Origin of the sequence: Paenibacillus ehimensis NBRC 15659, assembly GCF_004000785.1 — a bacterium.
Lineage (GTDB): Bacteria > Bacillota > Bacilli > Paenibacillales > NBRC-103111 > Paenibacillus_G > Paenibacillus_G ehimensis.
The window spans coordinates 1-49,716 of the sequence record NZ_BILX01000046.1; the positions used below are offsets into that span (position 1 = coordinate 1).

A 49,716-nucleotide genomic window follows, 5' to 3' on the forward strand; every position below is an offset into this window, starting at 1 on the left:
TGCATCACATTTACGGATTAGCCTGGACGGGAGCGGGCTGCATTAACAAGGTTGAAATCTCTGTGGACGGAGGGGAGAATTGGAACCCCGCCGTTGTTCAACCTGGGCTGGAAGACGCGTACAGTTGGCTGCATTGGAACTATACATGGTTCGCGAATCAGAAAGGGGAATACACGATAATGTCGAGAGCGACGGATTCATCCGGATTCGTTCAACCGGCAAAAGCAAGATGGAATAGAAAGGGATATGGATATAACGCCTATTCCACCGTACATGTCAAGGTAGAGTAAGAATTGGACACCGTGAGGGTATCATCCTTGTGGGATAAACACAGGTCAAGCTGTAAGGTTAGATTTTTAACTTGATAGGAGTATGATGTCCAATTGGACCCTTCAATCCCAACGTCACTTCCCCCCAATAAAATGATCGACATGATCAGGCACGGGCTCCGAAAATCAAGAGTCCCGAAAAAAATCGTCGTTGCAGGTGCAGGCTTGGCAGGGCTTGTCGCAGCTTCCTTGCTGAAGGAGGCGGGTCATAACGTAAAAATTATTGAGGCGGACAATCGGGTCGGAGGACGCATCTACACTTTGCGGGCCCCGTTTACAAATGGATTGTATCTGGAAGCAGGAGTCATGCGCATACCCGAATCACATGATTTAGTCATGGAGTATATTCGGAAATTCGATCTGCCGCTTCAACCGTTTGTTAACGAAACGCCAAATGACATCCTGTATGTGAACGGGATTAAAACAATGCTGTCCAGTTATCATCGTCAGCCGGATATACTTCAATACCCGGTCGCCCCTCACGAAAGGGGGAAAACCGCTCAGCAATTGCTCGATATGGCGGTACAGCCCATCCTTGATTTTATAAATCAAGACCCGATTCGCAATTGGCCTTTGGTAGAGAAATATTTCGATCGCTATTCGATGTATACTTTTTTGAAATATCATCGTCATCGCTTCGGAACCGGACTATCCGAAGGGGCTATCGAAATGATCGGAGTACTTCTCGGCATGGAAGGATTGATGGGACAATCTTTCCTGGGAACTTTGCGATTTTTTATGCCAATGCGACAGCGCTTGTACGAGATTGTAGGAGGCAGCGATCTGCTGCCACGGGCATTCCTTCCGAAATTGCAAGAAGACATCCTGTTCCAGCGGAGAATGACCAAGATGGTTCAACATTCGGACGGAGTGACGATCCAAGCGGTTGATGAGAAAACATTGGATGTCTATCGCATTTCTGGCGACCTTGCGATAGTATCCATTCCATTTCCAGTTCTGAAACTCGTCGAAGTAGAACCGCGACATTCGTTCTCGCACCGCAAATGGAAAGCGATTCGAGAGCTGCACTATACGACTGCTACGAAAATCGGGCTGGAATTCAAAAGCAGGTTCTGGGAAAGAGCCGGCCAATATGGGGGCAGAACGATAACGGACCTGCCCATCCGGTTCACGTATTATCCCAGCCATGGAATCGGCAAACCGGGACCTGCTGTTATTTTGGCAAGTTATACCATGGGGGACGATGTTATGCCGTGGGACGGACTATCGAACGAAGAGCGTATTCGGTATGCCTTACTTCACCTTAAAGCGATCCATGGGGATCAAGTTTATCGAGAATTTGTGAGAGGCTTTTCCGTTAGCTGGGCTCAAAATCCGTTTTCTTGCGGTGGTTGGGCGATGTTCAACCCGGGTCAGCAAACGGAGCTGCACCCATTTGTTGCCACCCCCGAAGGACGCGTTCACTTCGCCGGAGAACATACAAGCCTTACCCACGGGTGGATGCAAGGGGCGATTGAGTCTGGCATTCGGGTTGCTGTTGAAGTGAACGATTTGCCAAGATCCCGGTAGGTACTATGGCGTGAACCGGAGACGTTCCCTCTCGGGGAGTAAGTACGATTTTAACTGTTCAGCTTGGAAATAGCGGCTTTTTTCCTTGACCACTTATACTGCGTTACGCCATACCGGATCTCGAGCTTCATTTCGTTAAAGTTCCGCGTTTCAGCCGAATCACGGCGACCAGCAGCAACACTAGAGGAAGAAGCAACATATGAACAAGCGCATAGGAAAACCAAATTTTCGGGGCAAATTCCAGGAAGAAAGTACGACCATAATTACGCCCAACGGCATGGTTATGGGTTTATAGCTTCTTAACTCACAAGTTTGAGCGAGACCTAACGCAGAGATATAAAAGGTGATTGTCGTTTTTATATAAATGGACAAAAACCAAGCCCCGGCCAACAGCACTTCCACACGTTCCAAAAAATGACCGATACTTATTTTTTTGGCCAGTACAAAGGAAGGATAGAGGTTTCTTGCCGTAAAATCAATGCCAAGAACAAGTATACATAAAGCGGTTAACAGGATTAAAATGACTCCGCCTACGGAAGCCCCCCATACAAGAGAGGCTGTAAATTTTTCAGGGCGGTTGAGAAAAGGGACAAGCATGAGAAAACAAACGAATTCCTGTAAGCTGGAAAATTGCTAAAACCCCGTCGATGTCAATGCGTTCAATTCTATCGCGAACTTCTTGAACTACTTTTTCATTCGCTATTCCGTTTATGTACATGATGGCTACATCGGTTTTAGTCACTTTTCCAACTCGAACTGTTTCTAGCCAAAGATTGGGGTCCTTAATTCTCCGGCGGATTAGAGCGGTATTGGTCCGAAGGGTTTCGGAAAAAGCTTCTCTCGGCCCGCGTACAACCGTCTGAGCGGAGGGCTCGGTGACGCCTCTGTCTTTCCAGCCTCTGGAACTTGCCGTGATCCCGCGGGAAATACCGTCGAGAAGTATAGTAGCGTCGCCGGATAAGAGGGAGCCGAACAAACTCTCAAAGTCGGAGACTTCTTTTATGTCGCCGATAGTGAGAGCGTAATCCTTTAAAACATGGAACATATGCGGATTATTAGAAACAAGTGAAGGTAAGAGTCCGTTTGGAAAACTGTTTTTTTCAAGGCCCAGCACCCCCATGCGTTGAGTTTATAGTCATTCCTTACCTTAAATTTATTTCCAATCTATATTGAAATAAACACTTAATGAATAAAATCGGACCCCCATCGCGTAAAGGATTAAAAAGACACGAATTTTTGAAAGGGATGACTGGGTAATAAAAAAAAGAACAGGGGATCGTTGCACCTGTTCTTTCCAGTGTGGAAGTTGCGCCGCAGCCGTTAATCTCCAAATGCTTTCATAGCGGAAAAGAAACGGTTAATCGCCATCGATGCGGCGCCTACGGCTGAGGAATTCATGCCTAACTTTGCGTAAACGACGTTCATTTTATCGCGATGGAACGAGAGGCTTTGCGAATTCAGCGTTTCGCGTACGGAATCCGCAATCCATTCGGATGCCAGCGACATGCGATTGCCGATCACGATGAGCCCGGGGTTAAACACATTCACCAGATTCGTAATGCCGACCCCCAGCCAATGTCCCGTGTTTGCGAATAATTCCATAACGAGGCGGTTTCCCCGCTTGGCCAGATGCAGCAAAGTGTTTAAGTTGATTTTGTCGATCGCATCGGCGACCTGAATTTTCTCGTCAACGAGTTGGAGGGATTTCGCTTGTTGAAGGACCGCCTTCTCCGAGGCAAACGTTTCCCAGCACCCTCGGCTGCCGCACCCGCACAGGGGCCCGTCCTGCGCCAGGGTCATATGCCCGACTTCGCCGGAAAAGCCGGAAACTCCCCGATACAAGGCATCATTCAAAATAATTCCCGCGCCGATCCCGATTCCTACGCTGAGGTAAATCATATTCGAGACGGAGCGTCCGGCGCCGAATTCCTTCTCGCCCAAAGCTCCGACGTTCGCTTCGTTATCAATGGCGATCGGCAGGTTGAATTCCTGCTGAAGCATGTTCTGGAGGGGAACGTCGGTCCATCCCAGATTGGGGGCGGACAGTATATTTCCTTGATCGTCGACAAGACCCGGCACGCCGACACCGATTCCAATAATGCCGTAGGGAGACGCGGGTGTTTTTTTGATGAGCGAATGAATGCATTTCTTGAGTTTCTCCGTTACGGTCTCCACGCTCAAATCGGTCATTTCGATTTTTTTCTCCTTTACGACGGTACCGCCTAAATCGGTGACCATGGCCAACATATAATTGACGCCGAGATCCACGCCCAGTGCGTAGCCTGCTCGCTGGTTAAACAGCAGCATCATCGGTTTCCTTCCGCCGCTGGATTCGCCGAGCCCGATCTCGGTGACAAAATGGCTTTCGATCAATTCGTTGACAAGGGAAGATACCGTCGTTTTATTCAATCCGGTTTTAACGGAAATATCCGCCCTGGAAATCGGAAAATGATGACGTATCGTATCGAGCACAAGGGCTTTGTTCATTTTTTTCATCAACTGCAAATCGCCGGTGATCTTCATGGTATCCTCCAAAGGCCGCTATTTGGTTCTTTTTTCTTTATCATAACATGGATTATAAAAAATAAAAGATTAACTTACTTTGTTTGCTAGACAAACAAAGTTTCCGATGCTAATATGAGATTGGGCCATTATTCCAGCATAGGGAGGAATCGATATGAGTTATTTCAATACGGTGGGCAAGATCCCGTACGAGGGGAAAGATTCCAAAAATCCGTTGGCGTTTAAACATTACAACAAATCGGAAATCGTGCTTGGCCAAACGCAAGAGGAGCATCTTCGTTTTGCCGTAGCCTATTGGCACACCTTGACAGGCGGGGGCAGCGACCCGTTTGGTGCGGATACGGCTATCCGTCCCTGGGCCGATTACACCGGGCTGGATTTGGCCAAGGTACGTGTCGAGGCCGCCTTTGAATTTTTTGAGAAGATTGACACTCCTTATTTTTGCTTCCATGACCGGGACGTTGCGCCTGAAGGGGATTCACTGAAAGAAACGAATCGCAATCTGGATGTGATCGTGGCGTCCATAAAAGAGCATATGAAAGGAAGCGGCGTGAAGCTGCTGTGGAATACGGCTAATATGTTTACGAACCCGCGATTCGTCCATGGCGCGGCAACGACCTCCAATGCGGACGTGTACGCGTATGCGGCTGCCCAGGTGAAAAAGGGGCTGGAAACGGCGGTAGAGCTGGGCGCGGAAAATTATGTGTTCTGGGGTGGACGCGAAGGATACGAATCGCTCCTTAACACGGATTTGGAGCTCGAGCTGGACAATTTGGCGAGATTTTATCATATGGCGGTCGCTTATGCGAAAGAAATCGGGTTTACGGGGCAATTTTTGATCGAACCGAAGCCGAAGGAGCCGACAAAGCACCAATATGATTTTGATGCGGCGACCACGATTGCATTTCTGCAAAAATACGGTCTGCAGGATCATTTCAAGCTGAATCTCGAAGCCAATCACGCAACGCTGGCCGGACACACCTTCGAGCATGAACTGCGTGTGGCCCGCTTGCACGGGATGCTCGGTTCCATCGACGCGAACCAGGGTGATTTGCTGCTTGGCTGGGATACGGATGAATTCCCGACCGATCTGTATGCGGTTACTCTCGCGATGTACGAGATTTTGAAAAACGGAGGCCTCGGATCAGGCGGCGTGAACTTCGACGCGAAGGTCAGAAGATCGTCGTTCGAGCCGGAAGACTTGTTCCACGCGCATATCGCGGGGATGGATACGTTCGCCAAAGGGTTGAAAGTGGCCGCCAAACTGATGGAGGACCGTTTTTTTGAGAACATTACGGAGGACCGTTACAGCAGCTTCAAGAGCGGCATCGGCCTGGACATCGTGTCGGGCAAAGCGGATTTCCGCCAATTGGAGCAATATGCGCTCGGAAATCAAACGATAAGCAACAAATCCGGCAGGCTTGAACGGATCAAAGCCGAGCTGAACGAGTACATTTTTTCCGTATAAATCGGGCGAAGGACCGGTTCCGTAGGAGGATGGAGCATGAAATACGTCATAGGGATTGATTTGGGCACCGGCTCGGTTAAGGCACTTCTGGTAGACCAAGAAGGGAAGGTTCGCTGCGAGTCGTCGCGAAGCTATCCGCTGCTGCACGAACAGCCCGGGTTTAGCGAACAGGAGCCGGAGGCATGGGTTGATCAAACCGTGGAATGTTTGCGCGCGTTGGTGCGGGAGTCGGGAGTGGAGCCCAAGGAAATCGAAGGAATTAGTTTCTCGGGACAAATGCATGGTCTGGTTTTGCTGGATGAGCAAGGGAACGTCCTTCGGCCTGCTATTTTATGGAATGACACGAGAACGACGGCGCAGTGCAGGGCCATTGAAAGCAAGCTTGGACCCAAGCTGTATCAAATAACGAAAAATGCCGCATTGGAAGGCTTTACGCTTCCGAAAATCATTTGGGTTCAGGAGCATGAACCGGAGGTGTGGGGCAAAGCGGCGGTGTTCCTGCTTCCCAAAGATTATTTGCGTTATCGCCTTACAGGCAAGCTGCATATGGATATTTCCGATGCGGCCGGCACGCTGCTGCTCGATGTGATGCGGAAGCAATGGAGCCGGGAAATTTGCGATACTTTCGGCATCGACATGAGCCTGTGTCCGCCGCTTGCGGAATCGCTGGATTTCGTCGGCTGCTTGCTTCCGGAAATCGCGAGCCGGACGGGGCTTGCGCCGGATACGAAAGTGTATGCGGGAGGGGCCGATAATGCTTGCGGCGCGGTCGGGGCCGGTATTTTGAGGAAGGGCGACGCTCTGTGCAGCATTGGGACCTCGGGTGTCATTTTATCCTATGAGGATCGGGAGAAAGATTTTACAGGGAATATCCATTTCTTTAATCACTCGCAGCCGGACGGTTATTATGCGATGGGCGTCACGCTTGCGGCGGGATACAGCCTGGATTGGCTCAAGAAAACGATTGCAGCCGGGGAAAGCTATGAAGACTTTTTATCGAAGGTTTCCGAGGCGCCGGCCGGTGCGGGAGGGCTGCTGTTTACGCCGTATCTCGTCGGGGAGCGAACGCCTCATGCGGATTCCGTGATCAGGGGCAGCTTTATCGGGCTGGACGGCTCGCAGCGGCGCGAGCACTTGGTTCGGGCCGTGATGGAGGGAATTACCTTCTCTTTGCATGAGTCTGTCGAGCTGTTTAGAGGAGCGGGAGTTGAAGTAGGGAAGATTGTCTCCATCGGCGGCGGGGCAAAAAATGACGTCTGGTTGCAAATGCAGGCCGATATTTTCCAAGCTCCGGTCGTGAAGCTGAACAACGAGCAGGGCCCCGCGTTAGGAGCGGCCATGCTTGCCGCGGTCGGCTGCGGCTGGTTCGACAGCATCGCGGAGTGCGCAGACCGGTTCGTCGGCTATGACCGGCAATTCGAACCGGACCCGAAGCGCGCGGCGGTGTATCGGGACTTGTTCGGAATTTATCAATCGATTTACACAAGCACCCGGGACTTGAATCGGAGATTACAGGCATATAGATAATCGGCACAAGCTGGAAGGCAGGCGAAATTTCATTCGGCCTGCCTTCCAGCTTACGCCGAGCCCGTTAGCCCCGGCGTTGTAAATCTCCAGAAGCAGGTCGTCTATGCAATTAATTTAGATAAAAAATACAAAATACATCGCGTAAAATTATATCGCGGGGTTAAAAACTTTGTGTCACTAATAAGAGTAAGTAAGCCTCTTTGGTAATTACATCAATACATGTTCACAAAACCCGTATTTTGTACATATGTCTATGAATTGGTTCTAGTCTTAGAACTACTAACTACTCACTTTCTTTTCCGGTTTCCGATTCCAATCAATAATTCAGGTTAATTCTAAAGGATTATTTTCCTAAATTGTCGTCGTCTTGGGATCCTTGTGCACTAGTGATCAAGTAATCCCTTTCCTTAAATTTCCGTTTATCTGCAAATTGTTCAAATTTCGTAGCATCTTGTAAGGAAAGACTTTTGGGAAGTCGTTCACTTAACCATACCTCCCCATTTCATCTTAGCACAAAACATTTAAATCTTTTCCTTCCAGGGGTCCCGCAAGCCTTCGGATGTGACCGGCTTAGCGTTTTTTCTTACTCTAAGCAAATAAATTTTGTTGAAGTAGTTTATCGAAGAACTTCGCGGATATAACCTCGTGCTAATTTTATGGGTACTTGATCCAGATCTCTGCGGATGTGTATCCGTACTCCCTTTTAATTATTTACTGAGCGAGATTTGGTGATAAGAATCGTTTGTTATTTGCATGGTCGTGGTATAGAGATATTCAAACCTCTTTCTTCCAGTATTTCCGCTACATCTCGATAACTCAAACTATATTCCAAATACCATCTAACCGTTAACAAGATAATTCCTGCCTCATAATGTTTCCATTTAAACAAATTGGATGTCGTTTCCATATTTGTTTGGCCCCACCCCACATTTTCAGTTCAGCCTCAAATACGCGAACGGCGTGAACTTTGTCGATCATGACGCAGACTGGGGAGGACGGTACATCCTCTTGAAACACAATTGCTTTTTCCTCCCATTTCGGCATATACCTTGAAGCGGCTTCTTGGGCAACGGACCGGAGATCGACCGGATTTGAGGGAATGGCCGCTTTCAAATCGCTCTCCGCCACAGCCAGACGGTGAATGTCCTCCACCAGAAAAACGAGCCGCTCTACCTCGTGGTAACATTTATCGAGCGTTTCGGGCTTTGCGGAGAGGACGCCGTCTTTCATTGCTTCCATATAGCCGCGTACCGTGGAAAGCGGATTTCTGAGCTCGTGGGCTACGTCCGCCACAAGGCTTCGCCGGAGCTGTTCGATCCTCTCAAGCTGCTTGCCCATTTGGTTGAATGAACGAGCCAAATCGCCGATTTCGTCGTTCGATCGAATCTCTGCCCGCACGGTATAATCCCCGCTCGCGACTCGCTCAGTCAGCTTCCGCATCCCGGACAAGGGGCGGACGATCGAACGGATGAACAGCCAGTTAATCCCAATGGAGAGGGGAACGATGACTAGACTGGTATATAGAAAATAACGCCCCGTAGCCGATCGGAACATGAGGAAATTTTGGTACACCATCAAGCGGTTTTCTTCTATCAGTTGAAGCGTGTACTGACTAAATCCGATGCTGATTCCGGCTGCCAGCAAAATTAAGACTAGCGCGTTAAGCGCCAGGAGCTTGTAAATGAGTTTGATTTTCACCGTTTACCCTTCCTTTAACCGGTAGCCGATGCTCCGGACGGTTTCAATGAGATCGAATCCGGGATCGGTATCACGGATCTTTTGCCGGATATTGCCGATATGCACATCCACGATGCGGTCGACAACATCTTTATCGCCCAGCGGATACAGCACGTTCAGCAAATGCTCGCGGGTACAGACTTTTCCTTGCATTTTGAGCAAGGTGATGACGATTTGCGCTTCCTGGTACGTGAATTGCAGGGGCGCTTTCTTCCAATAAAACCGATGGCTTTCGGAATCGTATGACAAATTCGCGTTATTGTTCACAATGAGCCCCGAAGCTTTCCGCTCCGACGTACGCATCCGGCGTAGAATTGCCTGCATCCGGGCGACGAGTTCTCTCGGGCTGAACGGTTTGCACAAGTAATCGTCGGCTCCGCGTTCGAAACCCCGGATTTTGTCCTCTTCCTCGATTTTGGCCGTAAGCATGACTATAGGCGCGCTGCTGATTTTGCGAATTTCCCAGCATGCCGTAGTGCCGTCCATGAAAGGCATCATAATATCCAGAATGATGAAAGATGGAGCCTCAGTTTTCACCAGTTCAACAGCTCGCTGCCCGTCGCTCGCGGCAAGCACTCGGCAGTTCAGTGCCCCAAAGTATTCCTGCAAAAACGAGACGAGCGAAGCATCATCGTCCGCAATCAGAATAGGACCTTCAAGCTGCAGCTTGTCCATCGGAACATCACCTCCACGGCTATCATTTTATCATACATGATGCTTTCGTGTTCTTTATATGATCTTTACAATTCTCCGTTACATTGGTCAAGAGCCCGGTCTTACGTTGGCTAAAAACTTTTTCAGAGAGGCGATGAGTGAATGATGGTAAACAAAATGATAAAACCTGTACTTTTTGCCGGAATGGTACTTTCCGCTATTCAACCGGCGATTATTTTTGCTGCTGATAACAATCCGGCTTCGATCCCGGCTGCGGGAAACAACACCGCTGCGGCAATCCGCCCCTTTGACGGCGAGATTATCAATAACTCGTTGGCCGTAAGTCCCGACGAGCAAACTGCGGTTGTCTCGGATAGTCGTCAGCCATGGATTCGAGTCTATGATCTTGCCAAAGGAACTTTGCGTAAGGAGATCAGCGGCTTTGTCACACCAAGAAACATTATTTTCATTAACGGCGGTTCGCAGTTTGTTGTTTCGGATAGCACAATGGGCACCCTGCGATTTTACAACACGGAAGACCTGGCATTGAAGGATGAAGTTGCGGTAGGTCAAGGCGCATTTGGAACTGATGTCACCGCGGACGGAAATACCATGTATGTCAACAATGAAGCCAAAAGTACAGTAACGGTTGTGGATCTCGGGCAGCATAAGACGACCGCTGTCATTCCGGGATTCTCCCAACCTCGTCAAGGGATAAAAGTATCTCCCGACGGTCGTTATGTGTTTGTTACTAACTTCAAGGGAGACAAGGTATCGGTTGTGGATGTCAAAACCAATGCAATCGTCCATGAGATCTCCGGATTCTCGATGATTCGAGCGATTTCAATATCCGCCGATGGCTCTACCATGTATGCGGCAAACAGCGGGCGTAATAGTATTGCCATCGTGGACATCTCGCAAGGCAAAATCATTGGCGAGGTAAAGGTTGGGCGCGATCCTTACGGCGCATCCCTTTCTCCTGATGGAAAGGTCCTTTTTGCCAGCAACAAGTTGGATAATACCATTAATATAATCAGCACCTCCGACAACAGCATCATCGGGACCATTAAAGGATTTTCAGAGCCCCGGCAAGCGATCAGCTTCAGCAAGGATGGAAACTTTGCTTATGTCCTTAATCGCGATCTCTCCATTTCTCGAGTGGATGCGAAGGCCGGTATGATTCTCGATACTGTAAGCGATAAAGATCATACTTATTATGATGTCAAGGTCAATGTTAAAGGCAATCCGATTCAAAGTGAAGAGTATCCTTATTATAAATCCAAAGCCGACATCATTTATGTTCCCGTACGTTTCGTTTCAGAGGCTTTGGGTGCAACAGTGGAATGGAACAATGATTTTCAAACCACTCAAATCAACTACAACGGTAAAATCAATTCAGTTAACGTAGGAGGTAAAACCGCATTGGCAGGCGATCAACAGATCCAACTCGATGGTCCGGTTGAAAAAAGCGGGGAACGCACCTTTGTTCCGTTAAGCTTTATTTCGAAAGTCTTGGGAGCTAGCGTAAAGTGGGATAATCCAAGCAGAACAGTAAATATTACGCCGGTTAAGTAATGATATAAAACGAAGCGGTTGTGGTGCAAAAATAATAAAACGATTGTCATATTTGTAGTTTGTAAGAAAATTTATGCAATTAATCCGAACAATTTATGGATCCATTCAACATCAGAAAGAACAGGTGATATTTCAACCTGTTCTTTCCGTAGCATATGAAAAGCTTCAATTCCCGTGTCGGATCGACAGTTGTTCCGCTGAAGATCACTCGACCTCTGGAATGGAATCAGACTTCTTCCGGCAAATAATAGTTCTCTGGCTCTTCCCTGCCACTTGGCGGAGCTTAGAAATTATGAAAATCGATTTGTGAAAGCAACTTACCCATCGATTTGCTTTTTTTGGTTAATACACTTTTTTAAAGGAAGGTTTCCATTCTGACAAAATATTTCAGCTGATATAGCTAGTATAGAATGTTTTTTGTTATAAGAAACGGCTTCGACCATATAAACTACGTCACCTTCAACAAAAGCCACCAATACGCTTGGCGGCTTTCATCGGAACTTGAGTTTAATGAGCATTGTTTTTTCATAATTTAATGCTTTTTAATACCACGGACTAACGCCCCTGAAACTCAATGTCTCAGAGGCGCTACACTTCCTTTATATTTCAATTATCTCGAAGGTTTGAAATCAAACACTAGATTCAAATATCGTTGGCTGTCGCTAATTCGGACTCCGTACCGCCAGTGTTTAGTACGCTTCTAGGCTCCACCAACATGATATGGCATTCCTTTTCAGCAGAAGGCTTCATCTCGACTCCCCTCGGGACGATAAACATCTCACCCTTGGAAATTTTCACCTGACCATCACGAAAATCAATGATCATTTCCCCTTCGATCGTCATAAATACCTTATCTGTCTCTTCATGAACGTGCCATTCATACTCCCCTGCAATCTTAACGAGCTTAAATTGATGGTCATTTATTTGTCCAATGACTTTAGGAGACCATTGATCGTTGAATTTAGATAGCTTCTCATTCAGATTAATAGCTTGGTAATAGATAGTAATCCCTCCCTATTTTTTCGACAAGGAACCTGTTATATTTTGCAAAGCGTATTGGATAGCTAATGGGCCGCCGGTAATAGCGGAACTATCCATTAAATAGACATTGCCTTTCTTTACGGCATTCATAGCATTCCATACATTACTTTGATTGAATTCATTCATTAATTTATCCTTTTTCGTAATGTCGCCTATAAGGAAAATATGGTCTGCTTGGATAGTGGAAATGACTTCAAACGTAGTAAATTTATTATTATCCCCTTTAAATGTATGATCTGGTTTAAGCCCCAGTCCCTTTTCCTTATCAAACGCAAGCGTATAGACAGGATTGCCTTCACCTAGAACATTAAAGGTTTTTCCATCCCAAGACAATATAAGCGCTACTGACTCTCCTTGCATCGACTTTAAGGCTTCGCGCCCCGTTGCGATTTCTTTCATCATGTTAGCAATTACTTTTTCCGCTTCGTCTTCTTTTCCAATAATCTCGGCTACTGTGCGGAGTCCATATTGCCAATTGTCATAGATGCTCTTGGAGTTTAACGTAATGACTGGCGCAATCTTTTCCATTGATTCACGAAATTTTTCATGATATTCTGTCGCTAAAATAATATCAGGCTGAACTGATAAAATTTTTTCAATATTCGGAGACGTTTTTTCTCCTAATTCTTCAGTTGAATCCATCTTCCCTTTTAAATAAGCTAAAGTAGATAGATACTCCTTTTCAGTAGAAGCAGCCGGCGGCTCACCTAATGCAGCTAATATTTCAGGATAAAAATACCATAGTCCGGCTATTTTTCCGGGTTTTTTCTTGATAACAATGTCTTTGCCTATGGCATCCTTAAATGTTCTTGGCCAAGCAGTTGAATTTGCATTGACTGCTGAAGCAGAGGCGCCATTTGTAGTTGATCCTTTGTTTTTAGCAGGCGCGTCATTGCAACCTGCCAGTATGCCTGCTAATAATAGCATTGAGATTAGCAGGCCTTTCATCTTTCGCATACCCTATTCCTCCAACCTATTGTTTTCTTCGGCCTGCCATTAGTATAGTGAAGTCATTTTTAGATTAGAATGGATGCCTGTTGAAATTAGCATGGATTATTGATGAACTTCTCTCGATATTCAGTTGGAGAAATACCCGATTGTTTCTTGAACGCTCTACTAAAATAAAAGGGGTCAGCAATGCCAACCGTTTGCGCAATTTGTTGTACAGGCGCTTTACTTGTAAATAGCATTTCTTGCGCCATGCGAATACGATATTTTAATAAATATTCTGCCGGCCCCATACCTGCATGTATTCTAAATACATAAGAAAGTCGATTTCGGTTAACGTTATATTGTTCTGCAAGCGATGCCACTGTAAGGCTTTGATAATAGTATTCATGAATATAATTACATACCCGCTCGAATAAAGTATGGGATTCACAGCTATTTTGCCTGTTAGCAACACATAATAAGGTTTCATTCAGTACATCGCGAAATAGCATTTCGGTCTGAAACTTCGAAATGCCTCCCCGCTGATTATACACATGCCAAAGACGCGTAATTAATTCGATAAGACGAGGAGATTGTCCGGTTAATAGTTCAAAATGCTGATGAGAAAAGCTTGACTCTTCCAGTTTCGAGTCACATATCCGGTACAACACAAGAATATATTCCCAGTCGGTTCTGCCGAACGTTTTTTGATCTAGTTTCATATTTGCACCCCCGTGCACAACTTTTCCTGGCGAAAAGATATAGGGCGTGCCATTAAATTGAAATTGGATCTTCCCTGTAAGTGGAAACACAAATCCAGGAAAAGAATCTGTATAGTCAGCATAAGGCACACCTGGATCTTTAGCATATCTATATACTCCTTCTACTTGAAAAGGAATGTATGCAAAATGCTCCGCTAACTGATTCACGTCGATTTTCATATTTCGTACCTCATTTCATTAGTAATGCCAGTTAACCTGAGATTGATCGTTATGCACCCTGTGCAGCTCTTGACCACAAGCAGTACTTACGATTCAACAAGCCATTGTCCGAATCTCCTCCTTTAACTTGGCTGTGTAATCAATAATCTGCCGCTGGAATGAGGAAATTGACAAGAGGACTCTCGTCTATTTCAGACTATTGATAACGATTATCATTGTCAAGCCCACTTAAGTTTAAGTATAAAAAAACAGCTCGATGCGATTCACGATGGACAACAAAAAAACACCAACGTCGTTCACGGTGGTTTAGTCTGTTTAGTTATTTAAAATTAACTTTAGTAATCGCATGCTATTCAAAATGACGATGAGCGCGGCTCCCGTGTCGCTAATGGCCGCAATCCATAACGTAAGCAAATCCGGGAAAATCAAGATCAGCGCCGCAGCGCGTTCCGGCTAAGTTTAACGGTATGGGGCAGTTTTTCTAAATTATCCGCCATTAACACCATATCGGCCGTTTCCATAGTGCCAGTCCCCCCCATCGCAATCCCTAGATTAGCGATTGCAAGTGCCGGTGCATCATTGATGCCATCCCCCCGAGGCAACTCGGAGGTTTATTGGTCCTTGTGATGAGCTGCCGCTCGTCGTTACTCGGGAGAACGGCTCCTTGGCGTAAGGGCCTCCACGTCGCACCTTGCTACCTTATCGGGAATAATAGTATGTTATGCAACCAACTTTGCTTCACGTAAAAATTGAAGCAAAAGTGGTTGCATAACAAAAAAGCCTTGATTTACAAGGCATTTTAGTTTAATGCACTTGCAGTAACTTTGTGTATAGCCAGTCATATAGTTCAAGTCCTGGACTGCTGCTGTTTTATTGAACAAACATTCCCAGCTGAAACGTAATGTTCAAAGTGATTAAGTTTTTTGCCGATTAACTTTTTTAACGCATTCTAATTCAGGGAGACAAGATAGTCGGCAAGTTTATCGAAAGTACCCTCAAGATCTTGTTGAAGCATTGGAGCCATACCGTTGTAGGTTTCTTGTTCCTCAGCGGAAGCGTTCACAGGCCAACCTTTCAGTTTTAAAACAGTTTTACCTTCGTCATCTTCTAGCGTTATGATATTCATAATTTCAAGAGGCCAGCTCACGCTAAAAGGCGCTCGGACCGTATTGCCTTGCTCATCGGAAAAGGATTGGATATAGGCCACTTTCTCAGGTTCGACAACCTCTTGGTATGCAAATTTTCTCCACATAACCAGATTTCCGTCAGGAGACGTCTGAAAACCTAAAAACTCGCCACCTGATCGAGCGTCCATTTTAACGACTTCGAGGGTGAACCCCTTTGGTCCCCACCATTTCGCGAAATGTCCGAGCTCTGTCCACGCTTTAAATACGAGTTCGCGAGGGGCATCGAATACACGTGTAAATGCAATTTCGAACGATTGATTCAGATTGTTATCCATGAAAATCCTCCTTGTTTTTTGAAGGGAACTATTCCCCTACTTTGCTACAGAGTGCTTGATGCCTGAACCAGAAGATCGGCCATGAGATCGTAATCGGGTGTATCCTCTTTACGGACTTTTAGCCGTTTTGGAAAGAGTTAGAGACTGAACGAAGATTTTCACGTTCTCTTGTATGAACTGATCGAGACTCATATCAGGATAATCGTTACCAGCTTCCAAATCGTTAATGAACGCGCCATATTGAGCCATTAAGAATGTAAACGCCTGCATGTTGGGGTTCGTACAGGCTATTTTTCCTTTTTCGCACATCGTTATAAAGTAATCTGTCAAATACATCAACAGTTGGCGAGGATGGAAATAATCCCCCTCCCACTGTAAGATTCCTACAAGTATTTTACCATGATGTGTCCATCTTTTGGGATTATTTAACTCTTTTTTTAAATCAAATGTCGGGCTGAGTTAGATTGAATATAGTTCGATATTGCCCTCTTTCAAAGCATTACGTTGTTCTTGAAGCCGTCGGATTTCATCTCGCAGACGTTCGATAGTTTCATAGATCTTGCACTGTACCCGCTGCAATCTTCAATGCGCTAAATGTTGTTTCACCTCGCACATGAGCGGCGCTGCTTCTTTCTATCGCAGACACCTCATCCGGTATCCTAGTGTACGTTAGCGATAGAAGTCAACCATATCTCCAAACAGCCGTTTGATAAATTCAAGCTCGCTTTCGTTGTATCTTTCCAAAAATTCATACATTCTTTGCTTTTCCTTCGTATGGAGCTCATCATGAGCAGCAAATAGCTTTTTGCCGACAGGCGTTAGCCGAAAATACACTTCCTTTTTGTTATCGTTGAGTTGGGCTTTTCGCACCCAACCTGCCTTTAGCAATTTATTTGCGATCTTGGAGGTATTCCCTTTGCTTAAATTCATCCTTTCCGCGATGGAAGTGACATTGATCGGCTCCTGCTCTCCGATGCACGCAATGGTGTGCAGTTCCGTCATGTTCAATCTGAATTCCGGTTCGATATGCTTCCGGATATCCTCGAGGTATGTTGCAGTTATTCGGGTTTCATATTGCTCTTTTTGCTGAAGAAACTGAACGAAAAACTCATGAATTGCGGTTTTGTTTTTATTGGCAGTATCCATGGTTATGCTGGCTCCTCGACTCATTTGTTTCATTATAGCATAGATTATTTTCTGAGAAACAAACGGGCATGCTCATATCGGGGTTGACAGGATAAGGAGTGACCCAGTACAATAAAATTGTTTCATATGAAACAATAATTATATATTATTTTTATTTCAACCTTTTTTATAAGGATTAAAAAGAGTTCACATGAAACAATAATTGATAAAGGAGGTTCTGCCGGAAACACTTATCCACTTTTCAAGAGAAGATTTATAAATATGGAAATGGAGCATACTTGCTTATGGAAATCGTGAATCCAAAGACATTGACGGATAAGGTTACATCTGTAATTTCTCATGTCGTGGTAACTACTGCCTCTAAATTAGCCTTCATCTCAGGTCAGGTTTCTGTAGATGAAACAGGAGCATTGGTCGGTTCAGGGGACTATTACGCGCAAGCGATTCAAGTGTTCACCAATCTAAAGTATGCATTGGAAGCCGCGCGAGCGGAGCCATCGTACATTGCAAAAATGAATATATTTGTGGTAAACCACAACCCGGAATTGATTTCGATTATTTTTGACGCCGGATTTCATGTGTTTGGCCCTAACTGGCCGAAGACAGCAAGTACCTATATAGGCGTTCAAGCACTAGCCGATCCTGAATGGCTTATCGAAATAGACGCTATCGTGATCTTCCCATAATGTTTTAAGAAAAGAGGTTATTTATATGAAATATGATGTCATCCTTATCGGTGGCGGACCTGTCGGTATGATGTTGGCTGGAGAATTGGCATTAGCCGGTGTAAAGGTCTGCGTCATTGAGCGATTAAAAGAGACAACTCCATATTCACGTGCGCTTACAGTACATCCACGAACCCTTGAAATATTAGATATGCGTGGAGTGAAATCAAAATTAATCAGTAAAGGCCGCTTACTTTCAGGAGGGCATTTTGCCGGATTAGAAACTCCTTTGGATTTCTCGGTGTTGGATTCATCTTCCAATCACACTCTCTTTTTACCGCAGAGTGAGACGGAGAAGGTGCTGGAGGAATGGGCTCTTAGCCTTGGCGCAGAGGTCTGGAGAGAGGTTGAGGCTCTATCTGTGCATCAGGATGAGGATGGGGTCGACGTTAAGATCGCGGGACCTAATGGAGAAACAACGTTAAGATCTGCTTATGTGGTAGGTACGGACGGAGCCAGAAGTTTGGTTCGCAAACATGCAAATATATCATTTGAAGGTACAGACGCGACCTTCACGGCTATTCTGGGGGATGCCGTTCTATCTGATTTGGCTCCTATGAGTGTCATATCCCGGATTACAGAAAAAGGTTTGGTCAGCATCATGCCGATCAATGATCATATGTATCGGGTCTTAATTATCGATATGGAGAGACGTAACATCTCTAAGGATGAGACCGTTACATTTGAAGAGTTTCGTTCATCGATCATCCGTACAACCGGAAGCGACCTGGGATTGAACGATGTGAAATGGATGTCCCGTTTCGGAAATGCGACGCGGCAAGCGGGACGCTATCGGAATGGTCGATTGTTTTTGGCGGGAGATTCGGCGCACATTCATTTTCCGGCTGGTGGACAGGGAATGAACGTCGGCTTACAAGAAGCGATGAACTTAGGCTGGAAGCTTGCAGGAGCAATCAAAGGCTGGGCTCCGGACTGGCTATTGGACAGTTATCATACCGAACGTTTCCCATGGAATACGGCCTTGCTCCGGAATACCGAGGTCCAAACCCTGCTTCTGGACGTGACTCCTCCCATCACGGAACTGCGAAGGATGCTGGCTAGGCTTATTCAAATACCGGAGGCTAATTATCAAATCGCCGCACAAGTTTCCGCAATTGATGTACATTATGCTCCAGACGCCGAAGCGCCTCCCCATCCTTTAAACGGCAAACGTTTCAAGGATCTAAGCTTAAAGCTGAAAGACGGGCAATGGATTAACTCCTATCCGTTCCTACACAAAGGTACTTTTCTTCTGTTGCACTTCCATTTTAATGAACAGAATAGCGGTCAATGGGAAACGTATAGCAATCTTCAAGTTGTACATGCATCTTTGGCTGAGGCAGACGCGGATTGGAACGACGTCCACACGGCACTTATTCGGCCGGATGGACATATTGCCTGGGCGATTTCTCTATCAGATCCGAATCCAATGCAAACAATAAATGAAGGAATCACTCGCTGGTGCGGACACATTACGGATTAGTAATTCGTTTGAGGTGTGTAACCGCCTCCCCCTTACCCAGCTAAGGCAAGACTGTCCTTTACATCAATGGAATCAAGTTCTTGTCCTCAGGTTGGGATAAAACTTGATTCCTTAAATCCCCCTGCGTTATGGCTATCTTAGTTTTGTAGACGGGCATCTTCGTAGCCATTCTCATCGGTAATTGTCTAACGACAGAACTTTGTAATATTAGCCTCGTGTTATTCCCTCAATAAGTTCTAAATCAATTTTTAGTTGCCTTCTTAGCATGAGCGCAAACGACTCCGAGTATTTCTCCAGTACTTTATGTGGTTGATTGCTTTATCGCGGTTTTCAAAATAAATAATTGCTTTGATATTATCGGAAGACGCTTCAAAAATTTTATCTAACGCATTCGGCTTTCGGAAACATGATCCCGACCTTAATCCAGGTTGTACGAATGTCCCTTGAAACGGTTCTTTAATACGAGATTAGCCGGTCGCGCCGGACCGTAGCTGCCGCAAGTAGCCGGCGCGTATGACCAGGAAGTACGCGATCTGAATGATCGCGAACGCGCTCAACACGATTGTCGACTCCTTGACGAGCGTAAAATTGAACATGCCCTGCAGCGCCGTCGGTGCCACCGCCCGTGAATGAGCGCGACGGCGATCGGCAGGAAGAACAAAATCGCCATCTAGCGAAGCAATTACTTAAAAAATGAGGCCATTTCCTCCCCCAACCCTCCACAAAAAATGGACATTTCCGTTCCCATGAAACGGATGTCCACATGAAGGCGTTCATGCGGTTTGGGACATATGGGTTATCATCCAACGACAGCAACAGCTAACCGCCAAGATAAGCCGTCTTGACCTGCTCACTGGAGGCTAACTCCTCCGGCGTGCCGGAAAGGACAACGCTGCCTGTTTCAATGACATAAACGCGGGTGGCGATGGATAACGCCAGATTGGCATTTTGTTCCACCAGCAGAACAGTCGTACCGTTGCGATTGATTTCTTCGATAATGGCAAAAATCGTTTTCACAAGCAGCGGCGCAAGCCCCATGGAAGGCTCGTCAAGCAGCAGGAGCTTGGGGCGCGCCATCAGCGCCCGTCCCATAGCTAACATTTGCTGTTCACCGCCGGACAGCGTCCCGGATAGCTGCTTGCGACGCTCATGCAGACGCGGGAAGAGTTCGAATACTTTTTGCAAATCATGCCGAATACCCATTGTATCTCTTCTGACGTAGGCGCCCAGTTCCAAATTTTCCAGCACGGACATATTCGCAAACACACGGCGGCCTTCCGGTACATGGGAAATTCCCGCTTTGACAATATCTTGCGCCGTTTTCCCGTTCATCGAAACGCCGGTATAATGGATGGAACCACGGTTAGGCTTTAGCAGACCGGAAATCGTTTTCAGAAGCGTACTTTTGCCTGCCCCGTTGGCTCCAATCAAGGTAACAATTTCTCCATGACGAACATCCAGCGTGACCCCTTTCAGAGCTTGAATATGCCCGTAGTACACATCAATTTGCTCCACGTTCAACATGGTTGCTTGCTACCTCCTCTCCCAAGTAGGCCTCGATCACCTTGACATGGTTGCGGATGTCCTCCGGCGTTCCTTGCGCAATAAGCTGTCCGTGATCCAGTACGTAAATCCGCTCGCAGATGCCCATGACCAGCTTCATATCGTGCTCAATCAACAAAATCGTCAAATCCAGTTCATGGCGGATAAACGCGATCAATTCCATGAGCTGGCGCGTCTCTTGTTGATTCATGCCTGCCGCAGGTTCGTCCAGCAAGAGCAGCTTGGGCCCGGCGGCCAACGCCCTGACGATTTCCAGACGGCGCTGTTGTCCGTAAGGCAAGTTCTTAGCCGTTTCATGCATGCAAGTTTCCAATTGGAACATCCGCAGAAACTGAATCGCCTTCTCTTCCATTTCTTTCTCACCGGCAAAATGGGACGGAAGCCGCAAAATAGAGCTCACCATCGAATGCTTGGCCAAGGAATGGTAGGCGATTTTCACGTTGTCCAATACGGAAATCTCATTAAAAAGTCGAATATTTTGGAAAGTCCGGCTAATGCCCATGCGGGTAATTTGATAAGGAGCAAGACCGTTCAGTCGCTTTCCTTCAAGTAAGATTTCTCCTTCCGTCGGTACGTACACACCGGTCAACAAATTAAAACTGGTCGTTTTTCCGGCCCCATTCGGTCCGATAAGCCCTACCAGCTCGCCTTTGCGGATTTCCATATGAAGACCGGAAACGGCTTTCAACCCGCCAAATTGCATACCGACACCGCGAACGTGAAGCAATGGGTTATTTTCCATACGCATCCCTCCGTTTCGTCGCCGTCCACTTGCGCAAGTATGAGGTTATTTCCGTGGTCCCCATCAATCCCTGCGGACGATACAGCATGACAGCGATCAGGATGACGCTGTAAATCATCATTCGCGTTTCCGGATAGCCTTGCAGGAAGGTAGACACAATGGTCAGCAATATCGCCGCCAAGACGGCGCCCGACAAACTGCCCAGCCCCCCCAGAACGACAAAGATTAAGATGTCAAACGACTTCAAGAACCCGAAATTTGTCGGTTGAATCATATAAAAGTTATGGGCATACAGCCCGCCGGCAATTCCCGCGAAAAAAGAACCGATCGTAAAGGCGACCACTTTGTAGTACGTGGTGTTGATCCCCATAGCATCGGCGGCAATTTCATTTTCACGGATCGATATGCATGCCCGTCCATGTGTTGAATTCGTAAAGTTCATAATGACCAGCATGGTAATAAAGAGACATAAAAACGTCGTTGTCCAGGTTGTCAAATGCGCCACCTGCATGCCGGCCGCGCCCCCGACATATTCCATGTTAATGAATACGACCCGAATAATCTCGCCGAAGCCCAGCGTGGCAATCGCCAAGTAATCGCCCTTCAGGCGCAAGCTCGGTATGCCGACCAGCAAGCCTGAACATGCAGCCACGGCTCCTCCGGCTAGCAATGCGGCAGGAAACGGAAGATGAAATTTCATGGTCGCAATAGCAGCGACATAGGCGCCAACAGCTAAAAACCCGGCATGTCCGATAGAAAACTGCCCCGTTATCCCAATGACCAGATGCAGGCTGACGGCTAAGATCATATTGATCGCGATAAAAATCAAGGCATTCGTATAAAAAGGGGTTAACCATTCCACGTTGATCAGCAATTGAACGCTGCCATAAATGACTGCAGATAGAATGAGAAATAACCAAAAGGCTGCCTTATTTTTCATCACTATGCGTCACCTAAACTTTCTCTCGCATATTTTTCCCCAGCACGCCAGACGGTCTGAAAATCAGGATCAAAATAAGAATAATAAAGGCTGCGGCATCCCTCCACGGAGAATAGCCCAAAGCGCTTACAAATGTTTCTACCGTTCCCAGCACGAGGCCGCCGATGACGGCACCGGGAATAATGCCGATGCCACCCAGAACAGCGGCAACGAAAGCTTTGAGACCGGGGACGACGCCCATCAACGGTTCTATTTTCGTATAGTACATCCCGAAGATAACGCCTGCTGCCCCTGCCAGTGCAGAACCGATGGCGAAAGTAGCCGATATCGTCCGGTCTACATGGACGCCCATCAAACGTGCTGCTTCCGCGTCATGAGATACGGCGCGCATCGCCTTGCCAATTCGGGTCCGATACACCACCCATTGCAAAATGATCATTAAGACGATAGAAATCAGCAAAATATACAGCGATTGGCTGCTGATCGAGGCGCCAAAAATCGTAAAAAACTGATTCGGGAATGCGCTCGGGTAAGCTTCAGGCTGGGCGCCACGAAGATAAATCGTGCCGTATTCAATAAGAAGCGATACGCCGATTGCCGTAATCAACGCAGCGATTCTCGTCCCGTTCCGCAGCCGCTTGTAGGCGACCATTTCAATCAGCACGCCAAGAATTGCGCACACCGCCATTGAGAGAAGCAAAGCGGGGACGATGCCCATGCCCCATCCTTTAATTGCATAGAAGCCGACAAACGCACCAATCATGAAGACATCGCCATGCGCGAAATTAATCAGTTTGATAATGCCATAAACCATCGTGTATCCCAGCGCAATTAATGCATAAATGCTCCCGAGCGAAATGCCGTTGATAATTTGCTGTGCCCAGTCCATCGTACTCAACCTCCGAACCGCTCAGACTCGAATTAGATTGATCTTCAAAAAACGCAATGGGAGGAGGCCCTCCCACGGCCCTGTCGAATGCTTTATGGATTCACTTTAGTTCTAAACGTTTGCTTCCCTTCCTTATATTCCAATACAGTTGCCGTCTTGATCGGATTGTGCTGCTTATCGAGCGTAATTTTGCCGGTAACCAACTGCAAATCTTTCGTTTGCGCTAAAGCGTCCTTAATTTTGCTTCCGTCGGTCGAGCCCGCGCGCTTGATGCCGTCCGCCAACAAATAGACCGAATCGTAGCCCAAGGCGCCAAACCCATCCGGAGCTTTGCCGCTGTACTTGCCTTTGAACGCTTGGACAAAATCCTGAATCATCTTATCCGGGTCTTCGGACGAATAATGATTGACTATATACGTATTATTCAAAGCAGCGGCGCCAGCCAAATCCACTAATTTGGGAGAATCCCATCCGTCAGCTCCGACAAGCGGTATGGTAATTCCCAATTCGCGCGCTTGCTTCACGATCAAGCCCACTTCTTCATAATAGCCGGGGATAAAGATCGAATCCGGGTTCAGCGATTTAATGCGAGTCAATGTCGCACGGAAATCGGTGTCCTTCGCGACATACGCTTCTTCGGCAACGATCGTCCCTCCGGCTTTCGTGAACGTTTCTTTGAAAGAAGCCGCCAGCCCTTTCGCATACTCACTGGCGCTGTCTGCAAAGATAGCCGCCGACTTCACCTTCAGTTCGCCGGACACAAAGTTGGCGGCAACGCGACCTTGAAACGGATCGATAAAGCAGGTCCGGAACATATAATCGTTGACGCTCCCGTCCGCTTTCAGCGTGACATTCAGACTGGTGCCTGTAGGCGTCAGAAGCACGGTTTTGTTATTGGTTGCGACTTGCGCCTGCGCAACCGTATTGCCGCTAGTGGCTGCGCCGATAATAGCTGCCACCTTATCTTGGCTGGTCAATTTGATCGCCGCATTGGTTGCTTCAGCCGCATCCGACTTATTGTCCACTTTGATGACTTCCAATTTCTTACCGTTAATGCCGCCGCTTTTGTTCAAGTTTTCGACAGCCAGATCGATACCCTCGGCAATCGACTGACCGTATGAAGCTACCGGACCGGAAAGCTCTAAGTTGGCCCCGATTTTAATAACGTCCCCAACTACCGCATCGCCCGACTTTCCCGTCTTTCCTTGCGTCCCTCCGCATCCCGCTACGAGTCCCGCTAGCGCGAACCCCATTAGCAGGTGCAGCGCTTTTTTCCTAGTTCCTTTTCCCATACGTTGCTGTTTCATACATACCCTCCTCTTGGCGATCCTTCCCTATTGGTGCAAGCGCATGTGTAAAAACATGCAGTTGTTCTTAATACTATTATTCAGCGCGAACAACTAGTACTACATCCAATGGTTTATTATCCATTTTCCACTGCTTCTCATAAGCATCGAGGTCATAATCGCTCATGCACTGCTCCACCATGCTAGACGACGAATTTCTCTTTTTGCGGCAATAAGAGTCATGAAAAAAGGAATTTACCACTTCTCAATGGCAAATTCCTATTTTAATATACTACGGGTTACCCAAAGTAGAGTATACGTCTGCAACTGAATTTCCCCAGTTTCTAGCTTCCCACTCCAAGTTGAACTTTTAGGAAGCGTATTTCCTTTCTTACTAAGTCGATCTTACTATTGGGTTCGCCGTTAGTCGCTTTGAGTCTGTACGTAAGTAACATTAATTGTAGATAAAAACACGTATTTTATTTACATAATATTTTTTATGTTAACAATGAATGACCCGTCTTTAGTAATGTGGTCCCTTCCATATCATTAACCTTATGTTTGAACTGCATTGAAATTTTTTTTCGAAGCGTGCCCCTTATTTATTTTTGGTTGAATTTTAACTGGAACGTACGCGCTTCATCGTTCTTGAATGACGCAATCTTGACGTACGCTCCAGCTTTCATAGCAGACATCTTATCGGCCGCCCCGCCTACTTCATCTTGATCGAATTCACGAGATCGTTTGCAACGGATTGCCACTCCGCTTTCTTCTTTACCGGGCAAGTGATTTCGATTTCCAAAAACTCTCCGTTTAAAACTCCCCACGATGTCATGGCGTATTTATCTTTAGAATCCGCTTCGACAACAATAAGCTGCCTGCCATTCACTTTAATCACTTCCTCACGGAGCAGCTTAGCGTCTGTATAATTTTGTTTCATAATGGCAGCAAGCTTCTGCAAACTTCGAGTCACATCTTGATCCGTTGTCGATTGTTCGGGATCATGGTGGATCCTAATCGTCACTTCTTCGCTCTTATCCTTATAGATAACCTCCCCTGTTTTGCTTGATTTGTCTTTGAACCCTTTTGGAATCAAAATTTCCAGTTGTTCGGAAAATAAAAGCTTTGTTTCATACTTGCCGTCTGCAACCGCAGCAGGATCAGGCTTCGGCGATTGGGATGCAGGGGACGATTGTGTTGTAGACGATTGAGTTTGTGTTTGTTGCCCATCGATCATCTTGCTTGATTCCTTGCTTGGCATCGTGTCGGGTTCGGTTCCAAAACAACCCGCCATCGTGGCTGTCAATACAACAAGTAGGGAGAATGTCATCCATTTTTTCATTGAAAATCTTCCTTTCTTTGTGAGCCTGTGGGAGATTTATTCGTTGATATAAGTCGTAACCCGGTTCTGGATCAACTTCGCTACGTCATCGGCTGATTTCTGTCCGCTGAAATATGCCTTGGCTTCTTCAGCTATAATAGATTGAATCTTGCTATCGTCCGTAATGAAAATATTCGCGTCCGCAATCATCTGCTTCAGCGCTTGAATGCCCTCGGCAGATACAGGAACTTCTGTCCCTGAGTAAGTCGTCGCCGAGCCTTTAGTGGCCAATTCCCCCAAGATCTTCTCATTGACCAGCTTGTTCACGGAGAACCCTCGCAGCCGTGGCTGTGCTTGAACGTCTTCGGACAGCAGAAACTTGATGAACTCCCAAGCTTCCGGCTTAACCTTCGAGTTCGCGTTCATAGCGATCGACTTGTTCCCCCTGAACGAAACCCCCGACTTCTGACCGTTCACATGCGGCTTCGAATACACTTTTCCTTGCTCAAAAAATTGAGCAGGCCCGGTAAAATATTCATCCGGTGAAATGAGAAGATTCGGATAAAAATAAGCATCTCCGACATTGACCGTGCCTGCTGTAATCACTTTGTCGTCATACATCGTCTTCACCTGCTTAAGCAGGTCGGTAAAGAACGGCGACAAAAAGTCGGCTTTGCGTTTGGACGTATCGACCAGTGTCGAATAATTGTCCGCAACGAGATAGCCGAGCATTTGCTCAGGAGGCGTATTTCCCATCGCATAGCGACCCTCCTTGCTATTCAGCAGCTTTCCGGCTTTCGCGAACTGACTCCACGTCCAATCTTTATCGTCAATTTGGACTCCTGCTTTCTTGATGCCTTCGGAATCCCCGGCCAATGTATCGAGGAAAAACCGTGTTGGCAGAGCGTAGAGGCCGCCGTTCATTTTGACATGTTCAAAAATGTTCATATAATAGTGGTTCGAATCGAACGACTTATCGTTGTTCATAAATTCATTCAGGTTGACGAGCGCGTTTTTGTTGACGTATTTCCCGACTTGCAGCCCGCTCACGTCCAGATCGATCAAATCGGCTCCCTTACCGGAAAGCAGCTGCGTATTCGTGGTTTGAACATATTTCTCAAGCTTCCCCTCCTCATTCCCACCCTCCGCTGCATACTCCTTTATTTCAATCATGATATCCGGATGCTTTTCCTCGAATTTCATCTTCGCCTGCTTGTAGAAATCGCTCGTCTCATACACGGATAGAACAACTTTTTTGCGGCCATCCTTGGTATCATTATTCGTAGTTTTATCGCTCCCGCTGGAGCACGCTGTTGAGGAAATCGCTAGTACTGCGCAACTGAGTGCTGTCAACCATTTTTTCAAAAGAAACCCTTCTTTCGTTTATTATGGCGAGTTCAAAAAACTCTATTATGGATGTGCTCTACTTCATTCTGACTCTCTGCCCATCCGCTAACGGTTCACTGCTTTCGACGACGATTGCTTGATGCGGAGATGCACCGGCTAGCACGACGGTTTCGCTGTCATTCGAATCGCCCGTTTCGATCTCTATCTTGTGGACGTGGTAGGTGTTGCCGAGCGCCCCTTTCTTCTCCTCCACCACGTATACGTACGGGCTACCATTCACATGACGGATCGCCTTGTTCGACACGAGGATGCCGCCCTTTTCAGCCGATGTAACGGTTAAATGTACACTTGCTTGCTCGCCGCCTTGCAGTTCTTCTCCATGCACCGTCACAAGCAGGCGACTGCTCCTGGTAGCCGTTGCCTTCTGCTGCTCACCTCCTTCAATCAGTGACACAGGAGAGGCTGCTCCGACATGAGCATCGGAATGTTCCATTGCCGCAACCGTACCTTCCACTCGTTTGGTGACGTTGCGGCTTTTTACGTCCACGTTAAGCTTATCGCCGGGCTTCAGCTGTTCGGTGGCGGAGACGGGAAGCAGGAATGCCGCCTGGTACCCCAAGCTCGTGTTGGATAGACGCACATCGAAGCTATCTTTTGCGGATGGCATACCCTCAACTGCATTTACCTTGGCGACTACGCCGTCGAATGGCGCGACGATTTGCCGATTGATTTCAATATTTTGCTGTAAGTTGCTTATCTTTCTCTCTTGAACGCCGATTTTCAGCTGCGCGATCTCGATCTCCCGTTTGGCGGTGCGCTTACCCGAATCGTCGCCGTTTTTTGTCGCTTCGACGTAACGCTCCTTCGGCCCCTCCAGCTCTAGCCTCATCTGTGCGAGCATCGCTTGCTCATCCTGCAGGAGGCTATCGGCGGCCCGATTTTCATAAGTGACCAGCACTTGATCCTTCTTTACCCGGTCTCCTGCTTTAATGCGGACGCTGCTTACAATCCATCCCTGGGCGCTTGAAAGCTCGATCTCGTTCGCAGGCCGCAGCGTTCCGCTGGCCCGAAAGCTTTGAACAAGCTGGCCTTGTCTTCCGATCTCCGTCCAAACTTTGGGGAGATTCATCGTCCACAGCGTATTGCTGTATAACGTAAGAATCAGCAGTGCGCTAATAAATAAAATGATGAGCAGCCGGAGCATTTTTGGGTGACCTGCAAGTGTTTGTTCTACATCGCCCGGTTCCACACACCATTCCCCCTTACCCTTTAATACCGGAAAGCTGAACGCCTTGTACGAAATAAGACTCCGCATACAGAAACAAGAGGACAATCGGCGACATATACATGACCGATGCGGCGAAGCCGACCCCTATGGCCTCCTGTTGAATGCGCGATAAATACAGCGATAGCGGCTGCTTAAAGGCATCATCGAGAAAAATTAACGGCTGCTCCACCATATTCCAGTAATCCACGAACAGCAAAATGACGAGCGCCGCGATCCCCGGCTTTAATAATGGGACGATGATTCTGGAGAAAATGAATGGATGCGATGCACCGTCCATAATGGCCGCCTCGACATAAGCATACGGAACGGAAAGCATGAACTGGCGCAGCATGAACACAGCGAATGCGGAGAAAATGCCCGGGAAGATAATAGCGCCAGCATTGTTTCCAAGCCCCAGGATGTCAGCGATGATATAGTTTGGGACAAGCGTTACCTGAAAAGGCATTAGCATAGCCATCAAATATACCATGAACAACGCTTCCCTTCCCCGATATCGCAGCATGGCAAAAGCGTATGCAGCAAGCGCTCCGACAACGGCCTGTCCTGCTATGATCGGCACTACCAACAACACAGAGTTCCAGAACATGTTCAAGAAGATCGGCGTCTCCAGCAGTATTCTCCCGTACTGTTCGAACGATACCCAGTCAGGTATGAGCTTTAAATTAACAAATAGGTCCTTGGCCCCTGATCCTGCATCCGGCATTTTGCCAATGAAGCCGTAATTGCTTGCGATCTCCCTCTCGCTCATAAGCGAATTCGTGACCGGAATGACCAGCGGCAACATTATGATCAACGCAGTTGCCATGAGAAACAGAGACCGTGCAGTTTTATGAAAAACGTTCATCTTCTTCACCCCTCATTCCATGAATCGCCTGAACCGACGTTCAAGCGATTGCATGCCGGAGACGATGGCGAGTATGCAAATGACCATAAGAACGGCTGCCGCGGTTAGCTTTTGTACATCCAATGACATAAACATATTGTTCATATAGTGCTGCAGCATATAAATGCTATCGTGCGGATAGTTTCCGGCAATCAAGTACGTTTCACGGAAAATACGGAACGAGTTAATGATCGATATCAGAACGACGAAGAACATCGTCGGGGTCAAATAGACGAGCGTAATGTTGAACAGCTTCCGAACAGGTCCGGCGCCTTCCAGATCGGCCGTTTCATAATAATCCTTCGGAATGCCCTGCAATCCCGCCAGAAACAGGATCATGTTGTAGCCGACGTACTTCCACAAATAAACGATCAGCAGCACAGCTCTTGCCCATTCTGACTTCATCCAGTCGATCCGCCCCCAGCCCAGACCATAAAACCACGCATTAAGCGAACCGTTCCAGTCGAACACAATTTGCCAAATCATCACCACGGAGGCGACCGGCACGACGAGCGGCAAAATATAAGCTGTCCGCACCCAACGTCGGAGATATACATTTCCATTCAATAGCAACGCCAGAACCAGTGACACTAAGATGAGAAGAGGCACACTAACGGCTGTGAACCACAATGTGTTCCATGCCGCCTTGCGAAACGAGCCGCTGCCGAGCACCGTCTCATAATTAGCCAAGCCGACGAACATTCCTCCGCTCGTCTTATCCATAAACGAATACACAATGCCTATTACAAACGGGATTAAATAAAATAGGGAGAAGCCAAGCACGCTCGGCGCCAAAAAACCCATAGCTATTACACCTTGCTTGCGCATCAATCGCTGAAATCGCAAACACAACGACATTTTCACCTCCCTCCTTCGGACCGGATAAATCCCAGCTTTCATTACCGTGGTGTATTTGAGCCGAATAAAGACGAGATGAAGACGAAGTCAGATGATCTAAAGTTTGGTTTGATCCTCGTCATATTTTCTAGCGGTTTGTTGTATTAATTCGTTACTTTTTACCAATTTCAAGCTCCTTTTTCGTTGTAAATATTGAGAATACGATTGTTCTATTCGTTTGGAAATGGCCGGATTTGCATTCAGACGGCCCTCACGAGTAAGCAGCTTACACACTATATTGTCTCTGTATCGGAAAAAGGTTCGGTTCTCTTCTTATTTTTTGTGGCGACTGCATTAAGAGAGATGGGACAAAAAAACGATCTTTGTGTTTTTTCAATCTCTTCTGCATGAAAATGAGCGGATTCTCTGAATCAAGAATCCGCTCATGCCGTTGTGTGTTATTCCTAATTGTCCTTTCGATACATTCGCAAGTTCTTGAAGTGCGCCTCAGAATAATTGCCTTTCGAGATTCCGTTGTTGTACGTTCCGTTCTTGAAGTACCATTCACGGTCAGTAGTATTGTACTGTCGAGTTTTCACCAAAACATCGTTGATCCAGATGCGTCCTACACCGGTTGCAGGATTAAAGGCACATTTGAGATTAAACCAAGTGCCTGCCATGTTTGTCGCGATGCTAGTAGAATCGCCATTGTTACGAATGTTGCCATCGGCCGTTGCCTGAATATAGATCGGTTCGCCGCCAGTGTTGCTCTTGATCTGCATAATGGCGGTCTTTTCCGTTCCAGGCTCGAACATGACGTCGGCCTCCCACATATTGTCTTTGTTTTGATCGGTCCAATTATCCCAGCGCATCTCAACCCGCTCCTCACCTGCGTAAACCCGGGTAGTATAAACACCATTTACGATCCAAAATCGTTCGGACATAGGCGCTCCTGTCCTGTTCTGTACGTAATAAGAATTCGTGTCCCAAGGTATCTCGGTCCAGCCGGCCGTAACTGTACTTCCAGTTATGACAATGCGGTCCAAATCCGGCGAATTCGCCGCATTATTATAAAATTTAATCGTATTGTTTCCAGCATCCAACTGTAACGTCACAGAAGTTTTTACAGGGGTGCCCCAGCTTGAACCACTCAGCGTTTTTTGCGTTCCTGTTCCACCATTGACACTGATGTAAAAGTCTCGCGTGCCCTTTACTAGGAAGTAGATATCCATATTGTACGAACCTTTACTAATTACATTGACATTCTGTGTCACATAATTCGTCGAGCTGCTGCCAATATGCCCAACCTTGAAACCGCCGGAGCAAGCCGTACAAGTAACTGAGTTCGCCGTTCCGCTCATGGTTCCGTTTTCCGCCTCATACGACGTGGAGGCCGCATTTACACGTTCCGGCGACACTGAGAAAACGGTTAACAAAAAGAATACCCCCAGACAAAAGACCAAAAACGTGTGGAAAAGCTTCGTTCTCATGAATAAATGACCTCCCCTTAATTATAGTTTTCGCTTTCGTTTAAGACCCATATAATAGCGTATGTAGATCCTGCCGCAGTAATTATTAGTACTTAAAAGAAGTAAACAAAGCGTTGGATTGCTTTATTTTCCTTTGTCCCTCACGTGCGCCTCATATCAAGGCTGTTATGCTACTTTGTGGAGTGAGAGCCATTAACCGACGGACTTGGCTCGGTTCTCGTTTTTTGCAACCCTGATGGTTAAGCTAAGAGAATAAAGGGAAAAATGGAATAAACTGAACTTTCATTCTCCTTCAAAGGCTCATGAAGGGATTTTTACTTGGCAATATGACTTTTTTTGGATTGAAAAAAGGGGTAATTATGCAGAAAAAGATATTGATTTTATCCGAAGCCTTTGGGAGCGGACATACAAAAACGGCCGAAGCATTAATACAAGCGATTTCCCTTCAGGAACCATCAGTTCATATCGAATTTATCGAAATCGGAAGAAAGCTTCACCCGATCGCGAGCAACCTGATCTTCCATGCTTATAAGCAACTGATTAGAAACTTTCCTTTTTTATGGAGTAAAATATACCGGAATATATCGGAGCGTATACAAGCCACTCCCTCCTGGCTGCAGTATTTGATTTACCAGTTGTTTCATCGCAATATTGAAAACCTCCTGGAACAAATAAAGCCTGATTTGGTGGTTTGTACGCACCCTTTTGGCAGTTCTTCTTTATCCCGGTTAAAAAAGATGGGGTATCCTGTCAAATTATGTACAGTAATTACCGATTTTCATGCACATCAAGTTTGGGTACAGCACGAAGTCAATCTCTATATGGTACCAAGCGATGAAGTTCGGCGGCAATTGGCCGATTCGGGAATTCCAAATCATCGGATTTCAGTCACAGGGATTCCGATACAAACCAATTTCTGGTCGAAAACGAGCAAAACATTTGCGAAAACTAAATTGAATATGAAAAATATGCCCACCATTTTGGTTATGGGAGGAGGATTGGGCTTGGGAGGTATCAGGGAACTCGCCCATTCGTTACTCAAGTGGAAAGAAACCGTCCAGTTGATTATTTGCACCGGACACAACCATTCGCTCAAAGTTTCGCTGGAGCGCAATAAACATTTCCAGCATCCCCATATCAAGATCGTCGGCTTTGTCGATCATATCGATAAACTGCTGGATGCTGCAGATTTACTGATTACAAAACCAGGTGGCATAACATGTTTCGAAGCATTGAGCAAAGGTGTGCCGATGCTGATCTATAAGCCGATCCCGGGACATGAGGAGAATAATAGCAACCATCTGGTCAAGCATGAACTGGCCGTTCGAATTCATCTTCTGGAGGAAGTGGATGGCTGGATCGAAAAATGGCTCTGCGTACCTAATACATTCGAAAGATTTTGTAAAAACATCGAACAGTTCCAAATGAAAATGAATCCGCTTGCCGGAGCCGAAGCGATCCTGGAGCTTCTCGTCTATCAGGAAGCTTCTGAAATTAGCGTCGAGAATTGGTGAGGCATCCATGTATAAAGAGCACCATTACGTTGCATATTCAAAACATTTATCGGAGATTAACCTGTATTATCGATCTTGGATACCTGTAAATCCCGTAGGACTCGTCCTTTTCATCCATGGAGCAGGAGAGCATTCGGGAATTTACTCTTATATAGGTACGAAATGTGTGAACAGAAAGATCGGTTTCATGGCTCCCGACCTGCGCGGATTCGGAAAGTCGGGGGGACAAAGGGGGCATGTCGATCAATTCAAAGAGTACTTGAACGACTTGGATCATTTGGTCATTCGACTGCAACTCCAGTATCGGGGAGTACCGATTTTTTTATGCGGCCATAGTTTAGGTGGTTTAATTGCAATCCGGTATGCGCAACAGTTCAGCAGCAAAATAGCCGGTATCATCTTGTCTTCACCCGCGCTAGGCATTCGTCTTCCAAGTGTGATTCGAAAAAGCGTTGATCTTGTTTCATTATTGACCCCGACTTTGCCGCTTGATCTAATCAAATGGAATGAATCGCTAAGAAAGCGGAAATGGTTGCAATCACGTTTGCCTGATTGGACTTCCCAATTGCTTAACGATCCTTTATCGACAATCCAGTATACGCCCCGCTGGTTCGCCGAGCTGTTGATCAACGGAACAAAAGCATTATCGGAAGCGGGTAAATTTCATTTCCCGCTCCTATGTCTTTATGACCGACTAGACCCTGTCGTGAATTCGGATCGGATCGAGCAATTTATTCAAGGGATCGTGTCCAAAGATATAACATGCGCCGTCTTTTCGGAAGGAAATCATATCCTGCTGCGCAACGAAGTATTATTGCATCAGATGTTTCAATGGCTATCCGCTCGACAAAATTAAGGTACTGACTAACGTTTCGGATCCACTGTCCCGGCTTCTTAACAAAAAGAGCTCCTGGTCGCACGACCGGAGCTTTGAATATGCAAACACGCAGCTATATATTTTGAACTTGTGTCGGACAAATGATGGCGGTTCCCGCATCCCTTTTCTTCATTTGCTTAGACTGCTGCTTTTATTGTGCAGAGGAGAAGAGGCTGCTTATACAATATCGGCGAGATTTTGTTTCACAATATTTAATCCTGCTTTTAACTCCTCCAATGAATTTGTTGAGGCGAGTGCAACACGCAAAAACTTATCCGGCCTTCTTGCGCCACTGAGAAAACGATCCGAATGAAAAATACGAATACCGTGGCGCTGAAAGAAAGTCTCTATCTCTGACGCACTAGTATTATCCGATATAGGGAGCCATCTATAAAAGCTTAGCGGATGACCAATACCTGATGCTTGAGGAAAATACTCTATAAAAATAGTGTTGGCAGATTGAGCAAGTTGTTTTTTTTCCTCAACAATTTCCATTGCTTTTCCAGTTATAATGAGTTCCGTAATGATCTCAGCATCTAATGAAGAGGTTTTGACGTTGATATTAAAAATTGCTTTTTGAATCCTCTCTTTAAAATTTTCCCCAAACACCATATATGCCACCCGGAGCCCTGAACAGATGGACTTACCTGTGCCACAGATATAGACTGTTTGTTCGGGTAAAAGTTGATACATGGGCTGCTTATAATCATCGATGACTCCTGCCGTTAAAAAGGCGTGGATATCATCCTCAATTACGATCAGATGATACTTGCGAATAATAGCAGCCAATTCTTTTTTGCGGATGTCTGAAATCATGACAGTAGTTTATTCCTGGGAATTGCTTATGGAATCTATATGGACGAATCGGGTTTCAATGTGGTGTATTCTGCCCTAATGGCTTTAACGATTTTTGCTGGGTCCATGGAGTTTGTTGCTGTCACACTGCTGCTCGGTACATTTAATCCATTAGGCGCTCTGATGCTCACTTTCATGGTAAATGCACGTCATCTATTTTATGGGATATCCATGCTTGATAAATACAGAGGAACAGGACTCAAAAAGTTATATTTAATCTTTGGTCTTTGCGACGAATCATTTTCTATTAACTATACAGCTGAAGTACCCAAGGGCGTGGACAAAGGATGGTTCATGTTCTTCGTCACCTTTCTGAATCACAGCTATTGGGTTTTGGGAGCAACTATTGGCGGATTTTTTGGATCACTCGTGCAGGTTGATTTGGAAGGTATTGATTTTGTTATGACAGCTCTGTTTGTTGTTATCTTTATCGAGCAATGGCTGAAGGAGAAGAAGCATCATAGCGCGATTGCAGGAGTTGGAGTATCTCTTTTATGTCTTGCTCTTTTTGGGAGCAGTGATTTTATTATCCCTTCCATGATCATGATTTTTTTCACACTTACCATACTTAAAAAACAGCTGGGGAAGGAAGGTGAGAATGTATGTCAATGACTTTATTCGAGCAAATAATCACAATTGGAATGGTCGTTTTGGGAACCATGGCAACAAGATTTGTTCCCTTTATTATTTTTCCTCCAGGTAGATCTACACCTAACTATGTGAGTTATCTCGGCAGGGTACTGCCGGCAGCGACATTAGGGATGCTGGTTGTCTATTGTATCAAGGATGTAAGCCTGATTTCTGGTAACCATGGAATACCTGAAATCATTTCTATCGGAGTTGTCGCGTTCCTCCACATTTGGAAGAGAAAGATGCTTCTTTCTTTGGCAAGCGGTACCTTGGTCTACATGTTTTTGATCCGATTGTGATATCGCTATTTGGGCCGCTGAACATTCCGACGAAATGTGCGGTGCTTTTAGCAACCCTCGTCCCCCTTTCTTCCCTTCCATCTCATTTCCTCGATTATGCGCATATGTTTGTATCGCAAAGCAATGAAGCCCATATGTTTTTGTCGTTGCCTCAACGAAGAAACATATGGGCTTTGGATTAAAAAAATCCCCATTATCTCGGGGATCTCAAAGCACTTATGTTTGTGTCGTCGGACATTCATCGACACAAAGATTCTTCGGATGTTGAACCTAAAGTGGTCGAGCCCAGCAGCTCGACCCCAGTGGCAATGCGAAATCGAAAACGTGTACAGGCTGACGCCAATGCTGCGAGGCATGGAGCGGCCAACGTGACGTATGCAGTTGGCTTCGAAAAGCTGGTCGTGTTGACGTATCGATTGTACGTTAATTGCCCACAGATTGCATTTTAATGCCGTCCATTATGACAAAGGCTCTTGCTTGACGAATTCAGCCATTACAATATTTCAATATACCCTTCTGTTCCATGCACGCGGATTCGTTGCCCATCCTTTATCAGTTTGGTAGCATTCTCCACTCCGACAACTGCTGGCAAGCCATATTCACGTGCGATAACTGCTCCATGGGTCATCAGTCCGCCAACTTCGGTGACCAGGCCTTTTATGGATACAAACAACGGTGTCCAGCTAGGGTCCGTAAAGGAGGTGACTAATATATCTCCATCCTCTAGATCAGCCTCTTCCATGTTTAAGATGACACGTGCGCGTCCCTCTATAACTCCGGAAGAAACAGCCAGACCTACAATAGCTTCGGCTGGGAGATTTTCTCGTTTGTACTCACCTGCAATGATTTCACCATCAGACGTGATCACACGTGGCGGAGTCAGTTTTTCATATAATTTGTACTCGTCTTTTCGTTTGCCGATGATCTGGTAATCCAGTTTATTTGTCCGTACGACTTCGTGAAGTTCTTCAAAAGTAAGATAATATATATCTTCTTGTTCATGAATAACGCCCGCTTGTATAAGTTGTTCGGCTTCTTTCAGTAAGGCCTGCTTATAAACGAAGTAGCGATTAACCATGCCGTATTTTGGATATTCCCGATATCCAATGAGATTCCGGAGCAGGTCGATCATTCGTTTTGTCTCTTTGGCTTTTTGTTCGCCATCCGGTAACTGCTTCAATCGATCTAATAACTCTTGTTCTTTTTTTAAAGCTTCCTGTCGCCCTTGCTCAAATTTCCGTTTTCCGGCACTAGGCTCAAAGTTTTTGATGTTACCCAGAATCACGGGGACAAGTGTAATTGGTTTTTCGCTCCAACGGGTTCTGGTAATATCGATTTCTCCGGCGCATCGCATTCCGTATTTGTTGAGATAAGCACAGATCGCGTCCCGGGTTTCCTGTCCGCCATCAAACTTGACCAGTTCATCCAAAAAGTGATCATGTTTTACATGTTGCAAATAATTAATGACTTCCGGATAAGGACGTATCACATCTGCGACATCCATTAGAGCCAGACCCATTTCTGATGTGATATTGTTCGGTACAGATTGAGACAGCGTATCTGCTGCGTTTTTTTCACCCAGCCACTCCATCATTTTTTCATTGATCCATGATGAAGCATTCATAGCAGTCATAATCACACCAAAGCTTTGTGGATCAGATATGCTCTTCCTTAATTCCTGGATATCCTCCAGGATAAAATCAAATAGATCCGCTCCTGATTTCGTTTGGATCTTATATTTTAACTCCTCGATCGATGATTCACTTCGCTTAATCAAATCAGAAACGACTGTCGGATCGTAATCGTTTAGTGTTTGATATTTCGCAGGCGCCGGACCTTGATTGCTTTTACCGTAACTGTGTTCTTTCTTGTCATCCGGTATCGATTTTATAAAATTTCCCCGCTCTATGACGGTCGTCAATGCATCTTTTATGAGCGGATCGTTTTTTCCCAGGACATTTATTAAAGTTTCCCTGCCGGAAGGTGAAGCCAGCATATGCGAAACATCAACAAACAACCTTCCGCCGGCTTTACGCATGGGCGCAGGAGTTAGTAACAGGTAAAAAGACAATCCCAATGGTTTCATGGGGTCGGTCATCATTTGTTGGTGACCGACAGATACATAAACGTGATTTTCCTGATCATTTGCTTCAGGGATGGGATATAAAGTCGTGATTGGCCGACTCTGGAGGATATAAAATGTATCGTGGGCCAAACACCATTCGATATCTTGTGGGCATCCAAAATAAGCCTCGATCTGTCTTCCGATGCGTGCCAGTTGTATAATTTGTTGGTCAGTAAGTGTTTGAGTCTTTTGCTGATCCGGATCGATCTGCTTTGTCTCTGTTCCGCCTTCTTTTCGTCCATAGATAGCCAATTTTTTGGTTGCTATCCTCTTATCGACGATTTGCCCTTCCTGTACTTTATAACAATCAGGAGATACCAAGCCGGCGACCAGTGCTTCTCCAAGTCCAAAACTGGCATCGATGGATAGCAGCTTTCGGTTGGAGGTAATCGGATCAGCAGTAAATAAAATCCCCGAAGCCTGCGGGAAAACCATCCTTTGAACGATAACGGATAAATAAACTTGACTGTGGTCGAATCCATTTTGCATACGGTAGATTACCGCGCGATCCGTAAATAGGGAAGCCCAACATTTGCTGATATGCTGCAAGATTGCTTCTTTGCCGATAATATTTAAATAGGTGTCTTGTTGACCGGCAAACGAGGCATGTGGCAAATCTTCAGCAGTCGCGCTAGAGCGCACTGCGTAAGCATGTTCCTCGCCAAACCGGGAGAGATAGTGAGCAACTGCTTTCACCACATCGGAAGGAATTTCTGCTTCCATAATGATTTGCCGAATCTTCCTGCTGATTTCGCCAATTTGATCTCGATCTTCTGCTTTGAGCACGGATAGTCGATCCAACAAAGCATGATATGTTTCGTTTTGTTCGATGGCTTTTTGATATCCCACTGTTGTAACGCAAAATCCTTCGGGTACTTGTATTCCTTGAATTTTTGATAATACCCCTAAATTTAACCCTTTTCCGCCAACGAGCAAAAGCTGCATTTTTTCGATTTCCTGGAAGCCGAGAACCAACGAACTCATTCTACATCTCTCCTAACCATTAAAATGAGAAAAAACATTTGACAAGAGTTTTCCGGCATGGTACACTTAAGGTGTAAGATGTAATTACTATGCCCATACCAACATCGACAGTCGTAATCTGATTATATCATCATGTCCGTTTATATGCAATATAAAAGAACCTGGTAAAACTGTCCAGGTTCTTTTTTGGTTTCCCACTACTATTAGTCACATCTAATAACTAATTCTGGAGCAAGATTGTGGGACAATGAAATGGGATCAAGTTCTTGTCATATGGTTTTGACAACAACCTTATCTCATAAAATAAAAAAAGCCGCGATATACGCGGCACATATTGAGATAATATTGTTGTCACCCGACAACGGAAAGCCGCCGGTCTTTAGTCCCCTATGGTAACGGTTACAGCATTGCTGGCGGCCGACAAAAAGTTCACGTGTCAAACGCCTTTACTGGGTTGTACCGCTATAAACCGTGCTTAACTTGGATGTTGCCTTGATGCCATTTGGACCCTCAATAATGGCGCGTCCTTGCTCGGTATAGCTCGATCCTTGCCAGTCGGTTGACATATCCAAATATTCGAGACCGGCTCCGTTACCTTTCCAAGACCATCCGAGATATCCTACGCCTTTTTGTTGGGCATAACTCATAATGGTGGCCTCGTCCACATCGCCATTCGTATGCTTGATTCCGAATTCTCCAATCACGAGAGCTAGATTTTTATTCAAAACATTATCGATATTGCTTTTTACTGTGGCGGCATTTCCCCCGGCGTATTCGTACATATGAATGGAAAACATCGTATTTTTTAGCGGATCAGCGTTAAATACTTCCGTTCCGTAGTCAAAAATCGATTGTGGATATTGGCCCCATCCGGCGCCGTCAACCATAATGGTGTTTTTGATGCCGGCATTTCTAAGCTTCGGAATAACCGACTTATAGCCTTGTGCCCAGCCTGTTCCATCCCAAGTACCAAACCATTCATTTGCGATGTTCAGGATGACCGTTTTTTCTTTTCCGATAAGTGCACTTTTCATTTCAATCCAGTAATTTGCGATATTATCCAACATCGTGGCACTATCGGATCCCGTACCATCATGTACTTCAAGAACAACGATCAATTTGTTTTGTTCCGATAAAGTGATTAGGTTTTGTATCGCGGACAAATTGTCTTTCGTCCATTTCTGACCGTCAGACAATACGATTCTAATGGTGTTCGCTCCCGTTTTGGCTATCGCGGGGATCGCAACTGATTCTTGACCCTTATACCATGTGTAGGCGTGATTTATTCCTCTCATTACAAAAGGATTTCCGTTGGCATCATAAAGAGTCGTGCCTTTAATATAAAATCCTGTGTGGGTGGAGGCGGGATCTGTTGTGTCATTTAAGATCTTGCTTGCTGGCGAAACATTGCCGGCGGCATCCCTCGCTTTTATTGTGAAGCTGTACGATGTGCGGGCGGAGAGACCAGTCACCGTATAACTTGTTGTGGTGCTCGAGCCCGCTAAGGCTGTTCCATTATAAATATCGTAGCCGGTTACACCTACATTATCAGTTGATGCAGTCCATGTAAGATTTACCGACGTGCTTGTCTTGGAAGGGTTCTGCAGGTTCGTTGGTGCGGTTGGTGGTGTCGTATCTGCTGCGGTGTCAATCCGCGTGAATTTCCATTTTTGCTGCGCGTTGCCGTTGTCGGTCCACTGTTGAACGATCGCTCCGTCATTGGTATAACCACCGACCACATCCAGTGCTTTACCACTTGATTGTGCGATCAGCTTAAAATATCCGCCACCGACGTCAATAATTTTCCACTTTTGGTTCGATGAGCCTTTGTCCGTCCACTGTTGCACACTATCGCCATCAGCAGTAGAGCCTTCGGCCACGGTCAGTACTTTGCCGCTTGATTGTACGATTAGCTTATAATATCCGCTGCCGACGTCAATCACTTTCCACTTCTGCTGGGCGTTTCCATTGTCGGTCCACTGTTGTACTTTCGCTCCGTCCGTGGTTCTCCCCCCTTCTACGTCCAGGTTTTTGCCGCTATGCTGTGCCGTAAGTTTGTAAACGGCACCCGAAGTAATTTCCGAGTTAGCAGAACCGGTCGTATTTGTGGTGGCGCTTACAGTTATGACAGACAACATATCAACAAGCATCCCCAAAAAAATTAAACTTGTTAAAATTTTCTTCATCCACATTACCCTCCTAATGATTAGCGTTACCCCTTACGCTTTTCCGGAAGTTTCTAGCGTCTGTCCATATTTTCCTTTTCTAGCCCCCCCTCTTTCTGAGCTTAACTATTCGAATTTCCATCCCACAGGCGTAATCGTATTCCTCCTTTCCTGCCATGGTTCGGATAAGAAATAAGAACCAAAAGAGCTCCATTCGAACGAAAATAGGGTAAATATATTGCATAATCGCATATATACGAAGCGCTTCTTGATAAGCATCCCTCAGCTTCAGGACATCCGAAACTGCTGGTCCGATTCCCGCTGACAAAACGCCGCTAAGGCGGGCTCGATTATAGGCTCATGTGCAAACACGACATAGGCTTCGTATTCGAAAAACATAATGATTTGAATAAATTTGACGGATAGAACTTTGGCACCGGTTTCGAAAAACTGGAATTGTTGCCGATATCATCATCTAACCGTTTTCAAGTATGTAAGCGGTTACCATAAATGATTATACCTATTTATGACACTGCATCCTATGTCTTCAAATGTGATTTCTTGTTCTGGATTGTTTTGTTGATATGGATTACTTGATTCCTTCGACGCCAAGCTGCTCCGGTAACTGCGTCTCTTCATCAGGCAACCGGGATTGTTCCATATACAGGAACCCGGTCCGGTACAAGCCTACCCCTCTAGCTCCTTGGCTTCTTCGCTATAATGGATAGTCATTTGATAATTAATCCAAAGCAGATCAAACAGCTAATAAAATCTTACATGGAGCGGATCTTCAGCTTGGCAGGACCAGACTGCGCCTGACCGCACGGAGAAAACGTAACCCTACGAGGCATGCCCGGAATTAAGTCGAAGAAATTATCCAAAATTAGGACAAGAGAGGCGATCACTAAAGCGTTTCTGGACCTTTTTGCCAATAAAGATCTCGAACAAATCACCATCAACGATATCGCGGATCGAACCAACGTGAACCGGGGTCCCATCTATTTGCACTATAGCGACAAATACGACCTGCTCGACAAACTGATCGACGATCATTTGAATAAGCTCACTTCCTTATGCAATCCAAGCGGGAGCACACCGCTGGCTAGCGAGCTTTTACCGGCATTCGTATACATTCGGAATCACTTCCTGTTCTTCTCCGCCATGCTGTCTACAACCAGAGCCGCCGTATTCCGGAAACGTTTGACGGAGTTCGTTTCGGTTCGTGTCAAGGAAAACCTGGATCGGAGTAACCCATATTCGGGGATCGACGGTGAATTGAACGCGCAGTTCATGGCTTCGGTGTTCGTCGGCATCGTGGAGTGGTGGGTTCAGCGTCAAATGCCGCACCCGCCTGAGTATATGGCAGAACAACTAAGGAAACTGTTCGAGAAAAACGAGGTCTACCCTACCCAACCCTGAATTTTACTCTATGAAGAAGAGTCGTTTAATACGCCACTAATGAAGCCATGCGTAAATTGGGCTGTGAATAATACAGCAGGCATTAAAGGAACGTGGGATTACTCAGAGCATGTCACGTAAAGGATACGGTTACGACAATGCCGTCATCGAAAACTTCTTTAGTATCTTAAAATCTGAGTTTTTATACACACAGGAGTTTGAGAATATGGAACAGTTCAAAGTAGAACTGGTGAATACATCAACTATTACAATCACAAACGGATAAAGGCAAAACTAAAAGGCATGAGCCCATTAATATACCGAGCTCATGCCACAGAATCTGCCTAACATAGAATGTCTAACTTTTGGGGGTCACTTCACCGAATTTTTCATCCTTTGGTGGTTCCTCCGCATTTTAGGCAAATACGGATATTTTAGGCACGCTATCACCTCTTCTAGTCTGCAAACTTCTCCTTCCCTCTCCGCTTTATACAGCCCGGTGTTTTAAGGCATCACAACCACTTTCTCTTTGCAGGATGTACAATACTTCGCATACTGGATACAAGTCTCCAATGAATCGTCCGGCTCCATCGGCCACCACCGGATCGCCCCCGCAGGTGCATGGGAAGCAAAAAACTCCACTTCCTTGGGGATGCGGCCCACAACGACAACCTCGATGTTCTTAAAGCCCGACTCCATCCCCTTTTGGAGGGTCTTCCTTAATTGAGTATGCTCCGCTTCCGGATGAGAGTAAGGAATCGGGAACAATATCGAAACTCGGGAAGTGTCTTCATGAATGACATGAGCCGTTTTGCGGGCGGGATCGTGTACGGGGGTCTCCCATATCCGGCTGTACGGCAGATGCTCCGGCAGCTCCAGCTCGGTCAGCCTCGAATGAATTCTATCGTGGTAAACCCGTTCCAGTTCTCTGACCAAGATCTGAATCTGCTTATTTCTTAGAAAAGTGGTGTTGTTTCCTCTTTCGTTCCGATATTGGATATAGAGTAAATCGGGAACGGCCGCAAACTTGGAACAAAGAAACGTCCGAATCAGCATGTCGTAATCGTCGGCCACCAGCAACTCGTCGCGATGGCCCCCGACCAGATGGTAACAATCCCGGGACCATGCGCGGGGATGATTCGGCAACCCGACCAAGTGGCGGACGGTATTGCCGTTGATCGTCGTATGTCTGTGCGCATTTTGCCAGCGGTTCATTTCACGCAGCCAAACCCGATAAAATACGCTGTATCCAAAACCGCAATCCCAGCCGTACCAATGCGCATGAAGGTTCTCTGCGTACACCTCGGTACAATCCCCGTAAACAAAGCCGCATTCGGGATTTTGCTGAAATGCCCGAACGATCTTCTCCAGGCAATCAGGCGTCAGCTCGTCGTCATGATCCACCTCGACTAAGATCTCCCCTGTACAAAGGCCTGCGGCATACCTTTTGAGCGCCCCAATATAGCCATTGCGGGAATCCTGGCGATATCTGCGCACGCGAGGGTCTTTCAAAGGAAGCAAGTCATTCTTGTACGTCTCCTCGTTATCACCGGAATCGTCCACAATGACCCATTCCCAGTTCGGGTAAGTCTGATTTAATAGCGATCGATAAGGACGTTGAATTCTTTCTTTTGATCGGTAGCTGGCCGTAAACACGGATATCAGAGGCATATCGGAAGAAAAACGGGTAGGAGGAACGGTTTTGTTTTCAGGGAGAGGGTCCGTCCCTTTGAGCCAGCAATAAAACAATTTATACGGTTCGAGTTCATCCGGCGAATGGAAGTGCAGCCAACGTTTCTTTTCCTGAATAGGCAGCGATGTTAGGGTTGTAAAAGGTTCCCATTCATCTCCTATGGAAACGTAGACACGCGGCTTGCGGGGACCGGCACCAACTAATGGATCATCAGGTCCATACATGTTCACAGTAATGTGGTTTTCTTGCAACTTCAAGAGCGGTTCTTTCAATTTATCCTTCGAAACCTTCTCTGTCAAAAACAGATGAACCGTCAATAAAGGAGTGAAGTCCGACGACAAGTTGATTCCCCTTTCTCAAATGTCCATTCTCTTTATTCACATACGCAGTGTATTCCTCCGCTCTAACATTTGTCCGCCCAATAGCCTTGTATGAACGCACATTTCGCTGGAGGACGCATACTCTGGGAGGTAACCATCCTATCGTACAATGCGGGACACAACTCATTTTTATGAAAGGTGGAGTTATCTTGGAACATCCGTTGGTTAGCGTCGTTATTCCCGCTTATAACCGGCCCCACACGCTAAAAATCGCCATTGACAGCGTGCTCGAACAAACCTACCCGAATATCGAAATTGTCATTTGCGACGACAGCTCCAATCACGAAGTGCAGCAAATGCTGGAAGCCGCTTATCTGCGGTCTTATCCCCAGATTAAATATCATAAAAACGAGAAAAACCTTTTTCTTGAAAACTGGCACAAATGCTTCGACCTGGCCTCGGGGGAATATATCAATTACTTGATGGATGACGACGTATTTCATAAAGAGAAGATCTCCAAAATGCTCTATTTTTTTAACGAATTCGAAAACATCACGCTGGTCACCTCCTACCGGCAAACCATCAATGAATCGGGGAGCTTGCTTGCGCCCATCGCCGCAACGGTCAGACTCTACGAAGAGACGAGAGTGATGGATGGAAAAACGCTAGGAAACATCGCATTAACCCGCTGCTTAAATGTGATCGGCGAGCCGACGACCGTTTTGTTTAAAAAAGCGGACCTTACCGAACCGTTCGGAGTATTCCGCGGGAAGCAATATTCGCTGATCAACGATATGGCTGCCTGGTTATCTCTACTCTTCAAAGGAAAAGCAGTTTATATTCCGGAGGCGCTCAGCTACTTTCGATTACATGCCAACCAAAACAACAGCGCGCTTGGCTTCAAAGCGTTCAGCGAATGGCTTGATCTAACGATCGCCTCCAGGGATGAGGGCTTTCTGGAAACGGAGGAGTTGTACAAAACCGCCCTTCTTGCTTACCGCAAACGCGTGCAGGGATACCCGCAATTTGCAGCGGACATTCAGCGGATCGATACGATCTTGAAACGCTAGAATGAGGCATTGCGAAAACTGGAGAGTCAGGTATTCGCCGTTCCTCCTGTTCATGGGGTTCATACTATAAGGTGTACACATTGATTGGAAAATGGATTCCAGTGAGAAGAGGTTGCCTCATGTATGAAATTCCGTTCTTGCGACCGAACTTAGTCAAAAAGGATCGGTTGCTTTCTTATTTTGAAAAAATAGAAGCAAGCCGGATCTACTCCAATTACGGCCCCTTAAATCACCTGTTTGAAACGCGCGTGATTGCCCAAATGTTCGGTGGCCTCGGCGCAGCCGTGACGGTGCATAACGCTACAATCGGGCTGATGCTGGCGATTTCGCAAAGCAAGCGGCCCCGGGGCAAATATGCGGTGATGCCCAGCTTTACTTTTGCAGCGACCCCTCTAGCCGCCGAGTGGTGCGGGCTTGAGCCATATTTCCTGGATATTGAACCGGACGATTGGCAAATGAATAGAGCGCAGTTGGAGGAGACGGTCGAGCGGCTGGGCGAGCAGATCGCGGTCGTCGTTCCTTACGCCACTTTCGGTTCGGCTATCGATTTATCCATATACGATAAACTGCTGCAGGAAGGAATTCCGGTCGTCATCGATGCGGCCGCCAGCTTTGGAACGACCGTTGCGGAGGATGCCGCACAATTCGGCAAAGGCTTCGGTGGAGCCGTGGTGTTCAGCTTTCACGCGACCAAAACGTTTGGTGTCGGAGAAGGCGGGCTAGTGTATAGCGCGGACCAGAATCTCATTCAGCGAATCCGCCGGGCCGGAAACTTCGGCTTCTCCAGCTCCAGGGAATCCGTGATGTTAGGGTTAAACAGCAAAATATCCGAATATACCGCCGCTATCGCCTTGGCTACTCTCGAAGGGTTCCAGGCCGTACAGGAGCGAAGAAAAACGATCATTGGCTATTATCGCCGTGAACTGCAGCAACAGGATTTATTACTGCGGGGATGGTCTGCCCAAAAGATGCAAGGCCAGGTGCCCCTGCAATTTTTCTCCCTGCTGAGCCCGGACTCTCCCGGCAACCGGGAAGTCATCCAGCGGTTAGCCTCCCATTCGATTGAAGCCCGGACTTACTTCTCCCCGGCATGTCATCAGCAAAAGCAATTTCAAAGCTACCCCCGTTCCGATCTTCAGGTGACGGAACGGATTGCAGACCGTATTGTTAGTCTGCCGCTCTGGGAGGAAATGAATGAAGCTACCGTCGGGCGAATTGTGAAGGTGCTTGGAAGCATTACCGAGGAGAATGCCGTATGAGAAAGTTCGTCATTTGGGGATCGGGCGGACACGCCCGCGAGGTCAACTGGCTTTGCGAAGAGATGGAAGTGCGGGTGCTGGGGTTTCTGGATGAACGGCCTGACATGAAGGGCCAACTGGTGAATGGAGTTCCTGTCTTGGGAACACTTGACGATATCGAAGCGATGCGGCATGAGGTCGAGATCGTATGTGCCGGGGTCGGGGACCCGGCATTAAAGAAGCGGTTCGCTTACGATACCATCCGGTCGGGATTCCGCATCGCAGACCCTCTGATCCATCCGCGTGTGCGCTTGTCGAGGAGAAATATCGTGGGGCAAGGCAGCATGATCTGCGAAGGGGCCATCCTTACCGATAATATCCGGATCGGGTGCCATGTGATCATCAATCGAGGCGCCAACATCAGTCATGATACGGTCATTGACGACTATGTCACTATCGCCCCGGGTGTGAACCTGGCGGGCAACGTGACCGTAGGCGAAGGAGCCTACATCGGCATCGGCTCCTCGGTCCGGGAGAAATGCCGCATCGGCTGCTGGTCTATGATTGGCGGCGGAGCCTTTGTCAAAGGCGATGTCCCTGACTTTACAATGGCTGCGGGGGTGCCGGCCGTCATCAAAAAACGGCTTGACAAGGAATAAGAAAGGAGAAAAATCATTTGGTTGACCATCTCAAACACCAAGGTCCTTACTATTGTCCTTATTGCAATAATACGATAGTACGTTTTCGCCCGTGGCCGGATATTTACGATTTTCCCAAGTGCCAGTATGAAATGTGGAACAAGCAGACCGCCATGTGTCCCGTGTGCTTCTCTTTCGACAGGGAAAGGTTATATAAATTCTATATTGAACGGGAAACGGATTTGCTCGTAAGGCCGCAGAAATTGCTGCACATTGCACCCGAGAAAAATTTAAGAAAATGGTTAAAAGGGTATCCGAACATCTCCTATATATGCGGCGATTTAATACCTCAGGATGCGGAGATGGAACGGGTTGACTTGACGGCCATGCCTTACGCTGACGAAACATTCGATGCCGTTATTTGCAGCCATGTACTGGAACATGTCACCGAGGACCACAAAGCGATGGCGGAAATCTACCGCGTATTGAAACCGGACGGCTGGAGCATTCTGCAAGTGCCGATCGCTTTAAACTTCGAGGAGATTCTAGAGGACCCGGCGGTGACCTCGCCGCAGGCAAGAAAAGAACACTTCGGCCAAGACGATCATGTACGCATTTATAATCGCAAAGGGTTCGTTGACCGGTTGGAAGCGGCCGGGTTTCATGTCGTTTTATTTAATTTAGCGGAAAAATACGGCGTCGAGGAAGCAAACCTGTACGGTTTGTCCGAGAAAGATACGCTGTATATCGGGACCAAGCAGACTGTTCCCGAGCAACGTAACAACTAGCCCCCAAATTGCGAGTAGAAGCAAACAGCCGGCTGCGCTTGGCAGACGGCTGTTTGGCGTATGAATGGGCGAAGTCTTGGTTAACACGAAACCCGGCGAAGTGCCTAGCCGCTTACTTCCGGGAAGCCAAGTGATTACGGCAACAGCCCCTTCTCCCGCAGCCGACATCGAAGCCTTGATTGTAGCCCTCGTCGTACCCTTTGTTGTATTGAGTTGCGGGGTTAAATATTACTAAGACAAGGCTCATTCAAACCAGTTAAACAAAGACGATGCAAGCAATGCCGCACTGCTGTATGGCAACCCCCATCCTACAATCCTCTGATTCATGCAGCGGCCACACCTCCCTGACCAGCTCGACGCCACCTCCCTCCCCCATCCTGCGGGTAAACCCCGGGATTATGCTCGCACGCACCGACAAATAAAGCTGTGCGGACGGACGCCCCATCTGGCAACAAATTAATCGTAAGTGCGGCTGATCGGCGTCTTCATCTGTTCCTCGCTTTCCTCGCCGAAGCTGGCGCTGCCGTGATGCGAACGTAACTCCGAGTGAACAGGAAGAATGCGCAGCTTCCTGCCACATCCTTGCGGTTTTCTACTCCGGGATGTCGGTTCAAGGCAACGTCTCTCTCTTGTTCGACCTACTGGATTTGTGACCGGAGCTCATCCCTTCGCGCCGAATCGATCGGGCCGTTGACAATAACAACGATCACCTTGGTATCCAGGTGAACGCGGTAAGCTTGTGCAGCAATCGCGCCGGCGTATTTTTCTCATTAAAAACAGGTTACCCGGCAAAAGAAGCTTTTACGGTCATTTCAAAATATACGATTTCACCTCTGCAAAAGCCGAGGCTCGCTTCACATTATCACATACTATATTAAAGGCTTCACGATCTTAAGTTTTTGAGAGTGAAGCTATATCAGCATACGGAGGTGATATCCAGTTGGCCGAATCCGCATTTAGGGCTGCTGCATCTACGAACCAAATTATTACACCATCCGGACCGTTCAACGTAGACTTCCCAACCGTTGAGTATGATTTGAACGGCGAGTATAACCCAGCAACTTCAACCTTCGTCTCCAGCCAAGGCGGCGTGTATACTATTAGCGTCAGCCTTCTGCTCCTGGCAGACCCTTCCGTTGAATACGTTGCACTCGCATTGGCAGGACCCAACCAATCCGGAATGATATTCATCCGAGATACGGATAATCCGGACCTGCCTTTCACAGTAAACCTCACCGCTCAAATGAATTTCGCTCCGGGTGACAGCTTGGGAGTATTTCTTCAACCCAACGCCGGAACGGTTACTGTGGTAGCCCAGTCCATCTTTACTCATTTAGAGGCTGCACAGACAGGTGGAGCTGTTGGGCCAACAGGACCTCAAGGACCTCAAGGACCTCAGGGTGGAGGACCTCAAGGACCTCAAGGACCTCGTGGTACACAAGGAACTCAAGGGCCTCGCGGCGAG

39 protein-coding genes and 8 pseudogenes are annotated in these 49,716 nt (G+C 46.7%); 17 read left to right on the plus strand and 30 right to left on the minus strand.

From position 1 onward, the window contains the following. Positions 1 to 290 (plus strand): annotated as a pseudogene (locus PEH01S_RS22465) (sulfite oxidase); the annotation flags it as partial. A gap of 132 nt (positions 291 to 422) precedes the next feature. Further along, positions 423 to 1,859 carry a flavin monoamine oxidase family protein gene (locus PEH01S_RS22470; protein WP_127488173.1) on the plus strand — a complete coding sequence of 479 codons (1,437 nt, stop codon included), beginning with the start codon at positions 423 to 425 and terminating at the stop codon, positions 1,857 to 1,859. A 180-nt stretch (positions 1,860 to 2,039) separates the two neighbouring features. Here the strand turns inward: PEH01S_RS22470 and PEH01S_RS36200 are convergent, their stop codons facing one another. From PEH01S_RS36200 to PEH01S_RS22485, 3 genes and pseudogenes are all read right to left on the minus strand, one after another. Continuing rightward, positions 2,040 to 2,456: a GerAB/ArcD/ProY family transporter gene (locus PEH01S_RS36200; protein ID WP_127488119.1), complete on the minus strand. Its 417-nt coding sequence runs from the start codon at positions 2,454 to 2,456 to the stop codon at positions 2,040 to 2,042. Between the two features lie 37 nt (positions 2,457 to 2,493). Next, positions 2,494 to 2,895: pseudogene (locus tag PEH01S_RS35535) on the minus strand (spore germination protein); the annotation flags it as partial. Between the two features lie 284 nt (positions 2,896 to 3,179). Further along, complete coding sequence (locus PEH01S_RS22485; RefSeq protein WP_127488123.1) at positions 3,180 to 4,382, minus strand: ROK family transcriptional regulator; 1,203 nt, start codon at positions 4,380 to 4,382, stop codon at positions 3,180 to 3,182. Positions 4,383 to 4,536: 154 nt separating this feature from the next. Between PEH01S_RS22485 and xylA the strand changes: the two genes are divergently transcribed. Both xylA and xylB read left to right on the plus strand, forming a co-directional pair. Further along, a complete protein-coding gene (gene xylA, locus PEH01S_RS22490; protein ID WP_127488125.1) occupies positions 4,537 to 5,850 on the plus strand; it encodes a xylose isomerase in 1,314 nt (437 codons plus the stop codon). A 36-nt stretch (positions 5,851 to 5,886) separates the two neighbouring features. Continuing rightward, entirely contained in the window at positions 5,887 to 7,377 is a 1,491-nt protein-coding gene (gene xylB / locus PEH01S_RS22495) for a xylulokinase (protein ID WP_127488127.1), read from the plus strand. 766 nt (positions 7,378 to 8,143) lie between these two features. Here the strand turns inward: xylB and PEH01S_RS22500 are convergent. The 3 genes and pseudogenes from PEH01S_RS22500 to PEH01S_RS22510 form a co-directional block, all read right to left on the minus strand. Next, a pseudogene (locus tag PEH01S_RS22500) lies at positions 8,144 to 8,284 on the minus strand (IS6 family transposase); the annotation flags it as partial. Beyond that, positions 8,224 to 9,075: a HAMP domain-containing protein gene (locus PEH01S_RS22505; RefSeq protein WP_127488129.1), complete on the minus strand. Its 852-nt coding sequence runs from the start codon at positions 9,073 to 9,075 to the stop codon at positions 8,224 to 8,226. The pseudogene PEH01S_RS22500 and the gene PEH01S_RS22505, both read right to left, overlap by 61 nt. A gap of 3 nt (positions 9,076 to 9,078) precedes the next feature. Further along, positions 9,079 to 9,789 (minus strand): response regulator transcription factor, encoded by a 711-nt coding sequence (locus tag PEH01S_RS22510; RefSeq protein ID WP_025845564.1) that lies wholly within the window; start codon positions 9,787 to 9,789, stop codon positions 9,079 to 9,081. A gap of 141 nt (positions 9,790 to 9,930) precedes the next feature. On the opposite strand from PEH01S_RS22510, the gene PEH01S_RS22515 reads away from it, so the two are divergent. Next, positions 9,931 to 11,343, plus strand: coding sequence for a stalk domain-containing protein (locus tag PEH01S_RS22515; RefSeq protein WP_127488131.1), 1,413 nt, complete (start codon positions 9,931 to 9,933; stop codon positions 11,341 to 11,343). A gap of 642 nt (positions 11,344 to 11,985) precedes the next feature. On the opposite strand, the gene PEH01S_RS22520 is transcribed toward PEH01S_RS22515, so the two are convergent. From PEH01S_RS22520 to PEH01S_RS22545, 6 genes and pseudogenes are all read right to left on the minus strand, one after another. Then, positions 11,986 to 12,345, minus strand: coding sequence for a cupin domain-containing protein (locus PEH01S_RS22520; protein WP_127488134.1), 360 nt, complete (start codon positions 12,343 to 12,345; stop codon positions 11,986 to 11,988). A gap of 12 nt (positions 12,346 to 12,357) precedes the next feature. Further along, complete coding sequence (locus tag PEH01S_RS22525; RefSeq protein WP_127488135.1) at positions 12,358 to 13,341, minus strand: ABC transporter substrate-binding protein; 984 nt, start codon at positions 13,339 to 13,341, stop codon at positions 12,358 to 12,360. Between the two features lie 86 nt (positions 13,342 to 13,427). Beyond that, positions 13,428 to 14,255 (minus strand): helix-turn-helix transcriptional regulator, encoded by an 828-nt coding sequence (locus PEH01S_RS22530; RefSeq protein ID WP_025845560.1) that lies wholly within the window; start codon positions 14,253 to 14,255, stop codon positions 13,428 to 13,430. A gap of 315 nt (positions 14,256 to 14,570) precedes the next feature. Further along, a pseudogene (locus PEH01S_RS22535) lies at positions 14,571 to 14,848 on the minus strand (heavy metal translocating P-type ATPase); the annotation flags it as partial. 356 nt (positions 14,849 to 15,204) lie between these two features. Then, positions 15,205 to 15,717: an SRPBCC domain-containing protein gene (locus PEH01S_RS22540; RefSeq protein ID WP_025845558.1), complete on the minus strand. Its 513-nt coding sequence runs from the start codon at positions 15,715 to 15,717 to the stop codon at positions 15,205 to 15,207. A 669-nt stretch (positions 15,718 to 16,386) separates the two neighbouring features. After that, positions 16,387 to 16,863 carry a MarR family transcriptional regulator gene (locus PEH01S_RS22545; protein WP_025845557.1) on the minus strand — a complete coding sequence of 159 codons (477 nt, stop codon included), beginning with the start codon at positions 16,861 to 16,863 and terminating at the stop codon, positions 16,387 to 16,389. Positions 16,864 to 17,147: 284 nt separating this feature from the next. Between PEH01S_RS22545 and PEH01S_RS22550 the strand changes: the two genes are divergently transcribed. After that, positions 17,148 to 17,549, plus strand: coding sequence for a RidA family protein (locus PEH01S_RS22550; protein WP_127488137.1), 402 nt, complete (start codon positions 17,148 to 17,150; stop codon positions 17,547 to 17,549). A 25-nt stretch (positions 17,550 to 17,574) separates the two neighbouring features. Continuing rightward, a complete protein-coding gene (locus PEH01S_RS22555) occupies positions 17,575 to 19,071 on the plus strand; it encodes a monooxygenase (RefSeq protein WP_127488139.1) in 1,497 nt (498 codons plus the stop codon). A 467-nt stretch (positions 19,072 to 19,538) separates the two neighbouring features. Here PEH01S_RS22555 and PEH01S_RS35870 read toward each other — a convergent pair whose 3' ends face one another. From PEH01S_RS35870 to PEH01S_RS22610, 12 genes are all read right to left on the minus strand, one after another. Beyond that, on the minus strand, positions 19,539 to 19,667 hold the full coding sequence (locus tag PEH01S_RS35870) for a hypothetical protein (protein WP_281281517.1): 129 nt from the start codon (positions 19,665 to 19,667) through the stop codon (positions 19,539 to 19,541). A gap of 223 nt (positions 19,668 to 19,890) precedes the next feature. Continuing rightward, positions 19,891 to 20,595, minus strand: a complete 705-nt coding sequence (locus PEH01S_RS22560; RefSeq protein ID WP_025845551.1) for an ABC transporter ATP-binding protein — start codon at positions 20,593 to 20,595, stop codon at positions 19,891 to 19,893. Then, on the minus strand, positions 20,573 to 21,376 hold the full coding sequence (locus tag PEH01S_RS22565) for an ABC transporter ATP-binding protein (protein ID WP_025845549.1): 804 nt from the start codon (positions 21,374 to 21,376) through the stop codon (positions 20,573 to 20,575). The genes PEH01S_RS22560 and PEH01S_RS22565 overlap by 23 nt, the downstream gene beginning before the upstream one ends. After that, positions 21,366 to 22,316 carry a branched-chain amino acid ABC transporter permease gene (locus PEH01S_RS22570; protein ID WP_025845548.1) on the minus strand — a complete coding sequence of 317 codons (951 nt, stop codon included), beginning with the start codon at positions 22,314 to 22,316 and terminating at the stop codon, positions 21,366 to 21,368. Before PEH01S_RS22570 ends, PEH01S_RS22565 begins: the two co-directional genes overlap by 11 nt. Positions 22,317 to 22,329: 13 nt before the next feature. Further along, the gene (locus PEH01S_RS22575; RefSeq protein ID WP_127488141.1) at positions 22,330 to 23,205 is read right to left on the minus strand and encodes a branched-chain amino acid ABC transporter permease; all 876 of its coding nucleotides are present in this window, start codon (positions 23,203 to 23,205) and stop codon (positions 22,330 to 22,332) included. A 92-nt stretch (positions 23,206 to 23,297) separates the two neighbouring features. Then, positions 23,298 to 24,497, minus strand: coding sequence for an ABC transporter substrate-binding protein (locus tag PEH01S_RS22580; RefSeq protein WP_174807160.1), 1,200 nt, complete (start codon positions 24,495 to 24,497; stop codon positions 23,298 to 23,300). 706 nt (positions 24,498 to 25,203) lie between these two features. Next, entirely contained in the window at positions 25,204 to 25,833 is a 630-nt protein-coding gene (locus PEH01S_RS22585) for a hypothetical protein (RefSeq protein WP_127488143.1), read from the minus strand. Between the two features lie 36 nt (positions 25,834 to 25,869). Continuing rightward, entirely contained in the window at positions 25,870 to 27,015 is a 1,146-nt protein-coding gene (locus tag PEH01S_RS22590; protein ID WP_246063034.1) for an ABC transporter substrate-binding protein, read from the minus strand. Positions 27,016 to 27,235: 220 nt separating this feature from the next. Beyond that, complete coding sequence (locus tag PEH01S_RS22595; RefSeq protein WP_127488145.1) at positions 27,236 to 28,408, minus strand: efflux RND transporter periplasmic adaptor subunit; 1,173 nt, start codon at positions 28,406 to 28,408, stop codon at positions 27,236 to 27,238. Between the two features lie 13 nt (positions 28,409 to 28,421). Further along, entirely contained in the window at positions 28,422 to 29,291 is an 870-nt protein-coding gene (locus PEH01S_RS22600; RefSeq protein ID WP_036714318.1) for a carbohydrate ABC transporter permease, read from the minus strand. A gap of 12 nt (positions 29,292 to 29,303) precedes the next feature. Next, positions 29,304 to 30,158: a carbohydrate ABC transporter permease gene (locus PEH01S_RS22605; RefSeq protein WP_127488177.1), complete on the minus strand. Its 855-nt coding sequence runs from the start codon at positions 30,156 to 30,158 to the stop codon at positions 29,304 to 29,306. A 473-nt stretch (positions 30,159 to 30,631) separates the two neighbouring features. Next, a complete protein-coding gene (locus tag PEH01S_RS22610; protein WP_127488147.1) occupies positions 30,632 to 31,657 on the minus strand; it encodes a CBM35 domain-containing protein in 1,026 nt (341 codons plus the stop codon). 359 nt (positions 31,658 to 32,016) lie between these two features. On the opposite strand from PEH01S_RS22610, the gene PEH01S_RS22615 reads away from it, so the two are divergent. Together PEH01S_RS22615 and PEH01S_RS22620 are read left to right on the plus strand one after the other, a co-directional pair. Then, on the plus strand, positions 32,017 to 33,171 hold the full coding sequence (locus PEH01S_RS22615; protein WP_025850364.1) for an MGDG synthase family glycosyltransferase: 1,155 nt from the start codon (positions 32,017 to 32,019) through the stop codon (positions 33,169 to 33,171). A gap of 7 nt (positions 33,172 to 33,178) precedes the next feature. Beyond that, entirely contained in the window at positions 33,179 to 34,027 is an 849-nt protein-coding gene (locus PEH01S_RS22620; RefSeq protein ID WP_127488149.1) for an alpha/beta fold hydrolase, read from the plus strand. A 198-nt stretch (positions 34,028 to 34,225) separates the two neighbouring features. Here PEH01S_RS22620 and PEH01S_RS22625 read toward each other — a convergent pair. After that, positions 34,226 to 34,873 (minus strand): annotated as a pseudogene (locus PEH01S_RS22625) (aminotransferase class I/II-fold pyridoxal phosphate-dependent enzyme); the annotation flags it as partial. Here PEH01S_RS22625 and PEH01S_RS22630 point away from each other — a divergent pair. Further along, positions 34,874 to 35,515: pseudogene (locus PEH01S_RS22630) on the plus strand (AzlC family ABC transporter permease); the annotation flags it as partial. Beyond that, positions 35,506 to 35,832: a branched-chain amino acid transporter permease gene (locus PEH01S_RS22635; protein WP_127488155.1), complete on the plus strand. Its 327-nt coding sequence runs from the start codon at positions 35,506 to 35,508 to the stop codon at positions 35,830 to 35,832. The pseudogene PEH01S_RS22630 and the gene PEH01S_RS22635, both read left to right, overlap by 10 nt. Before the next feature lie 493 nt (positions 35,833 to 36,325). Here PEH01S_RS22635 and ppsA read toward each other — a convergent pair whose 3' ends face one another. The 4 genes and pseudogenes from ppsA to PEH01S_RS36210 all read right to left on the minus strand — a co-directional run bounded on the left by ppsA (position 36,326) and on the right by PEH01S_RS36210 (position 41,957). Continuing rightward, on the minus strand, positions 36,326 to 38,941 hold the full coding sequence (gene ppsA / locus PEH01S_RS22640; RefSeq protein ID WP_127488157.1) for a phosphoenolpyruvate synthase: 2,616 nt from the start codon (positions 38,939 to 38,941) through the stop codon (positions 36,326 to 36,328). A gap of 446 nt (positions 38,942 to 39,387) precedes the next feature. Then, complete coding sequence (locus PEH01S_RS22645) at positions 39,388 to 41,127, minus strand: cellulase family glycosylhydrolase (protein WP_246063036.1); 1,740 nt, start codon at positions 41,125 to 41,127, stop codon at positions 39,388 to 39,390. A gap of 568 nt (positions 41,128 to 41,695) precedes the next feature. After that, positions 41,696 to 41,803 (minus strand): annotated as a pseudogene (locus PEH01S_RS36205) (hypothetical protein); the annotation flags it as partial. Between the two features lie 76 nt (positions 41,804 to 41,879). Continuing rightward, positions 41,880 to 41,957 (minus strand): hypothetical protein, encoded by a 78-nt coding sequence (locus tag PEH01S_RS36210; RefSeq protein ID WP_407669469.1) that lies wholly within the window; start codon positions 41,955 to 41,957, stop codon positions 41,880 to 41,882. On the opposite strand from PEH01S_RS36210, the gene PEH01S_RS22655 reads away from it, so the two are divergent. After that, on the plus strand, positions 41,956 to 42,525 hold the full coding sequence (locus PEH01S_RS22655; RefSeq protein ID WP_127488161.1) for a TetR/AcrR family transcriptional regulator: 570 nt from the start codon (positions 41,956 to 41,958) through the stop codon (positions 42,523 to 42,525). The genes PEH01S_RS36210 and PEH01S_RS22655 overlap by 2 nt on opposite strands. 82 nt (positions 42,526 to 42,607) lie before the next feature. Next, a pseudogene (locus PEH01S_RS22660) lies at positions 42,608 to 42,852 on the plus strand (transposase); the annotation flags it as partial. Between the two features lie 156 nt (positions 42,853 to 43,008). On the opposite strand, the gene PEH01S_RS22665 reads toward PEH01S_RS22660, so the two are convergent. Beyond that, positions 43,009 to 44,538 carry a glycosyltransferase gene (locus PEH01S_RS22665; RefSeq protein ID WP_127488163.1) on the minus strand — a complete coding sequence of 510 codons (1,530 nt, stop codon included), beginning with the start codon at positions 44,536 to 44,538 and terminating at the stop codon, positions 43,009 to 43,011. Positions 44,539 to 44,726: 188 nt separating this feature from the next. Here PEH01S_RS22665 and PEH01S_RS22670 point away from each other — a divergent pair, with 188 nt between their 5' ends. From PEH01S_RS22670 to PEH01S_RS35540, 4 genes are all read left to right on the plus strand, one after another. Next, positions 44,727 to 45,587 (plus strand): glycosyltransferase family 2 protein, encoded by an 861-nt coding sequence (locus PEH01S_RS22670; RefSeq protein ID WP_127488165.1) that lies wholly within the window; start codon positions 44,727 to 44,729, stop codon positions 45,585 to 45,587. 119 nt (positions 45,588 to 45,706) lie between these two features. Beyond that, complete coding sequence (locus tag PEH01S_RS22675; protein WP_127488167.1) at positions 45,707 to 46,846, plus strand: DegT/DnrJ/EryC1/StrS family aminotransferase; 1,140 nt, start codon at positions 45,707 to 45,709, stop codon at positions 46,844 to 46,846. Continuing rightward, on the plus strand, positions 46,843 to 47,484 hold the full coding sequence (locus PEH01S_RS22680; RefSeq protein ID WP_127488169.1) for an acetyltransferase: 642 nt from the start codon (positions 46,843 to 46,845) through the stop codon (positions 47,482 to 47,484). The genes PEH01S_RS22675 and PEH01S_RS22680 overlap by 4 nt, the downstream gene beginning before the upstream one ends. Positions 47,485 to 47,825: 341 nt before the next feature. Further along, complete coding sequence (locus PEH01S_RS35540) at positions 47,826 to 48,251, plus strand: class I SAM-dependent methyltransferase (protein ID WP_246063037.1); 426 nt, start codon at positions 47,826 to 47,828, stop codon at positions 48,249 to 48,251. The last annotated feature ends 1,465 nt before the right edge of the window (positions 48,252 to 49,716 follow it).

What these genes read in the sequence shown, in the direction of transcription:
- PEH01S_RS22470 (WP_127488173.1), top strand. Translation starts at nt 423, where the DNA reads ATGATCGACATGATCAGGCACGGGCTCCGAAAATCAAGAGTCCCGAAA.
- PEH01S_RS36200 (WP_127488119.1), bottom strand. Translation starts at nt 2,456, where the DNA reads ATGCTTGTCCCTTTTCTCAACCGCCCTGAAAAATTTACAGCCTCTCTT.
- PEH01S_RS22485 (WP_127488123.1), bottom strand. Translation starts at nt 4,382, where the DNA reads ATGAAGATCACCGGCGATTTGCAGTTGATGAAAAAAATGAACAAAGCC.
- xylA (WP_127488125.1), top strand. Translation starts at nt 4,537, where the DNA reads ATGAGTTATTTCAATACGGTGGGCAAGATCCCGTACGAGGGGAAAGAT.
- xylB (WP_127488127.1), top strand. Translation starts at nt 5,887, where the DNA reads ATGAAATACGTCATAGGGATTGATTTGGGCACCGGCTCGGTTAAGGCA.
- PEH01S_RS22510 (WP_025845564.1), bottom strand. Translation starts at nt 9,789, where the DNA reads ATGGACAAGCTGCAGCTTGAAGGTCCTATTCTGATTGCGGACGATGAT.
- PEH01S_RS22515 (WP_127488131.1), top strand. Translation starts at nt 9,931, where the DNA reads ATGATGGTAAACAAAATGATAAAACCTGTACTTTTTGCCGGAATGGTA.
- PEH01S_RS22525 (WP_127488135.1), bottom strand. Translation starts at nt 13,341, where the DNA reads ATGCGAAAGATGAAAGGCCTGCTAATCTCAATGCTATTATTAGCAGGC.
- PEH01S_RS22530 (WP_025845560.1), bottom strand. Translation starts at nt 14,255, where the DNA reads ATGAAAATCGACGTGAATCAGTTAGCGGAGCATTTTGCATACATTCCT.
- PEH01S_RS22540 (WP_025845558.1), bottom strand. Translation starts at nt 15,717, where the DNA reads ATGGATAACAATCTGAATCAATCGTTCGAAATTGCATTTACACGTGTA.
- PEH01S_RS22545 (WP_025845557.1), bottom strand. Translation starts at nt 16,863, where the DNA reads ATGGATACTGCCAATAAAAACAAAACCGCAATTCATGAGTTTTTCGTT.
- PEH01S_RS22550 (WP_127488137.1), top strand. Translation starts at nt 17,148, where the DNA reads ATGGAAATCGTGAATCCAAAGACATTGACGGATAAGGTTACATCTGTA.
- PEH01S_RS22555 (WP_127488139.1), top strand. Translation starts at nt 17,575, where the DNA reads ATGAAATATGATGTCATCCTTATCGGTGGCGGACCTGTCGGTATGATG.
- PEH01S_RS35870 (WP_281281517.1), bottom strand. Translation starts at nt 19,667, where the DNA reads ATGTTCAATTTTACGCTCGTCAAGGAGTCGACAATCGTGTTGAGCGCG.
- PEH01S_RS22560 (WP_025845551.1), bottom strand. Translation starts at nt 20,595, where the DNA reads ATGTTGAACGTGGAGCAAATTGATGTGTACTACGGGCATATTCAAGCT.
- PEH01S_RS22565 (WP_025845549.1), bottom strand. Translation starts at nt 21,376, where the DNA reads ATGGAAAATAACCCATTGCTTCACGTTCGCGGTGTCGGTATGCAATTT.
- PEH01S_RS22570 (WP_025845548.1), bottom strand. Translation starts at nt 22,316, where the DNA reads ATGAAAAATAAGGCAGCCTTTTGGTTATTTCTCATTCTATCTGCAGTC.
- PEH01S_RS22575 (WP_127488141.1), bottom strand. Translation starts at nt 23,205, where the DNA reads ATGGACTGGGCACAGCAAATTATCAACGGCATTTCGCTCGGGAGCATT.
- PEH01S_RS22580 (WP_174807160.1), bottom strand. Translation starts at nt 24,497, where the DNA reads ATGGGAAAAGGAACTAGGAAAAAAGCGCTGCACCTGCTAATGGGGTTC.
- PEH01S_RS22585 (WP_127488143.1), bottom strand. Translation starts at nt 25,833, where the DNA reads ATGAAAAAATGGATGACATTCTCCCTACTTGTTGTATTGACAGCCACG.
- PEH01S_RS22590 (WP_246063034.1), bottom strand. Translation starts at nt 27,015, where the DNA reads ATGAAATTCGAGGAAAAGCATCCGGATATCATGATTGAAATAAAGGAG.
- PEH01S_RS22600 (WP_036714318.1), bottom strand. Translation starts at nt 29,291, where the DNA reads ATGAACGTTTTTCATAAAACTGCACGGTCTCTGTTTCTCATGGCAACT.
- PEH01S_RS22605 (WP_127488177.1), bottom strand. Translation starts at nt 30,158, where the DNA reads ATGCGCAAGCAAGGTGTAATAGCTATGGGTTTTTTGGCGCCGAGCGTG.
- PEH01S_RS22610 (WP_127488147.1), bottom strand. Translation starts at nt 31,657, where the DNA reads ATGAGAACGAAGCTTTTCCACACGTTTTTGGTCTTTTGTCTGGGGGTA.
- PEH01S_RS22615 (WP_025850364.1), top strand. Translation starts at nt 32,017, where the DNA reads ATGCAGAAAAAGATATTGATTTTATCCGAAGCCTTTGGGAGCGGACAT.
- PEH01S_RS22620 (WP_127488149.1), top strand. Translation starts at nt 33,179, where the DNA reads ATGTATAAAGAGCACCATTACGTTGCATATTCAAAACATTTATCGGAG.
- PEH01S_RS22635 (WP_127488155.1), top strand. Translation starts at nt 35,506, where the DNA reads ATGTCAATGACTTTATTCGAGCAAATAATCACAATTGGAATGGTCGTT.
- ppsA (WP_127488157.1), bottom strand. Translation starts at nt 38,941, where the DNA reads ATGAGTTCGTTGGTTCTCGGCTTCCAGGAAATCGAAAAAATGCAGCTT.
- PEH01S_RS22645 (WP_246063036.1), bottom strand. Translation starts at nt 41,127, where the DNA reads ATGAAGAAAATTTTAACAAGTTTAATTTTTTTGGGGATGCTTGTTGAT.
- PEH01S_RS22655 (WP_127488161.1), top strand. Translation starts at nt 41,956, where the DNA reads ATGCCCGGAATTAAGTCGAAGAAATTATCCAAAATTAGGACAAGAGAG.
- PEH01S_RS36210 (WP_407669469.1), bottom strand. Translation starts at nt 41,957, where the DNA reads ATGCCTCGTAGGGTTACGTTTTCTCCGTGCGGTCAGGCGCAGTCTGGT.
- PEH01S_RS22675 (WP_127488167.1), top strand. Translation starts at nt 45,707, where the DNA reads ATGTATGAAATTCCGTTCTTGCGACCGAACTTAGTCAAAAAGGATCGG.
- PEH01S_RS22680 (WP_127488169.1), top strand. Translation starts at nt 46,843, where the DNA reads ATGAGAAAGTTCGTCATTTGGGGATCGGGCGGACACGCCCGCGAGGTC.
- PEH01S_RS35540 (WP_246063037.1), top strand. Translation starts at nt 47,826, where the DNA reads ATGGAACGGGTTGACTTGACGGCCATGCCTTACGCTGACGAAACATTC.